The sequence below is a fragment of the Halomonas sp. DP5N14-9 genome, from assembly GCF_019802175.1.
Lineage (GTDB): Bacteria > Pseudomonadota > Gammaproteobacteria > Pseudomonadales > Halomonadaceae > Halomonas > Halomonas litopenaei.
Map to the genome: position 1 here is coordinate 345,371 of NZ_JAHVHR010000020.1, position 41,410 is coordinate 386,780.

The window sequence follows — 41,410 nt, forward strand, 5'->3', positions numbered from 1 at the left end:
TGCCCTGTCGTTCATCCCCCACGTTACAAGGAGAATCCGATGTCACTCGCCACTCCCTCCGCCCGGTCACGGGCGATGCCGAGCCTTCGCCTGCGCCACCTCCACCGGCTGGCGACGGTGGGGCTCGGCCTGGCGCTGGCTTCTATGGCCGCCACGCCCTCCCTGGCCGCCGAGTCACCCACGCCACGCTATCTGGATATCCAGGCCCAGTCCGAGCTCAAGGTCGCGCCGGACGAGGCGACCTTGAACGCCCGGCTGTGGGAGCTGACACCGGCCATCGCCCAGGAAAAGGACAGTGGTGACCACGGCCAGGCCCTGGCTGAGGCCCGCCAACGCCTGGAGGATCGCGCCGCCGAGCTGATCTCGGCGCTGGAAGACGCGGGTCTTTCCCGCGAGGCGATCAACGCTGGATCGCTGCGGGTACAGCAGGAGATGCTGCATCAAACGCGCCAGGGCAACGACAACCCCATCCCCATGGTACGTACTCGCCTGGAACGTCCGGTGACCCTGGCGATCAGCGATCTCGATAGCCTTCCGACCCTGCTCGACGCCCTGACCGAAGCCGGCGTCAATGCACTGGACGGCGTCAGCTACGATCTTGCCGACCGCGACGCGGCCAGCGACCGCGCACTGACCCAGGCGCTCGAGCGCGCCAGGGCCAAGGCCGAACTGATGGCGGACGCCCTGGGAGTGGAGCTCGGTGAGGTGATCCATGTCAGCGAGACCAACGCCCCGGTGTTTCAGCCACGCATGATGGCGATGCGCGCGGACATGGCCGAAAGCGGCGGCAACGCCGACTACAGCCCCGGCAGCATCACCATCGACGCCGGCGTCCAGGTCCGCTGGGGGCTGGCCGAGGCAACCGCGGATATCGATCAGGATCGCCAGCAGGTCCCGGCTGCGCCGCAATGACGATAGCGGCGACGTCAGCCCGACGGCCATGGCACCGGTGGCCAACGAGTCCCCCCGCCCAACGGAAAGCGGCCGGGGTCCGGTGCCATATCGCCTAAGCCTGTTACGCCTAAGCCCGTGACGTAAAAAGCCCCGGTGGTAGCGACCACCGGGGCTTTTGCTTGTGCTTGAGCTTTTGCTTAAGCAAGGGCAAGCGCGCCTGCCCCTCTCGAGGGCGGATCAGACGTTGATGCGCTCGACCCCGCCCATATAGGGACGCAGCACCTCGGGAACGGTGATGGAGCCGTCCTCGTTCTGGTGGTTTTCCATCACCGCGATCAGGCAGCGGCCCACCGCCAGGCCGGAGCCGTTGAGGGTGTGCAGAAGCTGCGGCTTCTTTTCACCCTTGGCGCGGAAGCGCGCCTGCAGGCGGCGTGCCTGGAAGTCCTCGCAGTTGGACACCGAGGAGATCTCACGGTAGGTGTCCTGGCTCGGCAGCCAGACCTCGAGATCGTAGGTCTTGGCGGCGGAGAAGCCCATGTCGCCAGTGCACAGGGTCACCACCCGGTAAGGCAGCTCGAGCGCCTGAAGGATCGCCTCGGCGTGGCCGCGCATTTCCTCCAGCGCCTCGTAGCTCTTGGCCGGATCGACCAGCTGGACCATCTCGACCTTGTCGAACTGGTGCTGGCGGATCATGCCGCGGGTGTCGCGACCGTGGGAACCTGCCTCGCTGCGAAAGCAGGGAGTATGGGCGGTCAGCTTCAGCGGCAAGGCGCCAGCGTCGACGATCTCGCCACGCAGCAGGTTGGTCAGCGGCACCTCGGCAGTCGGGATCAGGTGGAATTCGCGCTCGTCATCGAGCTTGAACAGGTCCTCGCCGAACTTGGGCAACTGGCCGGTGCCGTAGAGCGAGTCACGGTTGACCATGTAGGGCACATAGCACTCTTCGTAGCCGTGCTCCAGGGTCTGCTTGTCGAGCATGAACTGGGTCAGGGCGCGGTGCAGACGGGCGATCGGCCCGCGCATCACGGCGAAGCGGGCGCCGGTCAGCTTGGCGGCAACCTCGAAGTCCAGATCGCCCTTCTTGGCTCCCAGATCAACGTGATCCCTGACCTCGAAGGCGTACTCGCCGGGGTTGCCCCAGCGCGACACCTCGACGTTGTCGTCTTCGCTTGCGCCTTCGGGCACGCTGGCGTGGGGCAGGTTGGGGATCCCCGCAGCGATGTCTTCCCACTGGCCCTGCACCTCGGCCAGCGCCACCTTGGCGGCGTCCAGGCGCTCGCCCAGGTCACTGACCTCGTCGAGCAGCGGCTGGATATCCTCGCCGGCGGCCTTGGCCTTGCCGATCGCCTTGGAGCGAGTGTTGCGCTCGTTCTGCAAACGCTCGGTCTCGGTCTGCAGCTCGCGACGGCGGGATTCCAGCGAGCCAAGCGCCTCGCTGTCGAGAGAGTAACCGCGGGTGGCCAGTCGTTGGGCGAGCGTATCGAGGTCGCCGCGCAGCAGTTTCGGATCGAGCATGGAGTCTGGTCCGTCGCCTGAGTGAAAAGAACATGTCGGATGCGGAAGGCGTCACCTGGGGGCGTGCGTCACCATCGCCAGCGTCGGACGCTGCTCTCGGGCCCCACCGTGAGGACAGCCGAAAAGCGCCCCGCTGGTGTGCCTTGGGACCACCCTCCGCGCAGGCGACACATTGTAGGCAAAAGCGAGAGGCGGCGCCATCGACCGGGGGCGAGCGCCGGCTTCTCTCGCGATCGGGATGCACCTACCCCCCGAGACGCGGTAAAGTGGACGCCCTCCCATTCTCCTGCCCTGTCGATAGCGCCAGCCGCGCCGCCGCGGGGCCTGTATCGACCGAGACCATGATCGCACCACTGCCCCTAGCTGATGCCGCGACCCCACTGGACCAGCACTACGTCGACTTTCTCAAGGCCCTGAAGGCGGAAGGTTTCGAGGGCGAAATCGCCCCGGACTACGCCAGCCGCACGGTGCTGGCCACCGACAACTCGCTCTACCAGCGTCTGCCCCAGGCGGCGGTGTTTCCGCGTCATGCAGCTGACCTCGAGCTGCTCGGCCGGCTCGCCGGGCGCGAAGCCTTCCGCAAGGTGGCCCTGACACCGCGTGGTGGCGGCACCGGCACCAACGGCCAGTCGCTGAGCGACGGCCTGGTGGTGGACGTGTCCCGGCACATGAACCAGATCCTCGAGATCGACGTCGACAACCGCCGGGTGCGGGTCCAGGCCGGGGTGGTCAAGGACCAGCTCAACGCCGCCTTGAGGCCCCATGGGCTGTTCTTCGCACCGGAATTGTCCACCTCCAACCGGGCGACCATCGGCGGCATGATCGCCACCGACGCCAGCGGCCAGGGCAGCTGCGAATACGGCAAGACCCGCCACCATGTGCTCGAGCTCGACAGCGTACTGATCGGCGGCGAGCGCCTGATCAGCGCCGCGGTCGACGAGGACGAACTCGAGACCCTGTGCGCCGAGGACTCGGCCCGGGGCCGCGCCTATCGCGCCGCCCGCAAGATCATCGAGCAGGAGCGCGAGCGCATCGAGGCGATCTTCCCGCCGCTCAACCGCTGCCTGACCGGCTATGACCTGGCCCACCTTCGCGACGACGACGGCCGCTTCAACCTCAACAGCGTGCTGTGCGGCGCCGAGGGCTCGCTGGCGCTGACCAACGAGGCGGTGCTCAACGTGCTGCCGATCCCGCGCCACTCGATCCTGGTCAATGTGCGCTACCCGAGCTTCATGGCGGCCCTCGCCGACGCCAAGGCGCTGATGGCCGGCGGCTCGTCACCAGAAAAGCCGCAGGCGCTTCGCCCCACCTCCATCGAGACCGTGGACGACAAGGTGTTGAAGCTCGCCATGGAGGACTTCGTGTGGGACTCGGTGGCCGAGTTCTTCCCGGTGGATGACGGCCCGGCCATCGAAGGCATCAACCTGGTGGAGTTCAACGACGACGACCCCGAGCGCCTCGAGGCCCGGGTCGACGCCTTCTGCCGGGGACTCGAAAGCGACACCAGCGTCACCCGCCTGGGCTTCACCCAGGCCATCGGCCGTGACGCCATCGGTCGGGTCTACGCCATGCGCAAGCGCTCGGTGGGCCTGCTCGGCAACGTCAAGGGCGAGAAGCGCCCGCTGCCCTTCGTCGAGGATACCGCGGTCCCCCCAGAGCACCTGGCCGACTACATCGCCGAGTTCCGCGCCCTGCTCGATGCCCGAGGGCTCGAGTACGGCATGTTCGGCCACGTCGACGCCGGAGTGTTGCATGTGCGCCCGGCACTGGACATGAAGGACCCGCGCCAGCAGGCGATGATCCGCGAAATCTCCGATGAGGTGGCGGCGCTGACCCAGCGCTACCACGGCCTGCTGTGGGGGGAGCACGGCAAGGGCGTGCGCTCGGAGTACGCCCCGGCCTTCTTCGGTGAGCTCTACCCCAGCCTGCGACGCCTCAAGGGTGCCTTCGACCCGCACAACCAGCTCAATCCCGGCAAGATCGCGACGCCGCTGGTGGAGACCGACGAAGCGGCCAACAGCCAGCCCGAGCCCGGCGCCAGCCTCAGCGACCCCGGCCTGCTGGCCATCGACGCGGTACCCATGCGCGGCGATTTCGATCGTCAGATCGACGAGCGGGTGTGGCAGGCCCACGCCGACGCCGTCTACTGCAACGGCAACGGCGCCTGCTACAACTATGATCCCGACGACGCCATGTGCCCGTCGTGGAAGGCCACCCGGGATCGTGTGCACTCGCCCAAGGGCCGCGCCAGCCTGATGCGCGAATGGCTGCGCCTGCAGGGGAAGACCGGCATCGACGTGGTCGAGGAGTCACAGCGCAAGAAGGATGAGACCGCGCTCGGCTGGCTCGCCCACCTGCCCCGCCGCGCTCTCAACAGCCTGCGCGGCAAGGACGACTTTTCCCACGAGGTCTACGACGCCATGGCCGGCTGCCTGGCGTGCAAGTCCTGCGCCGGCCAGTGCCCGATCAAGGTCAATGTCCCGGCCTTCCGCTCCCAGTTCCTCGAGGTCTACCACGGACGCTACCTGCGACCGCTGCGCGACTACCTGATCGGCGGGCTCGAATTCCTGCTGCCGGCGCTGGCGCCACTGGCCCCGGCCTACAACGCGGCACTCGATAACCGCCTGGTGGACCGGCTGATGGCCCGCGGCCTCGGCATGGTCGACAGCCCCAGGCTGTCACGCGCCCGGCTCAAGAAGCAGCTCAAGGCCTGGGGCGTGGCCGAGGCCACTCCGCTGACGCTGGGACGCCTCAGCGAGCGCCAGAAGGCGCGCAGCGTGATCCTGGTGCAGGACGCCTTCACCAGCCACTTCGAAGCCAGACTGGTCGCCGACGTGGTGGAGCTGCTGTCGCGCCTCGATATCCGCGTCTTCGTCGCGCCCTACAAGCCCAACGGCAAGCCGCTCAACGTCCAGGGCTTTCTCGGCGCCTTCGAGCGCACCGCCCGCAAGCGTGCCCGAGAGCTCTCCACCCTGGCCGCCAGCGGCGTGCCGCTGGTGGGCATCGACCCGGCGATGACCCTGACCTATCGCCAGGAGTACGTGAAGGCACTGGGTGAGCAGGCGGTGCCTGAGGTGCTGATGCTGCAGGAGTGGCTTTTGAGTCTGGGCGCCTCGCTGGTGCCCTCGGGACTCGACCTGAGCGAGGAAGCCCCCTTCCAGCTGCTGTCCCACTGCACCGAGAAGACCCAGGCGCCGGGCAGCCCCAAGGCCTGGCAGCAATTGTTCGAACGTTTCGGGCTGCGCCTGGCGCCCCTGCCCTCGGGCTGCTGCGGCATGTCCGGCACCTACGGCCACGAGGCACGCAACCTTACGACCTCGCGCACCATCTACGCCCAGTCCTGGGAACCGGTGGTGCAGGAGCACGGCGACAGCGGTCGCCTGCTGGCCACCGGCTACTCCTGTCGCAGCCAGGCCCGACGCTTCTCCGACAGCCAGCTGCCGCATCCGCTGCAGGCGCTGCTCGGCGCACTTCGTCGGGCGAGCTGAGTCAGACCATCGTTGACGCCTATGATGGCGATGGTTTGCATGATCGACGCCGCGTCAGTACGCTGCGCGGCTTTTCCCGTTTCGGAGTCGACCGACCATGGAGCATGCCGGACTCACCCTGGCGGCCGTTGGCCTGCTGGCGCTGGGCTCACAGTGGCTAGCCTGGCGCCTCAAGGTCCCCGCCATCCTGACGCTGTTGATCGCCGGCATTGCCGCAGGCCCGGTGACCGGCCTGCTCGACCCCGACGCCCTGTTCGGCGAGCTGCTGTTCCCGCTGGTGTCGCTGGCGGTGGCGGTGATCCTGTTCGAGGGTAGCCTCACCCTGAACTTTCGCGAGCTGGGAGGGCATGGCCGCACGGTGCGCCGCCTGGTCACCTGGGGAGCCCTGATCACCGCTCTGTGCGGAGCGCTGGCCGCCCGCTGGCTGCTGGGCCTGAGCTGGGAGATGGCGAGCCTGCTTGGGGCGCTGCTGGTGGTCACCGGCCCGACGGTGATCCTGCCGCTGCTGCAGACCCTGCGGGCCCGCGAGCACCTGACCCAGATCCTGCGCTGGGAGGGCATCCTGATCGACCCGGTGGGCGCCATCGGCGCGGTGCTGGTCTACGAATTCGTCGCCCTGGGCTCCGGCACCCAGGCACTGCCGCACACCCTGATGCTGTTCGCCCAGACCGCGTTGATCGGCTTCGGCTTCGGCGTCGCCGGCGGCTATCTATGGGGCCAGGTACTGCGCCAGCACCTGCTGCCGCAACGGCTGCACAGCTTCGGCACCCTGATGACCATGCTCGGTCTGTTCACCCTGTCCAACACCCTGTTTCACGAGTCCGGCCTGTTGACGGTGACGGTAATGGGCGCCTGGCTCGCCAATATGCGTGGCGTGCCCACCCGACCGATCATCGAGTTCAAGGAGACCCTGTCGATCCTTCTGATCTCGGGACTGTTCATCCTGCTGGCGGCACGTCTGACGGTCGAGCAACTGGCGCTGCTGGGCTGGCCGGCCTGGGCCTTTCTGGCGGTACTGTTGTTGCTGGTGCGTCCGCTGGCGGTGTGGCTGTGCACCCTGGGCAGCGGCCTGGACTGGCGCGAGAAGAGCCTGCTGGCGTTCATCTCGCCCCGCGGCATCGTCGCCGCCGCAGTGGCCTCACTGTTCGCGCTGCGGCTGGAAGAGATCGGAGTGCCCGGCGCCGACCGGCTGGTGCCGGTGACCTTTCTGGTGATCATCGCCACGGTCGTATCCCAGAGTCTGCTGGCCCGCCCGCTGGGCGACTGGCTGAAGGTGCGCCGTCCCTCGGCCCACGGCGTGCTGATCATCGGCGCCAACCCGGTGGCCCGGCAGATGGCCCACTGTCTGCGCCAGGCCCGACTCGGCGTGCTGCTGACCGACTCGAGCTGGGACGCGGTGCAGGCCGCCCGCGCCGAGGGGCTCTCGGCCTACTACGGTGACCCGCTGTCCGAACACGCCGCCCAGCATATGGAGCTGAGCGGTATCGGCTACCTGATGCCGCTGTCGCCCTACCGAGAGCTCAATGATCTGGCCGCGCTGCACTTCGAGCATCTGCTGGGCCAGGGCCAGGTATTCCGCCTGGCGGTCAACCTGGGGCGCCAGGCCCGGCGCCAGCACGCCACCGCCATCGAGCATGTTCCCTACCTGTTCGGCCGCGAGATGACCTTTGCCCAGCTCTCGAGCCTGGTGGAGCGTGGGGCTCGCTTCGAGGTCGAAAGGCTCGACGAAGCCCCCCGCTCACGGGCGCTGCTGCGCGCGAGCGGCGACAAGCGTGCGAGTGGAGAAAGGGGTGAAAGACGCCCAAGTCACGTCCACAGCACAGACACCCGGCAAGCGCCCCTCCAGGCCAAGGACGTCGCCAGCGCGAGACGTCAGGGGGCTTTCCCCGGCGACACCGACTCGGCGCCGCTGATCTGTGTCGGCACTTCAGGGCGGCCGCGCATCGCCACCGCCGACGCGCCGCTGACACCACGCAAGGGCGATCATGTGATCCGCCTGGTCATGCCAGACCGGCAAAGTAGTCGGAAATAAAAACACCTCGGGCCGGTCGATGACCGGCCCGAGGTGTCTTCAGGCGAGTACAGGACTTAGAAGAACAGTCGCCGCAGGGCCTCGCCCGGATCTTCTTCGCGCATGAAGGCCTCGCCCACCAGGAAGCCGTGGACGTCGTTCTCGCGCATGCGCAGCACATCGTCGCGGCTGTGGATGCCGGACTCGGTGATCACCGTGACCTCGGGCGGAATCCGCGGCAGCAGTTCCAGGGTGGTCTCGAGTCGGGTATTGAAGGTATGCAGGTCGCGGTTGTTGATCCCGACCAGATCCAGATCGAGCGCCAGCGCCCGCTCCAGTTCCTGAGCGTCGTGGACCTCCACCAGCACGTCCATGCCAAGCTCGCCAGCCTGCTGGTGCAGGTCGCGCATCTGGGCGTCCTCCAGGGCGGCGACGATCAGCAGGATGCAGTCGGCGCCGATGGCCCGCGCCTCGCTGACCTGGTAGCCGTGGACGATGAAGTCCTTGCGGATCACCGGCAGGCTGCACGCCTCGCGGGCGGCAATCAGGTAGTCCTCATGGCCCTGGAAGAAGTCGGCGTCGGTCAGCACCGAGAGGCAGGCCGCCCCACCCCGGGCGTACTGAGCGGCGATCTCGGCCGGGCGAAAGTCCTCACGGATCAGCCCCTTCGAGGGTGAAGCCTTCTTGACCTCGGCGATCACCGCGGCGTCGCCGTCACGGATCCGCTCGGCCAGCGAGATGACGAAACCGCGCGGTGCATCCTGCTCTCGGGCACGCGCGAGCAACGCCTGCTCGCTGACCTGGCGGCGTCGGCTGGCGACCTCCTCGTCCTTGCGCTCGAGGATTCGCTCGAGGATCGTCGGGGTGGCATTGGCCATGTTGTGATTCTCCTTGCGGCCCGTGGGGCTCTTTGCAGAAAGGTCCTACTGAGCGAACACCCGGGTAAAGTGGGCCAGTTCCTTCATCTTTTCCAGCGCCAGCCTGGTTCCCTGGGCGTCCTGGGCCATCAGCACGCCTTCCTTGAGGGAATCGGCCACGTCGGCGGCGTAGAGGGCGGCGCCGGCGTTGAGGGCGACGATATCCGCCGCAGGCCCCTCGCCTGACAGCGCCTTCTCGACCAGACGCAGGCTGTCCTCGGCGGTCTTGACCTTGAGCGGAGAGAGCGACTGACGCTCGATACCGACATCCTCGGGGGTCAGGGTATAGCGGTGGATCTCGCCATCCTTGAGTTCGGCGATGCGGGTCGGCGCCGCCAGCGAGATTTCGTCCAGGCCGTCTTCGGCGTGGGCCACCAGCACATGCCGACTGCCGAGCTGGCGCAGCACCTCCACCATCAACTCCAGCAGGTCGGCGTGGTAGACGCCGAGCAGCTGATTGGGCGCACTGGCAGGGTTGGTCAGCGGCCCCAGAATATTGAACAGGGTGCGCACACCCATCTCGCGGCGCGGACCGATGGCGTGACGCATGGCCGGGTGGTGGTTGGGCGCGAACATGAAGCCGACGCCGACCTCCTCGATGCAGCGGCCTACCTGTTCGGCGTCCAGATCCAGGCCGATGCCGGCCACCTGGAACAGATCGGCGCTGCCCGAGGACGACGACACCCCTCGGTTGCCGTGCTTGGCCACATGGGCGCCGGCGGCGGCGGCGACAAAGCTCGAGGCGGTGGATACGTTAAACAGGTTGGCGCCGTCCCCACCGGTGCCGACGATATCCACGACGTTGTCGCAGGACAGCGTTACTGGCGTCATCAGGTCGCGCATCACCTGGGCGCAGCCACTGATTTCCTCGGCGGTCTCGCCCTTCATCGCCATCCCCATCAGAAAGGCGGCGACCTGGGCGTCACTGGCCTCGCCGGTCATGATGGTGCGCATCACCGCATAGGCCTGCTCTCGGCCCAGGTTCTCCCGGCGCATCACCGCCGCGATGGCATTGGTCATCTGCATGCAAGTCTCCTGATGGTAGTCAGTGGCGCTCGAGGAAGTTGGCCAGCATCTCGTGTCCCTGTCGCGACAGGATCGATTCCGGGTGGAACTGCACCCCTTCGATGGGCAGCTCCTTGTGGCGCAGGCCCATGATCAGGCCGGGGGTGACGTCGTCGTCATCGGTCCAGGCGGTGATCTCGAGGCACTCCGGCAGACTCTCGCGCTCCACCACCAGCGAATGGTAGCGGGTCACCGAGAGCGGATCATCGAGGCCCTTGAACACACCCTGTCCGGCATGGCGAATGTCGGAGGTCTTGCCGTGCATGACCTGGGGCGCGCGGACCACCTTGCCGCCGAACACCTGGCCGATGGCCTGATGGCCGAGGCACACACCGAGCAGCGGCAGCTTGCCGGCGAAGTGGCGAATCAGCTCCAGCGAGATGCCGGCCTCGTTGGGCGTGCAGGGCCCCGGCGACACCACGATGTGGCTGGGCGCCATGGCCTCGATCTCGTCGAGGCTGATGGTGTCATTGCGTCGGGTCACCACCTCGGCGCCCAGTTCGCCTAGGTACTGGACGATGTTGTAGGTGAAGCTGTCGTAGTTATCGAGCATCAAGATCATGGTGGCTCCAGGATTCAATATTGGGCTTCACCCAGCGAGACGACCCACACACAAAAATGCCGCCTCGCGGGCGGCACTTTCGCTGTCCTGACCGTCGTTGTCCAGACCGTGGTCCGCGACACCCCGGCGCTCAGGGTTCCTCCGCCCGCTTCAGTCGAAGGGGCGCCACCACTGCTGGCGATCACGGGACGGTGCGGAGGTCATATTCATCATGGGCTTATAGTGTGTGTCGTGGTCATGGCTGTCAAGCGGATGTCAGGCCGAACTCAGCGCAGTCCCTGCTCGGCCATGGCCACGGCACGAAACAGCGCACGCCCCTTGTTCAGGGTCTCGTCCCACTCGGACTGGGGCACCGAGTCCGCCACCACGCCGGCGCCACATTGGACGTGCAGCTGACCGTCCTTGATCACCGCGGTGCGGATGGCGATGGCGGTGTCCATGTTGCCATGCCAGGACAGGTAGCCGACGGCCCCGGAGTAGACGCCGCGCTTGACCGGTTCGACCTCGTCGATGATCTCCATCGCGCGGATCTTGGGCGCTCCGGACAGGGTGCCCGCCGGGAAGGTGGCGCGCAGCACGTCCATGGCGCTGTAGCCCGGCTTCAGCTTGCCGGTGACGTTGGAGACGATGTGCATGACGTGGGAGTAGCGCTCGATGGCCATCTGATCGGTCACCTCGACGCTGCCGGTCTCGGAGATGCGGCCGACGTCGTTGCGGCCCAGGTCGATCAGCATCAGGTGCTCGGCGACCTCCTTGGGGTCGGCCAGCAGGTCCTCCTCCAGCGCCTTGTCCTCGGCCTCGGTCTTGCCGCGCACCCGGGTGCCGGCGATCGGACGCACCGTCACCATGCCATCCTCCAGGCGGGTCAGGATCTCCGGCGAGGCACCCACCACATGGTGGTCGTCAAGGTTGAAGAAGAACATGTAGGGCGACGGATTGAGGCTGCGAAGAGCCCGATACAGGTCCAGCGGCTCGGCCTGGAACTCGATCGACATGCGCTGGGACGGCACGCACTGCATCACGTCGCCCGCCAGCACGTACTCCTTGATCCTTTCCACCGCCGACTTGAAGCCCTCTTCGGTGAAGCCGGAGGTGAAGTGCCCCTCCTCCACCGCCGGGCGCGCGTCACCGGGCACTCGCGAGGCCACCGACAGCGGGCTGCGCAGGGCGTCTTCCAGGGCGCTCAGCCGGGCCTGGGCGGCGCTGTAGGCCGAGGGCGTGGAAGGATCGGCGTGGGTCCACAGGGTCAGACGCCCATAAAGGTTGTCGAACACCACCAGCTCATCGCACACCATCAACAGGATGTCCGGCACCCCGATGGGGTCGTCCTTCTCCACACCGGCCAGGCGCGGCTCGATATAGCGGATGGTGTCGTAGCCGAAGTAGCCCACCAGTCCGCCGTCGAAGATCGGCTGGTTGTCGAGCACCGGCACCTTGAAGCGACGCTGGAACTCCTCGATCCAGGCCAGCGGATCTTCCACTTCGGTGGCGCCGGTCACGTCACCATCGACAATATGCTGAACCTGATAGCCCCGCACCTCGATGCGTTCGCGACAGGGCAGACCGATGATCGAGTAACGCCCCCACTTCTCGCCGCCGGTCACCGACTCGAGCAGAAAGGTCCAGGGTTGATCGGCCAGTTTCAGATAGGTGGACAGCGGCGTGTCCAGGTCGGCCATCATCTCGCGGGTGATGGGAATACGGTTGTAGCCGGCCTGGGCCAGCTCATCGAAACGCTCGGGGGTCATCATGCCCAGATCCTCAATTCAAGAGACGAAAGTGACAACGACAAGAACGGAGAAACGGTCACCATCGCCAACCGCAGGACGTCGTAGGCAGCGACGCAGACAGATGCGGACAGGACATCGAGGAGAAGCAAGGCTGGGCCATGGGCAGTCCACCAGCGAAACGAATGAATGAAGCCAACGAGTGACAGACCGCTACCGCGAGACCCGTGCGCCGCGCTCGCGGATTCCACACGACGGGATTCCCTGTGACGGGCGCCTGGCAAGGCCTGCAATAGCGAGGATTTATCGGCATGACGCTAACGATAGTGTCATGCCAAAAAACCCTAAACGAGTTGTTCCAGCGATTCAACCACCAGATCCGGCTCGCTCAGGCTGATCGGTTCACCGTGATTGTAGCCGTAAGGCACCGCCACGGTACGGAAACCGGCGGCCTTGCCCGCCGCGACATCGTGACGGGAGTCGCCCACCATAAGACAGTACGAGGGACAGACGTCGAACTGCTGGGACAGGTGTCGCAGCGGCATGGGGTCAGGCTTGCGACGAGGCAGGGTGTCGCCACCGAGGCAGGCGGAAAAGAAGCCATCGATACCCAGATGCTCGAGGATCGGGTGGATGAAGGCCTCGGGCTTGTTGGTGACCAGACACAGGATCAGACCCCGCCCGAACAGCCGCTTCAAGGTCTCCGTCACCCCCGGATAGAGCCTCGTCCTGTCGCAGGGACGGCGATGGTAGTGCTCGAGGAAGCGCTCGTGGGCGGTCTTCAACAGCACCTCGCTGGGGGCCTCGCCCAGTGCATCGGTCAGGGCACGTTCCAGCAGCACCCAGGCACCATTGCCGACCCAGTCGCGCACCCTGGCTTCGCCTGCCGGCGCCAGTTCGACGTCGATCAAGGCGGAATCCACCGCCGCTGCCAGGTCCGGGACCGAATCGATCAGGGTGCCATCCAGATCGAAGGCCACCAACAGCACCCCCTCCAGGGCGTCACCCATAGGCCGTCTCCTCGACTATGCCGAAATTGGAATATCTATGCGCGGCGCACATTCTGGCGCAAGCGCCGTGGTCAGCCAAGCACTTATCTGTCTATGATGGCGCTCCACCTTTTTTCTGGAGCTCATCATGAGCAAACCCACCATCGTGGTTGTCGGCGGCGGCGCCGGCGGCCTTGAGCTGGTCACGCGCCTGGGACGACGGCTCGGCAAGAAGGACAAGGCCGACATCGTGCTGGTCGATCGCAATTCGACCCACATCTGGAAACCGCTGTTGCATGAGGTCGCCACCGGCGTCCTCGACTCGGGCCTCGACGAGATTTCCTATCAGGCCCACTCGGCGGCCAATGGCTACCGCTTCCAGCGCGGCACCCTGTGCGATCTGGATCGTGAGTCCCGCCAACTGACCCTGGCCCCCATCGTCGATGACGAGGGCAACGAGATCCTGCCGGCGCGGCGTCTCGACTACGATCACCTGGTACTGGCGGTCGGCAGCGTCAGCAACGACTTCGGCACGAAAGGCGTGGCGGACCACTGCCACTTCCTCGACAGTCCTGCCCAGGCCGAAGGCTTTCGACAGGCACTGCTCAATACCTTCATGCGCTACAGCACCCGGCTCGAGGATCAGGATCCCTGCATTACCGTGGGCATCATCGGGGCCGGGGCCACCGGCGTCGAACTGGCCGCCGAGTTGCACGACGCCTCGCGCATGCTCAAGAGCTACGGCTTTACCGCGCTGGGCCGCGAGCACCTGCGGGTCCACCTGATCGAGGCCGCGCCCAAGGTGCTGCCGGCGCTGCCGGACCGCATCAGCGGCGCGGTGCACAAGGAACTCGAGAACCTGGGGGTCAAGGTCCATGTGGACACCCGGGTGACCATGGTCGACGAGCGCGCCATCCACACCACCGACGATGACGCCATCGAAATCGACCTGGGGGTGTGGGCCGCCGGCATCAAGGCTCCGGCCTTCCTGGCAGAACTGGGGCTGGAGGTGGAGCGCAACAACAGGGTCAAGGTGGCCGCCACCATGCAGAGCATCGATGACCCGCACATCTTCGCCTTCGGCGACTGCGCCAGCTGCCCCCAGGAAGACGGCACGGTGGTGCCGCCCAGGGCCCAGGCCGCCCACCAGCAGGCCGGCGTGCTCTACCGTAACCTGTGTGCCGTGGTCGACGGCAAGCCGCTCAAGGAATTTGTCTTCCGCGACCGAGGCTCGCTGATTTCGCTGGCCCACTTCGACGCCATCGGCAGCCTGATGCGCGCCGCCTCGGCCCGTAGCCTGTTCATCGAGGGTAACCTGGCGCGCTTCTTCTACGCCTCGCTCTACCGCATGCACCAGCGCGCCATCCACGGCACGGTCAAGACCGCGATGATGGTGGTGGTGGATGGGCTTAACCGCTTCCTCAAGCCCAGGCTAAAGCTGCACTAGGGCTTGTCTGAAAAGTGCCTGCGCTCGGTAATACGGCGTTAAAAATCGGATCAAAATGCTCATTTACACCCCGTAAACTGCGCTTTCTCACCGATTTTTGCCTTGTCTAACCTTCGCTCGTCGACTTTTCGGACAGCGCCTAGGGCTCGTCTGAAACGTGCCTGCCCGCACACCCCTGCAAGACTTCGCACTGTGCGTTTACAGCAAGAGAGGCTGCCCCAGGGCAGCTTCTCTCGTTTGTCGTCATCGACAGCACCACATCCTGCTCAGGCGTTGGCCTGGGGCTCGTCCTTGGCGTGGTGATAGAGATGCACGTCGCGCTGGGGAAAGGGAATGCTGATACCTTCGCGATCGAAGCGACGCTTGATCTCCTCGGTCATCTCCCAGTAGACGTCCCAGTAGTCGGATGCCTGCACCCAGGGCCGCACGATCCATGTGATGGAGGAGTCGCCCATGGCATTCATGCGGATATTCGGCGCCGGTTCGCTGAGCACGCGAGGGTCGTCGGCGACCACGCTCTCCAGCACCCGACGCACGGTATCGATGTCGTCGTCATAGCCGACCCCCACCGTCAGATCGACCCGACGAGTGGCGTGGGCAGAATAGTTGACCACGGCACCGCTCATCATCTGGCCGTTGGGCACGATGATCTTGCGATTGTCCGGCGTGCTCAGCTCGGTGCTGATGATCTGCACATCCTCGACGGTGCCGCTGACCCCACCTGCCTCCACGTAGTCGCCGATCCGGTAGGGGCGGAAGATGATGACCATGACCCCGGCGGCGAAGTTGGCCAGCGACCCCTGCAGGGCCAGACCCACCGCCAGACCGGCGGCACCGATCACCGCGATCAACGAGGCGGTCTGGATACCGATCCGGCTGATGGCGGCCAGGATCACGAAGGTCAGCAGCAAGGCATACAGGATGTTGCCGAGGAACTTGACCAGCAGGGGTTCGACGTCGGCACGCTGCATGCCCTTGACCACCACCCGGTGTACCGCCTTGGCCACCCAGCGACCGATGATGAAGATCGCCGCCGCGGCGACCAGATTGATCAGAAACTGCAGCCCGGTGGTCGAGGCAAACTCGATCAGGGCCTCCACGTCCAGCTTTTGCAGGAACTCCATCTACCTCTCCTTGTATGTCGTTTTCGTTATCGAAGTACGATCCTGCTCGACCACCGCCCTCGCTTCGTCAGTGCTGATGCGCGCTGCCAGCCACTGGCGCTTGCGACGCACCGACATGCGCTTGACGGCGATTTCCAGCCGGCTGGCGTCACCTCGCGTGCCGACCGGCTCCTGATGGCGAAGCGTCAGCGGGCCCTTGCCACGCAGCGCCTTGGCGCCCTTGCCGCTGCGGTGTTGCTCGACACGTCTGGCGACATCGGTGGTAATGCCGGTATAAAGCGCCCCGGCCGCCGTCTCGACGATATACAGGTACCACGTCGTCGTTGCCGCCGCCGGCAGCTCGGGTACTGGCTCGCCTGAGACAGGCTCATCTGAGACAGGCTCGACTAAGCCCGGCTCATCCAAGCCCGGCTTGCCTGAGCCAGCATAGTCCGAATCGCCAATCACCGCGTAGAGGCCAGGCGCGAGCGAAAGTCGGCGATGATGCTGTCGTAGCCGTGGGGGTCCTCGTCGCGACGCGCGCCGAACACCGCGGAGCCCGCGACGAAGGTGTCCGCCCCGGCGCGCGCGATCTCGGCGATATTGTCTACCTTCACGCCACCATCCACCTGCAGACGAATGTCCCGTCCGCTGGCGTCGATGCGCGCACGCGCCTGGCGCAGCTTGTCGAGCGTCGCCGGGATGAACGACTGACCGCCGAAGCCCGGATTGACGCTCATCAGCAGCACCATGTCGACCTTGTCCATCACGTAGTCCAGGTAGGACAGTGGCGTCGCCGGGTTGAACACCAGTCCCGCCTTGCAGCCGCCGTCACGAATCAGCTGCAGCGAGCGATCGATATGTTCGGAGGCCTCGGGGTGGAAGGTGATGTAGCTGGCACCGGCATCGATGAAGTCACCGATCAGTCGATCCACGGGCTTGACCATCAGGTGGGCATCGATGGGCGCGGTGACGCCATGCTTGCGCAGCGCCTCACAGACCATCGGCCCGATGGTCAGGTTAGGCACGTAGTGATTGTCCATCACGTCGAAGTGGACGATATCGGCACCCGATGCCAGCACGTTGTCGACCTCTTCTCCCAGGCGGGCGAAGTCAGCGGACAGGATCGAAGGCGCGATCAGGAAGTCGTTCATGGAGTCATCCGAGGAGAGAGTCATGGTGGAGGCCACAAGGGCTCGACGAAAAGCGGCATTCTAGCAGTTGGTCCCGCCCGCATCAGCGATCTTCCTCCACATCTTCTGCCGATTCGTCCGGTTGCAGTCGTCTATAGTATGCGCGTTGCGACATCTTATATTCCAAACAGTTTTAACAAACAGGATTGTAATTCCTTAAAATTAGCCTTAGCCTTCGTTGCGATCCGCCGATTTCCCCGGCCCACCCCCGACGTCAAGGAACCCCGACATGAAGCTGCCCCCGATCCTGCGCCGTACCGCCCTGTCCCTGTCCCTGGCCGCCGGCCTCGGCGGTGCCATGGCCTCGCCGGTAATGGCCGAGGACAAGGAGCTGCTCAACTCGTCCTATGACATCGCCCGCGAGCTGTTCGCCGCCATCAACCCGGCGTTTCAGCAGCACTGGCAGGCAGAGAATGACGGTGAGCTGACCATCAAGCAGTCCCACGGCGGCTCTTCCGCCCAGGCCCGCGCCATCCTGCAGGGCCTGAAGGCCGACGTGGTGACCTACAACCAGGTCACCGACGTCCAGGTACTGGCCGATGCCGGCCTGGTCGCGGAAGAATGGCAGAGCCAGTTGCCCAACAATGCCTCGCCCTACTACTCCACCACCGCCTTCCTGGTGCGCAAGGGCAACCCCCAGGGCATCGAGAGCTGGGAAGACCTGGCCGCCGAGGGCGTCGAACTGGTGTTCCCCAACCCCAAGACCTCCGGTAACGGCCGCTATACCTACCTGGCCGCCTGGGGTGCCGCCGAGCGCAACTTCGACGGCGACGAGGACCAGGTGCGCGAGTTCATGAGCGACTTCCTCGGCAATGTGAAGGTGTTTGACACCGGCGGTCGCGGCGCCACCACCAGCTTCATCGAACGTGGCATCGGCGACGTGCTGATCAGCTTCGAGTCCGAGGTCAACAATATCCGTGACGAGTACGGCAGCGACGAATACGACGTCATCGTGCCGCCGGTCAGCATCCTCGCCGAGTTCCCGGTGGCGGTGGTCGAGGAAAACGCTGAGCGCAACGGCAACCTCGAGCTCGCCCGTGCCTACCTCGACTACCTCTACACCGAGGAGGCCCAGCGCCAGCTGGCAGGCTTCAACTACCGCGTCCACAACGAAGCGGTGAAGGAAGAGTTCGCCGATAGCTTCCCCGAGACCGAGCTGTTCGAGGTCCAGGACGTGTTCGGTGGCTGGGACAGCGCCATGGACACCCACTTCAAGAGCGGCGGCGAGCTGGACCAGCTGCAGCGTCGCTGATCGTCAAGGCAAGCGACCTATCCCATGCACAAGGCCATCTCCCTGCCCTTTGCCCGATCCGCCCGGCGCCGCGTGCTGCCGGGCTTCGGCCTGTCTCTGGGCATCAGCCTCACCTTCGTCTCGCTGGTACTGCTGCTGCCGCTGACCGGCCTGGTCGGCCAGCTCAAGGGGCTGTCGCTGTCCGAGTACTGGTTCATCATCAGTGAACCCCGCGTGGTGGCAAGCTACGTCACCACCATCGGTGGCGCCCTGGTGGCGGCGCTGGTCAACGCCGTGTTCGGGCTGTTGATGGCCTGGGTGCTGGTGCGCTACGACTTCCCCGGCAAGCGCCTGCTCGATGCCCTGATGGACCTGCCATTCGCGCTGCCCACGGCGGTCGCCGGCATCACCCTGGCAACGCTCTACTCGTCCAAGGGCTGGATGGGACAGTTGCTGGAGCCGCTGGGCTGGCAGGTGTCCTACACCTGGGTCGGCATCGCCCTGGCCATGGCCTTCACCAGCATCCCCTTCGTCGTGCGCACGGTGCAGCCGGTGCTCGAGGACCTGCCCGCGGAAATCGACGAAGCCGCCATGAGTCTGGGCGCCCGCGACGGCGTGGCCTTTCGTCGGGTCATCCTGCCCCACCTGTGGCCGGCCCTGGTCACCGGCACCGGGCTCGCCTTCGTGCGCTCCCTGGGCGAATTCGGTGCGGTGATCTTCATCGCCGGCAACATGCCCTACGAGACCGAGATCACCTCGCTGATGATCTTCGTCAAGCTGCAGGAGTACGACTACGTGGGGGCCTCGGCCATCGCGTCGGTGGTGCTGGCGACCTCGCTGGCGCTGCTGCTGGCGATCAACCTGTGGCAGGGACGCTTTATCCGCCGACTGCACGGAGGACGCGGCTGATGCAACGAATCGGTGACGCCCCCTGGCTCAGGCGCAGCCTGATCGCGCTGGCGGTAACGCTCTCGGCACTGTTTCTGCTGCTACCGCTGCTGGCCATCTTCGCCCAGGCCCTGGCCGAGGGTGTCGGGCCCTTCATCGCCAATGTCACGGATCACTTCACCCTGGCGGCGATCGGCCTGACCCTGTTCATCACCCTGCTGACGATCCCGGTCAACCTGGTCTTCGGAGTCATGCTGGCCTGGCTGGTGACCCGCTTCGCCTTCCCCGGACGGCGCCTTCTGCAGACACTGATCGACATCCCCTTCGCCATCTCGCCGGTGGTGGCGGGCCTGGTCTACCTGCTGCTCTACGGCCGCAACGGCTGGATCGGCGGCTGGCTGGATGCCCACGACATCCAGTTGATGTTCGCCTGGCCCGGCATCCTGATGGTGACCATCTTCGTCACCTGCCCCTTCGTCGCCAGGGAGCTGATCCCGCTGATGCAGGCCCAGGGCTCCCGCGAGGAAGAAGCGGCGGTAACCCTCGGCGCACGCGGCTTTACGCTGTTTCGCCGGGTGACCCTGCCCAATATCCGCTGGGCCCTGCTCTACGGCGTGATCCTGACCAACGCCCGGGCGGTGGGTGAATTCGGCGCGGTCTCGGTGGTCTCCGGGGCCATCCGCGGCGAGACCAACACCCTGCCGCTGCACGTGGAGCTTCTGTATCAGGACTACAACACCGTCGGCGCCTTCGCCAGCGCCGCCCTGCTGGCGCTGATCGCCCTGCTTACCCTGGCCGCCAAGGCCACGCTCGAATGGCGCGCGACGCGCCGGGAGGCCCTGACATGAGCATTCGTCTCGACCATATCCAGAAGCACTTCGGACGCTCCCAGGCGCTGTCTCCCATCGACCTGGACATCAACAGCGGCGAGCTGATCGGCCTGCTGGGCCCGTCCGGTTCCGGCAAGACCACCCTGTTGCGGATCATCGCCGGGCTCGAGACACCGGACGACCACCCCGACTGCCGCATTCTGTTCGGCGAACGCGACGTGACCCATGTCCACGTACGTGACCGGCGTATCGGCTTCGTGTTCCAGCACTACGCGCTGTTCCGCCATATGAGCGTGTTCGACAATGTCGCCTTCGGCCTGACTGTGCTGCCCCGCCGCGAGCGTCCGTCCAGCGGTGAGATCCGCTCCCGGGTCATGCAGCTACTGGAGATGGTGCAGCTGTCTCACCTGGCCGAACGCTTCCCGGCGCAGCTCTCCGGCGGGCAGCAGCAGCGTGTCTCGCTGGCACGCGCCCTGGCCCTCAAGCCAGAGGTGCTGCTGCTCGATGAACCCTTCGGGGCGCTCGATGCCAAGGTCCGCCAGGAGCTGCGTCGCTGGCTCAGGCACCTGCACGACGAGCTGGGCTTCACCAGCGTGTTCGTGACCCACGACCAGGAGGAAGCGCTGGAGCTGTCTGACCGTGTGGTGGTGATGAGCAACGGCCGTATCGAGCAGATCGACACCCCGGAGACGCTGTACCGTCAACCGCGCAATCGCTTCGTGTTCGAATTCCTCGGCGACGTCAATCATCTGGAAGGCGAGGTTCGCGGCGGCGTGCTGACCTGCGGTGAGGCGCGCCTGACACTGGACCTGGACGACGGCCCTCAGGAAATCCTGCTGCGCCCCCACGAGGTACAGGTGGCCGCCGCCCCCAGTGCCGACGCTCACCTGCCCGCGGTGGTCACCGCGGTGGTCCCGGTGGGCGCCGAAGTGCGCATCGAGCTGAACGCCGACTGGATGGACGAGCCCTGGATGGCGACCCTGAGCCATGGCGACGCCGAACGCCTGGCACTTGGCCGTGGCTCCCGGGTCTACGCCCTGCCCCGGCACTGGCACCACTATCCAGACAGTCGGCCCGATAGCCAGCAACCGGACAGGCCTGGTGACCACGCCGCCAAGGATAGCGCCACGCGTCGCGAGTCCGGCGCCACTGTCTGAGCGCCGCCAAGGGTGGCGCCACTGTCCAAGCACCGCCAAGGGTGGCGCCCTGTCCAAGCACCGCGAGTGCGGCGCAGACGCCCGCCTGGCGGGCCTTGTCCGCTTCGATCAGCCCAGGAACTTTTGCTGCACGCCCCCCTCTGATAGACGTACTATCGCCCGTCCAGGCAAAGCCTCGCCCGACGAGTGCGCACTACGGTGCGATTTCTACCGATAACACGACAAGGAGTTCCCCCTATGCTTCGTCGCCTTCTGTTGGGCGCCGCTGGTGTGACCGCGCTGCTCGCGCTCAGCGCCTGCTCGAGCCCCCACCATCTGCAGCCCGACCCCAAGCGCAGCGTGGCCGTGCCGGCCTCCGGCTCTGGCCAGGCGGTCACCGTCATCGCCGCCGATGACCGCCCCTCGGACGTGCTCGGTACCCGCAGCGGCAGCGCAAGCTCCACCGCCACCATCAGTGTCAGCCCCCACGAGATCGTGCCGAGGCTTCAGGCCGAGGTGGAGCGGGCGGTGCGCGAGATGGGCTTCAGCCCCACCGCCGAACCGGCTCCGGGCCGCCCCAGCCTGACGCTGACGCTGAAGAAGCTGAGCTATGAACGCGGCCAGAGTCAGCCGCTGGTGGACGAGGCCAGACTGGAAAGCGTCATCGAGGCCGAAGCCAGCAATGACGGCCAGACCTACACCGGCACCTACACCTCGCGCCGCGTGCAGAGTTATGCGGTGAAGCCGGACAAGGCAACCAATCAGCGCATGGTCACCGACCTGCTCACCGACGGTCTGAACCGGGCCTTCGCCGACCCGGAGCTGGGCCAATTGCTGGCCCGCTGACGCTCGCCCGCCCCGCGGGGCGGGCCAGGCAGGCACACGACAGCGCGCCGCCCCTTGTGGGTGGCGCGCTTTGGTTGGATGCACTCAATCACTCGTCGGTGGTGGGACCACGCCGTACCAGCGCCCACACCGACTCACGAAAGCCATTGGCTTCGGGCTCGCCGTCTTCCAGGTGGGTGACGATGAAGTTGGGGTCGAACAACCGCCTCACCTCGGCGCCGTCCACATGGAACGGCGGACCGTCGTCGCCGCTCCGACTCAGACTGACCAGCAGCCCCCGCGCGCCAGGCGGTATCAGCTGGGCCAGGTGAAAGGCGTAGCGCTGGCGGGTGGCCTCGGGCAAGGCGATCAGGGCGGCGCGATCATAGAAGGCGCCGATCTCCGAGGCCTGGGCGATATGGAAGTGGAAGAAGTCACCGCACCATAGCTCGATACTGCCCTGTCGCAGAATCGCGAAACCGTCCTGCTGGTAGCGCGACACCTCCCCTCGGCCATCTTCCACAAACTGTTCGAGCGCGCGCTCCGACAGCTCGATGCCGAGTACCGGATGTTGATGCTCGGCCAGCCAGCGCATGTCCAGGCTCTTGCCGCACAGCGGCACCAGTACCTTGGTCCCGGGAACCGCCCCCAGCATCGGCCAGTGGCGGATCAGTGCAGGATGAACGCTATCGCGATGAAAGCCGATGCGCCCCTCTTCCCAGCGTTTCAACCAGTGTTCGTGCATCGAATTCTCTGTCCCGGGTGCTAGAACCAGCGGTCGCGCTTGCGCCGACGCCGCGGCAGGTGCGGCACGATCAGGCCGACGATCAGGCCCGCCCCGGCGACGCCCCCGCCGTACATGAAGTAGCGCATCAGCAGGTCTTCCTTGCGGGTCTCCAGGCGAGCCTCGAGGTCCTTGTTGGTCTCGCTGATATCGCTGAAGGCGCTCTCCAGCTCATGATTGCGTGCTTCCAGTTCGGCGATGCGGCTCTCGCGCACCTCGAGGGTCTCGGTCATGGTCCGAGTGCGCTCTTCCCAGCTTTCGTTGATGCCGTCGAGCTCCTCGGTGAGTTCTTCCACCCTTGCCTCGAGCTTGGGCAGCTGGTCGCTGGCGCTGGGGGTCTGTTGCAGTTCGCTGCTGGGGACCCAGACCACGTCTCCGCTGTCGCTTCGGACCTGGGAATAGTCGCCGGAGGTGTCCAGCAGGGTCACCGGCTGGCCGGCGGTCAAGGTGCCGACGATGCGGTAGCCGTCGGTGGGGCCACTGCGCACATAGGTGGTGAGTTCGTCCGACACCCACCGTGAGGTGCCCTCGTCCTGAGCCATCGCCGGCAGGGCGGCGCCGGTCAGGGCGAGGCCCAGGGTCACTGTCTTGAGAAATTGCGTTTTCATGCCGTCTTTCCTGGCTAATCTGGGCTCGGTTGCGACTCGAGTGACGCTGCGCCGGCTTCCTGCCAAGCCGCAACGTGCGATGAGACCAAGGAGGGTGACAAACGTTCCACAGCTCCTGTGGACAAGTGTCGGGAAAACCGCTGGACATCGCTGTCCTGCGGGCGAGACACCTGGGGTTGGCACAAAATGGTCATAAAATAGCCAGCCCGCGTTCCCATCCGCCCGCAAGACTATCACATTGGCTCACCGGGATACCCCGGCCGGTGGACCAAGATCCACCGGGATCTCCGCGCGCCCTGCCCTGGTCCCTGGCCGGTACATCGGCAAACTGGCCCCACCCGGGCCGGGTGCGTATAATGCGCCACCATGCGCCACGGTCGTTCGACCGCCAGTCTCGCGCCCATTCACCACCACTCACGTGACCAGGCACCCCTGGTGCCCATCGGGCCGGGAGCCCGACATATTGCTATGACGAAGAAACTCTTCATCAAGACCCACGGCTGCCAGATGAACGAGTACGACTCTGCCCGCATGGCGGATCTGCTCGGCGACTCCCATCAGATGGAACTGACCGACAACGAACAGGACGCGGACGTGATCCTGCTCAACACCTGTTCGATTCGGGAAAAGGCCCAGGAGAAGGTGTTCCACCAGCTCGGTCGCTGGAAGAAGCTCAAGCAGTCCAACCCCGATCTGGTGATCGGCGTCGGCGGCTGCGTGGCCAGTCAGGAAGGCGAGGCCATTCGCAAGCGCGCCCCCCACGTCGACATGGTGTTCGGTCCCCAGACCCTGCACCGGGTGCCGAGCATGCTCGACGCCAGCCGTGACAACCAGATCTCGGTGGTGGACGTCACCTTCCCCGAGATCGAGAAGTTCGATCACCTGCCCAAGCCCAGCTCCGACGGCGCCAGCGCCTTCGTCTCGGTGATGGAAGGCTGCTCCAAGTACTGCACCTTCTGCGTGGTGCCCTACACCCGTGGCGAGGAAGTCTCGCGGCCGTTCGAGGCGGTCATGGACGAGGTCTTCCACCTGGCCGACCAGGGCGTTCGCGAGATCAACCTGCTGGGCCAGAACGTCAACGCCTACCGCGGGCTCAACGACGACGGCGACGAAATCGATCTGGCCGAACTGATCGCCTGCGTGGCGGCGGTGGACGGCATCGACCGTATCCGCTTCACCACCTCGCACCCGGTGGAGTTCAGCGACAGCCTGATCGAGGCCTACGCCGAGATTCCGGAGCTGGTCAGCCACCTTCACCTGCCGGTGCAGGCCGGTTCCGACCGCATCCTGGCGGCGATGAAGCGCGGTCACACGGTCGAAGAGTACGTCGACAAGATGGAGCGCATCCGCGCCCTGCGCCCGGACATCAGCTTCTCCTCGGACTTCATCATCGGCTTCCCGGGCGAGACCGAGGAGGACTTCGAGGCGACCATGGACCTGATCCATCGCATCGGCTTCGACGTGTCCTTCAGTTTCGTCTACTCCGCTCGCCCGGGCACCCCGGCGGCGGCGCTTGACGACGAGACCCCGGAAGAGATCAAGAAGCAGCGTCTGGCGATCCTGCAGGAGCGCATCAACCAGCAGGCGATGCAGATCAGTCGGCGCATGGTGGGCACTACCCAGCGCGTGCTGGTCAGCGGCTTCTCGCCCCGCGACCCGGGCCAGCTGTCCGGACGCACCGAGAACAACCGGGTGGTCAACTTCCGCGCGGCCAATCCCACCGAGCTGATCGGCTACTTCGTCGACGTCGAGATCACCGAGGCCCTGCCCAACTCGCTGCGTGGCGAACTGGCTTCCGGCGAGCGCTACTGAGGCTCGCCCTGCTCCGGGACGGGCGGCTTGGCCGTTTCACCATGACGATCGCCAATGCACAGGACCCGGAGCATTGCCCTGGCCCACGCCGGGGCAGTAAGCTGAACCTTCAAAGCCACCCAAACACGGATTCTTCACGCCTTGAGCCAGCCATCGACCCAGGCCAACCGCATCATCACGCTCAACCTCGAACCCAACGAGCCCCGCCGTCTTGCCAACCTGTGTGGCCAGCGCGACGAGCATCTGAAGCTGATCGAAAGCCGGCTCGGCGTCACCCTGCGCAACCGCGGCAACATGTTCCAGCTGGCCGGCCCCGGCGCTCGCGTCAAGGCGGCCGCGAACCTGGTGGAACACCTCTATCGTGAGGCCGAGGCCACCGAGCTGACCCCGGACACCGTGCACCTGTTCCTGCAGGAAGCCGGCATCGAGGCCCTCGACGAGGACGCCGAAGAAGACGCCGGCGAGGGCGAGGTGCTGATTCGTACCCCGCGCACCCTGATCAAGCCGCGCGGCCTCAATCAGCAGGGCTACGTCACCAGCATCCGCAACCACGACATCAACTTCGGCATCGGCCCCGCCGGCACCGGCAAGACCTACCTGGCGGTGGCGGCTGCGGTGGAAGCGCTCAACCAACAGCAGGTGCGACGCATCCTGCTGGTGCGCCCGGCGGTGGAAGCCGGCGAGAAGCTCGGCTTCCTGCCCGGTGACCTTGCCCAGAAGATCGATCCCTACCTGCGCCCACTGTATGACGCCCTGTACGAGATGATCGGCTTCGAGCAAGTCGCCAAGCTGATCGAGCGCCAGGTGATCGAGATCGCGCCGCTGGCCTACATGCGCGGGCGCACCCTGAACAATGCCTTCATCATTCTCGACGAGAGCCAGAACACCACTCGCGAGCAGATGAAGATGTTCCTGACCCGCATCGGCTTCGGTTCCACCGCGGTGATCACCGGCGACGTGACCCAGGTCGACCTGCCCAAGGGCCAGAGCTCCGGCCTGATCCAGGTGCTCGATGTGCTCAAGGACACCGCCGGTATCGGGGTGACCCACTTCGCCGCCAAGGACGTGGTTCGCCACCCGCTGGTGCAGCGTATCATCGAGGCCTACGACCTGTTCGAGGCCAACCAGGAAGCCGAGGAGCGCGCCCGCCGCGAGGCGCGTGCCGAAGAGCGTCGGCTGGAGCGTGCCGAGCGTCTACAGTCCATGAACGGTGACGGAGACGCCCACCGATGAGCGCCTGCGTGGACCGTCAGGTGGCCAGCGAGGCCAGCGAGCTGCCAGAGGCCGATGACCTCGAGCGCTGGGTCGACGCCGTGCTGGCCCACTTCCCCGAACGGGCGGAGTCGGAACTCACGATTCGCCTGGTCGACGCCGACGAGAGCCAGACCCTCAACCGTGACTACCGTGGCAAGGATGCCCCGACCAATGTCCTGTCATTCCCCTTCGAGGCCCCGCCAGGCCTCGAGCTTCCGCTGCTTGGCGATCTGGTGATCTGCCATCCGGTGGTCGTGCGCGAAGCACGCGAGCAGGACAAGTCGCTGATCGATCACTACGCTCATATGGTTGTGCACGGCACCTTGCATTTGCTGGGCCATGACCATATCGAGGATGAGGAGGCCGACCTCATGGAAGGCCTCGAGCGCAATATCCTTGCCGGCCTGGGCATTGACGACCCTTACGCCCCGCCGGCCCCATCTCCGGATCCCGGTAGCGAGGACGAGAGAGCCGACGCATGAGCGAAGACCGATCGAGTAGCCAGGCCCCCAACAAATCCTGGTTCGACAAACTCTTCAGTGCCCTGTCCAGCGACAGTGACGAACCCAGCTCGCGAGAAGAGTTGCGCGAATTCCTGCGCCAGGCGGGCAGCCGCCTGAAGCTTGAGCAGGATGCCATGACCATCATCGAAGGCGCCCTGAACATCAGCGACCAGCAGGTCAGGGAGGTGCTGATTCCGCGCTCCCAGGTCACCGCCCTGGAGCTCGATCAGCCGCTGGAAGACTACCTGCCGATCATTCTCGAGACCGGTCACTCGCGCTACCCGGTGATCGGCGAGAACCTCGACGAGGTCAAGGGCATCCTGCTGGTGAAGGACCTGCTGCCGCTGCTGCAGGGGTCCAGCGACGACCGCCCCTTCCAGCTTGAAGAAGTCCTGCGCCCTGCCATGTTCGTACCCGAGTCCAAGCGCCTCAACAGCCTGTTGAAGGAGTTCCGTGACACCCACAGCCATATGGCGGTGGTGGTGGACGAGTACGGCGGCACCGCCGGGATCGTCACCATCGAGGACATCCTCGAGGAGATCGTCGGCGACATCGAAGACGAGCACGACACCGACGAGGAAGAGGACATCCGCCAGCTGGGCGATGACCGCTACGCGGTGCGAGCCCTGACCCCCATCGAGGACTTCAACGAGCGCTTCGGCACGCGCTTCTCCGACGACGAGTTCGATACCCTGGGAGGACTGGTGATGCAGCGTTTCGGCCACCTGCCGGCGCGCGGCGAACATACTCTGATCGGGGGCTGGCGCTTCACCGTGCTCAACGCCGACAATCGGCGTATCCGGCTGCTCGAGGTCGAACCCGAAAGCCGTACCGACGACTGAACCCGTGCGTCCCCGTCCGGGGACGCCTTGCCTTTCTCGCCCACACCAAGGATGGACCCCATGCTCGAGCGAGTGCTCGGCGGCAGGGCCGGCTACCTTGCCGCCCTGATTGCCGGAGGGCTGACGACCCTCGCCGCCGCCCCCTTTTCCTGGTGGTGGCTGGCCCCGCTGGCCGCCGCCCTGGTCTACACCGGTCTCTATCGTCGGGGCGCACGCCAGGCGCTGCTGCGCGGCTGGTGTTACGGCCTCGGACTGTTCGGAAGCGGCGCCTCCTGGGTCTACGTATCGATCCACGACTATGGCTACACCAGCGCACCGCTGGCGTTCTTCCTGACAGCCCTGTTCGTGGCCAGCATGGCGCTGTTCGTCGCCTTGCCGATGGGGCTGTTCCGGCGCCTGATGCCGGCCCGCCCCACCGCGCTGGCGGGCGGGCTCGGCTTCGTCGGCTTCTGGGTACTGATGGAGTGGATCAGGACATGGCTGTTCACCGGCTTTCCCTGGCTGCTGCTCGGCAGCACCCAGGTCGACTCACCGCTGTCGGCGCTGGCGCCCCTGGGCGGCGTCTACCTGCTGTCGCTGGTGGTGGCGGCCAGCGGTGTGCTGCTGACGGAGCTGGCACGGCCACGACCGCTGGCCGCCCTGCCGCTGGTGGCCCTGTGGGGCCTGCCCTGGCTGCTGCCGAACCAGTGGACCTCGCCCACCGGTGATCCGCTGAACGTGGCCCTGTTGCAGGGCAACCTGCCCCAGGAGATCAAGTGGCTGCCAGAAGGCCAGCGTCAGGCGGTCAATACCTATCTGGGCATGACCGGTGACCTGGAGGCGTCCGCCCCGGTGGAGCCGGACATCGTCATCTGGCCCGAGGCCGCCCTGCCGATGTTCGAGGACCAGGCCGAGCCGATCATGGCCCGCGCCCAGGCGGCGCTGGCCCCCGAGACGGCGCTGCTGACCGGTATCCTCCAGCGCGATGCCGACGGGCGTTTCTTCAACGCCGTGAGCGCCTACGGCAACGCCAGTGGCGCCTATCGCAAGGCCCACCTGGTGCCCTTCGGCGAGTACCTGCCACTGGAAAGCCTGCTCAGGGGCGCCATCGCCTTCTTCGACCTGCCGATGCCTGCCATGACGCCAGGACCGGATACGCAGCCGCCGATGACCGCCGCCGGTCACACCCTCGGCAACGCCATCTGCTACGAAATCATCTACGCCGACCTGGTGGCCGAGCGTGCCCGTGATTCGGAACTGCTGCTGACCGTCTCCAACGACAGCTGGTTTGGCGATTCCATCGGCCCCCACCAGCACCTGGAGATGGCCCGGCTGCGTGCCCTGGAAAATGGCCGCTACGTGATTCGCGCCACCAGCAATGGCATCACCGCCATCATCGACGATCAGGGCCGCCTGCTCGACCAGCTGCCCCAGTTCGAGACGGCGCGCCTGGACGGTCAGGTGCAGCCGATGCAGGGGCTGACGCCCTTCACCCGTACCGGCAGCTGGCCCACCTGGCTCGTCGCCGGGCTAATGCTGCTGGCGGGCGCACTGTGGCGCCGGCGGGGCTAAGCCAACGCAAGCCGACGCAAGCCAACGACCGTCGACGCCGCTCTGGCCGCGAACGACATTCACCACACACGACAACGCCGCGAGGGCTCAGGCCCTCGCGGCGTTGTTGTGTTGCAACCGTGTTGCCACCATGTTGCAACAGTGCGGATCAGTGTACGAGCGTCAGGCGGGTACCAAGGGCCAGATGCGTTCCTCGGATACCCTCCTGCCTGTCACGCTGACGAACGTTACTCGGCGGCCTCGTCGTCCTCCGCCTCGCCCAGCACTTCAGGGATGCTGGTCTTGACGAAACGCCCCGGCGCGGGCTCCAGCAGCGGCAGCTCACCGCCACCAGGCTCGCGGGCATCGACCATCTTGTCGGCGTCCACGTAGCCACCCTTGACCATCCACTCCTGCCAGTGGGGCCACCAGGAACCTTCATGAGCCTCGGCACCGGCCAGCCACTCTTCGTGGTTGTCGGGTAGCTCGTCGTTGGTCCAGTAGCCGTACTTGTTCTTGTGCGGCGGATTGACCACACCGGCGATATGGCCGGAGCCCCCCAGCACGAAGGTCACCGGGCCCTTGGGCAACAGCGCGCCGTAGTAGCTGCTGTTCCACTTGGCGATATGGTCTTCCTTGGTGGCGATGAAGTAGCTCGGCGTCGACACCTTGCGCAGGTCGATCTTGACGCCGTCGAGCTCGACACCGCCTGGCTCGACCAGCTGGTTCTCCTGATACAGGTGACGCAGGTACCAGCCGTGGGTGCCCGCCGGCAGGTTGGTGCCGTCGGTATTCCAGTACAGCAGGTCGAAGGCCGCAGGATCCTCGCCCTTCAGGTAGTTGTTGACGTAGAACGACCAGAACAGGTCGTTCTCCCGCAGCAGGTTGAACGAGTAGGCCATGACGCGGCCATCCAGGTAACCGTCCTGCTCGAGCTTGGCTTCGATGCCCTGGAGCACCGGTTCGCTCAGGAAGACGCCGATCTCGCCGGGGTCACGGAAGTCCTGCAGGGTCGCCATGTAGGTCACCGACTTGGCCTTGCGCCCGCGCCGGGTACTGGTCAGGTAGGCCATGGTCGAGGCCGTCAGGGTGCCGCCGATGCAGTAGGACAGGAAGTTGGCCGACTTCTCGCCAGTGGCCTGCTCGATACCGTCCAGCGCCGCGATCGGGCCAAGCTGCATGTAGTCCGCCCAGGTCAGATCGCGCTGCTCCGGTCCGGGGTTGCGCCAGGAGATCAGGAACACGGTGTGGCCCTGGTCCACCAGCCACTTCACCAGCGAGTTTTCCGGGCGCAGGTCGAGCACGTAAAACTTGTTGATCCAGGGTGGCACGATCAACAGCGGCGTCTTGAACACCTTCTCGGTGGTGGGCGCGTACTGGATCAGCTGGATCAGCTCGTTTTCCATCACCACCGCGCCTTGTGACACCGCGATGTTTTCACCGACCTCGAAGGCGCTGCGATCGGTCATGGTGACGTTAAGACCCTCGGCCGAGTTGGCCAGGTCCTCGCGCAGACGCGACAGACCGTCGACCAGGTTCTGGCCCCGGGTCTCGAGGGTCTTGCGCATGACTTCGGGATTGGTGGAGACGAAGTTGGTCGGCGACATGGCGTTGACCATCTGACGCGCGTAGAAGGACAGATTGCGCTTCTCGCCGGGGCTCAGATCGTCGAGCTTGTCCACCAGAGTCTCGACGGTGTTCGAGAACAGCAGATACTGCTGCATGATGGCGTTGTAGCCAGGATCGCTGGTCCAGGCCTCGTCCTTGAAGCGGCGATCGCCGCGGGACGGCGTCACCAAGGGCTCGAAAGCGCCACCGCTGGCCGCCGCCATGGCCTGTTGCCACAGCGCCATCTGATCCTGCATCAGCTTGGCCTGGGTCTCCCATAGCAGGGTGGGATTGCGCATCAGCGATTCGGCACCGGCCTGGAAGCTGTTGCGAATGTCCTCCATCACCGAATCCGCTGCGTCATTGGGCACCATGCGCGAAAGGAAATCTTCCATCAACGCCTGGTACTCGGCGCCCAGCACCGATAGCTGGTTGCCCCATTCCTCCGGGTTGTCCGCCGCCTGATCACCTGCCGCCATTGCGTTCTCCTCTGGCCTGCCCTGCAAAAAAGGGTGGACCACCGTCGGCCTCGCGGCGTCGCAGCTATCCACCCTCGTTTCGTCATCGTTGTTGGGGGGCGAGTCGGCCGCCGCTGTCTATGCCGTCGTGCGGCAGGCGCTTCACGCCAATGCCTGCACTCGCCTGCGGCCGCTCACTCATTGGCACGTCCAACAGTACTCTTGTCTCAGGTGCGCTTGCCTCAGACCCGCTTGCCTCAAGTGCGCTTGCGGCTGGAGGTCGCCTTGGCGGTTCCGCCGGTCGACTTGCTGGCGCTGCTGGTCTGAGACGAGGCCTGGGAGGCCGCCTGGCTGGCCTGCTGGGTGGCCTTTTCGGCTGCCTCGGTGACCTGCTGGGTGGCCTTCTCGACCGCCTCGGTCGCCTGGTCGCGGGCCTGGGTCGCCTGATCGGCAAGCTGCTGGCCGGACTCGGCAAACAGCGACTCCAGTTCGCTCTTGAACTCGAGGCTCATTTCGCTCATGGCGCGGGCATCTTCGAGCATCTGCGCCGACAGTTCGTTGAGCATCTCGGCCTGACGGGTAGAGAAGTCGCGCAGCCCCTCGGCGTCGTTGATCGCGGTGGCTTCACGCATGCGCTCGGTACCCATCTGGCTATAGCGCTTCATCGACTCCATCTGGTACTGGGACATTTTCTGCATGTTGTCCAGCATCAGGGAGTTGAGTTTGCGCATCGGCTCGAAGAACTGACGAGTCTGCTCGTTGAAGTTGTCGAACATCTTGTCTTGCATGACCGAACCTCCTGGAATCGTGTCGATGGTGTCTGTCCACTCGGCAATCCGCTGCCACTGTCCGCCAGGGAGCCTCCGTCCAGGAAGCATGCTGAGGACAGCGTTGTTGCAGCGCAACAAACTCAGTCTGGCACACCCTCGGTGACAACGCCATGACAGGCGTCGCCTCCTGCGCGATTGTGCATCAAGACGCCCCGCACCCTCGCCATCGGCGAATCTGCCCTCCCCGCCATACCCGTGGCCGCTTTCCTGCGGGCCCCTGGCGGGCACTTGACGAGCACCTGGCTAGCTCTTGCCGCCCTTGGCACTGCGCGAGCTGGCCTTGGCCGCCCCACTGGACCGCGGCGCCGTGGAGCTTGACGCCTCCTCGGCCTTGTCATCCTTGGCAGAAGAACCCTTGGCGCTCTGGGCGGCCTGGGTCAGCATATCCATCATCATCTTCTGATAGTTGCCGAAACTGGCAAGCCCCTGGGACAGTCCCTGCTGCAGCGCCGGCTGTTGCAGGAACGGCTGCATCAGGCTCATCGGATCGTAGCCTTCGACACCGGACTCCATCTGCCGATGAATGCGATCGAGCAGGTCCTGCTGGAAGGCCTCGATATTGGGAAGCCCCAATGCCTGGCGTAACTCTTCCGGGGTCAGATCGAATTCGACGTTGATCTTCATGCTGGCCTCGTGATCCTTGTATGGCGGTGTGTGGCGCCGGTAGCCCGCGCTATCGGGCGCAAAGATGCCTGCATCCTGCACCTTCCCTGCCACAGTTACTTGAGTGTAGCAGTCCTGTCATGCTCTGCGATTCAGCGTAGCCGTGGTGTGCTGACTCGCACATCACTGTTCTGTGCGCGATGACGCAGCAGGTGGTCCATCAGGGTCAGCGCCATCATCGCTTCGGCGATGGGCGTGGCACGAATCCCCACGCAGGGATCGTGGCGTCCCTTGGTTACCACCTCCACCGGATTGCCGTCCACGTCTATGGAGCGCCCAGGAATGGTGATGCTGGAGGTCGGCTTGAGCGCCAGGTGAGCGATCAGCGTCTGGCCGCTGGAGATGCCTCCCAGTACGCCACCGGCATGATTCGACAGAAAACCCTCCGGGGTCATCTCGTCACGGTGCTGGCTGCCACGCTGGGCCACGCTGGCAAAGCCGTCACCGATCTCGACGCCCTTGACCGCGTTGATGCTCATCAGGCCGTGGGCCAGCTCGGCATCGAGGCGGTCGAACACCGGCTCGCCAAGCCCGGGCGGCAGCCCTTCGGCGGTGACGGTGATCTTCGCCCCCACCGAGTCCTGGTCACGGCGAAGCTGGTCCATGTAGGCCTCGAGTTCCGGCACCCGTTCGGGGTCGGGACAGAAGAAGGGGTTGTCGTTGACCGCTTCCCAGTCACGAAACTCGATGGCCAGCTCGCCCAGCTGACTCATGTAGCCACGCACCACGATGCCCTGGCTCGCCAGGTACTTCTTGGCGATGGCCCCGGCGGCCACCCGCATGGCGGTCTCGCGGGCACTGGAACGTCCGCCACCGCGATAGTCGCGCTCGCCGTACTTGTGGTGATAGGTGTAGTCGGCGTGGGCCGGCCGGAACTGGTCCTTGATCTTCGAATAGTCCTTGGAGCGCTGGTCGGTGTTCTCGATCAACAGGCCAATCGAGGTACCGGTGGTGCGCCCCTCGAACACGCCCGACAGGATCTTCACCTGATCAGGCTCACGACGCTGGGTGGTATGGCGCGACGTGCCTGGACGGCGACGATCCAGGTCGGCCTGCAGATCGGCCTCGCTGAGCTCGATGCCAGGCGGGCAGCCATCGACGATGGCGCCGAGCGCAAGCCCGTGACTCTCGCCAAAGGTGGTGACGGTAAACAGCTTGCCGAAGGTATTGCCGGACATGGGCGCTCCTCTATTGTTGTGCAAAGGACGCCGCATGGGCGTCGAGTTCTTCGGCGGTGAGGGCAAACACGCCCTGACCGCCGCGCTCGAATTCGAGCCACAGGAAGGGAACCTCGGGGAAGGCCGCTTCCAGATGATGATCGGAGTTGCCGACCTCGACGATCAGCACGCCGTGGTCGCTGAGGTGCGCTCTTGCCTCGCGCAGGATACGTCTGACGATATCAAGGCCATCGCTGCCCGCCCCCAGCGCCAGAGCCGGCTCATGACGGAACTCCTCCGGCATGGTGGTCAGGTCGCGGATATCGACGTAGGGCGGGTTGGACACGATCAAGTCGTAGCGCTGACCTTCCAGGCCATCGAAGACGTCGCTGTGCACCGCGCGCACGCGCCGGCCTACGTCGTGGCGATTGATGTTCTCACGGGCCACCGCCAGGGCGTCCTGGCTGATATCGGACAGGTCCACCTCGACGGTAGGCAGATACTCGGCGCAGGCGATGCCGATACAGCCCGAGCCGGTGCACAGGTCGAGGATGCGCCGAGGCGGCTCCTCGGGGAACCAGGCCTGAAAGCCCGACTCGATCAACTCGGCAATCGGCGAGCGCGGAATCAACACCCGCTCGTCCACACTGAACACAAGCCCGGCGAAGAAGGCCTCGCCGAGCAGGTAGGGCAAGGGCCGCCTGTCGCTGATCCTGGCGCGCACCAGACCGACGATGCGCTCGCGTTCCATCGGCAGCAGCCGCGCGTCCAGCACGCCGGGGTCCACGTTCCAGGGCAGATGCAAGGCGCCAAGCACCAGTGCCACCGCCTCGTCCCAGGCGCTGTCTGTGCCGTGGCTGTAGGTCAGCCCCGCCAGGTGAAACTCGCTGGTTGCCCAGCGCAGACAGTCGCGCAGGGTGAACAGGCCGTCGGCCAATTCAGCGTCGGGGAGCGCCAGCGTCGAAGACCTGGAAGTGGACGGAGAGGAGGAAGAGTCGGCCAAGAGGGCATCCTGTCGATCGGGTTCAAGAAGAGGCGTGCGCCAGGATCGCATGGACAATCACCGCCTTCGACGACCTTCACGCGAAGATCCCTTCCGTTCCAGGGGCGAAGGCAGATGCAAGATCCTGGATAGCGATATAAATAGAGATCGAGATAGCGATATAGATGGCTATCTGACTCGCAAGGCATTGTATCCGTGCCGGCGGTTCACTGCCACGGCCACCACGGTATACTGGGCCTCCCTTTTACCGGACCCGAGGACCCCATGAGCCAGCGCCAGCCACCGCCCGACGACGAGATCAGCGCGTTTCGCCAGGCCCTGGAGCAGGCAGGTGTCCGTCGTATCCGCCACAACCGCGCCGACACCGGCAAGCCGCGCCCGACCACCCGTGCCCAGCGAGATCAGGCCGCCGCCGCGCGCCGCGCTGCCGCCGTCAGCGCGGGTGATGACGTGGCCACCGGGCGCACCTCGGATGGCCGAGTCGAGCCGGTACGCCCATCGGAGTATCTGGACTTTGCCCTTCCCGACCTGCCCTATCGCACCCGTAGCCAGTTGAAGCGCGGGATGATCGGCTGGGAAGGCGGTCTGGACTTGCACGGCTACAGCCTCGAGGAGGCTCGCTCGGAACTCGAGAGCTTTCTGCGTGACTCGGTGGCCAGTGGCCATCGCTGCGTGATCGTGGTCCACGGCAAGGCCTGGGGCGCCACCGCCGACTATCCGGTGATCAAGAGTCACGTCAATGCGTGGTTGAGAGAATGGCCGAGCGTGCTGGCCTTCTGTTCGGCCACCGATGCCGAAGGTGGCACCGGTGCGGTTTACGTGCTGCTGAGACGGCGCGGACAGACGCCCTGAGTCCCTGTCAGACAGACACCCTGAGCCCCTGCCACGAACTCGCGGCAACGCCTGGCTCTCTAGAAATTCAGGAGAATGGCCAAGCGTACTGGCCTTCGCTTTCTAAACCCCTGCCACCGACGCCGAAGGCGGCACCGGTGCGGTTTACGTGCTGCTGAGGCGGCGCGGCCAAACGCCCTGAGGCCCTGTCAGAAGGTGCATCGGTGCGACCCAGATGCTGCTGAGGCGGCGCAGTCGATATGGGCCTGGAAGTCGCAGCCAGATGCCCTGAGTCAGCCTGCTGGCTTTTCGGTCTGCTCGACGATACCGCAGGTCTCGATGCGATCCAGCGCCTGGCAGGTCAGGTGACGCCCCAGACGGATCAGATCCCTGGCACGGTGGAATTCGAAGGAACCGCAGACGGTCTTGGGTATCTCCACCAGGATGTCCGGCGGATAGCCCGCCTCCTTGTAGCGCGCCAACGCCGCCTGGGTGATGTCGAAGGAGGTCAGGATGGTGGCCAGCCGCCCCCAGTCCTTGCGCCCCAGCGCGGCATTACCGCGCTCGGCACGGTCGGCTTCGGCCTCCGATTCGGCGCTTTCCTGAAAACGCCGCGCCATCAGCGCACCGCGTCGATCGCCCCTGCGGCGTTCTCCGTTGGTACCTTTACCGCCTCGGGCCTCATCGCAGCTCGGGCACTCCACCGGCAGCAACTCCTCGAGAGAGACAAGGTTGGGGCTGTTGGCGGTGACGTTGACCGCCATCACCAGGTCCGCGTGGACCGACACGTTGGAGATGATCGGCAGCGGATTGAGCAGACCGCCATCGACCAGCAGCCGAGGCCCATCCTCGACCGGCGTGAAGACCCCGGGTATGGCGATGGAGGCACGGATAGCCTTGAGCAGGGACCCCCGCTGAAACCACACTTCTCGCTGGCGCATCAGGTCGGTCGCCACCGCGGTGAAGGGAATGGGCAGGTCCTCGATGGCGACGTCACCGATAAACGACTCGATCTTGCTCATCACCTTCCTGCCCTGCATGGCACCCATGGAGGTGAACGACATGTCGAGCAGGCGAAGTACGCCGAAGGAGCCCAGCTCCTCGACCCACTGACGGTAGGGCTCGAGCTTCCCCGCAGCAAAGATGCCCCCGACCAGGGCGCCCATGGAGCACCCCGAGATAGCCACCACTTCATAGTCGCGGGCGACCAATTCCTGCAGCACACCGATGTGGGCATAGCCTCGGGCACCACCACTACCCAATGTCAGCGCAATGCGCTTGCCGCTCGATCCCGGGGGACAATCGTGGCGATAGACGGTCATGGCAATGCCCTCCTGCTGCGGATTGGCCGCGCGGGCAGCGCTTGAACAGCGCATGCCTCGCACTCGCAGGCCTGTCTATAAGCTTAGACTAACCCACCGTGGAAAAGCTTACGCGGCCTGTCACGGCGCAGCGGCCAAGACTCATCCACCGACTGGCTGCCAAGATCGTCTTTTCGATCAAGGTGTTGCGGACAACGCCTCGACGATGGCATCGGCCACCGCGGGGGCGTGCTGCGGCGAGGCATGAAGATGGTGTCCGCCCTCCAGCACGCGACGGGTCAGGCGGCGAACGCGTGCTCGCGAGGCCACCCCTCGTGGACGTTCCCCGAGAATACCGTCACGCCCTTCGACCAGCAGTACCTCGCAGGCAATAGCCTCGAGCAGATTCGCGACCTGGTCATCGGTCAGCCGCACGGGGGAGGGGCGCAGCAGGCGCGGGTCGGTGCGCAGCCGCAGGCCGCCCTCGTCGCAGGGGGTCAGGTTCCTGGCCACGATGTCGCGCACCGTCTCGGCATCCACCGGGGTGGCGCCACCGGCGACCCGCGCCGCCACCGCGGTATCCAGATCGGCATAATGAGGAATCCGCGAGCGACGGCGACGCTGGGCCCGCAACGAACGCCCCAACTGGCCAGCGGTATCTTCAGGTGGGGTGGTCAAGGCCCCCAGACCGTCGATCAGCACCAGGCGCTCGATGCGTTCGGGCCAGGCCGCGGCGACCAGGCAGGCCACCCCGGCGCCGAGGGAGTGAGCCAGCACCGGGGCACTATCCAGTCCGAGATCATCCAGTGCATCGAGCAGGTCGTGGCAGTAGTCCCAGATGGCGTAGTCGTAGTCACCGGGCAGCCGCTCGGAGTGACCATGGCCGGCCATGTCGATGGCCACCAGGCGTATATCGAGCCGTTCGGCCAGCACCGGCGCTAAACGCGCAAAGCTTGCGGCGTTGTCGAGCCAGCCGTGCAGCGCCAGCCACACCGGCGCCTCCGTGCGCCCCCAGGCCAGTGCGGCCAGGCGCCCCTGTGCCAGGCGAAGCGCTTCTCCCGCTGGCTTCATTGCGTTGCCCCTTCGCCCAGCAGACGGTCGATCATGGCCAGCAAGGCGCGTCGCGTTGCCTCGGGCTGCTCCATCGGAAACATATGACTGCCGGGCACCCTGTCCAGGGCGATACCGCGCCGGCTGAGACGTCGGCAACGTGCCTCGGTCAGCAAGTCAGACGTCTCCCCTGCCAGCACACCCAGAGGTACTCGTACCTCCGTGGGCAGACGATCCAGATGGTGGGGCAGATGACGGAAGATCTCGACCTCGATATCCGGGTCATAGCTCAACACCACCGCGCCGTCCTCCAGGGTCGTGGTGCCGGCGTCGATGTAGTCGTCCAGTGCCTCCTCGGTGAAGCTGCGAAACAGGCCCTTGCGCCGAAGTTGAGCGCGCATCGCATCACGGCTTTCCCAACGGGTACGGCGCCCCTTGCTCTTGCCTGCCGGCGTCACTCGATCCACCATGCCGAGCCACTTGCTGACGCGCATGGCCAAGGCGTCGATGCCCAGCATCAGCGGCGGGTCGAGCATCACCACGGCCTGGAACCGCTCCGGCTCCTGGCGCGCCGCCATGGCGGTGATCACCCCGCCCATGGAGTGGCCGACAGCGATAAAGGGTCCGGCCAGGTGGCGGGTGCTCTCGAGGTATTCATCACGCAATGCCAACCAGTTGTGGCCCACGGGAAAATCGGGATGGTGGCCCAGGCGATCGAGCGGCTGGACGTCGAAGCGCTCTGCGAGTGGTGCCAGCAGGCTTCTGTAACTGCCGCCGGGAAAGCCATTGGCGTGGGCGAACAGCAAGGTTGGGGTATCTGGCATGATTCTGTCTCATCCGATGAGAGGCGGCGACCCGCCGCTGTAGCCTTGGCAGGCTAACGGCATTACCCTAGGCCGCCAAGTGAACCAAAGCCTAGATTCCCCGGAATTCCCCCTGACTCCCCGCTACCAAGGAGCAACGCGTGTCCCGTAAACCCGCCCGCGATACCCGCCTGCGCAACCGTCTGTTCTTCACCACCGTGGCCGTGGCGGTGGTCATCGGACTCTGGCTGGCGCGCTGATCTCTCTTGACAAAGGCGCACCAGAAGCCCCGACGTGCGCCCTCTTCAGTCGTTCTCTTCACTTCATCTCCACGTCCTCTTCACCTCCTCTTCTTCGACCGGCCCTCTCCCTGGTCGAACCGCACCGTGATTGGCCCTCAGATTCTTGAATCCAGCCACCATCGAAGTCCCGCGCTACCGGTCATACCAAGAGCCTCACCCGACGCCGTCCACCCAAAGGCTTCCCAACAATAAATCATACATAGTATATTAAGTCCTTTAGCGTGCTATCCGAGCAGGAGGGTCTCCCCATCGATATCAGCATCCTTGCCAGCACCCTCGGCGTCAGCCTGCCCGTTTTCGCCATGGTCTTCATCGGCGCCGTTCTGAAGCGTCTGGGCTGGATCGATCAAGCCTTCGTCGACACCGCCTCGAGCTTGGTGTTTCGCCTGACCATGCCAACGCTGTTGTTCCTGAGCCTGCTGCGCGCCGATCCCGGCCAGGACCTGAAGCTCGGACTGGTCGGTTTCTATCTGGTCGTCTCGGTGGCCATCTTTCTTGTCATCTGGGGCTGGGCCCTGTGGCGCTGCCCGCGAGTGGATCGCGGCGTCTTTGTGCAAGGCGCCTTTCGCGGCAACTGCGGTATCGTCGGACTGGCCCTGTCGGCCAACATGTACGGCGACTTTGGCCTGTCGCTCGGCAGTGTCATGGCCGGCGGCATCATCATCGTCAACCTGGTAATGTCGGCCATTGTACTGTCGGTCTACAGTCCGGTGGTCAGCTCACGTCCCCTGGCGATCCTCAAGGACGTCGCCACCAACCCATTGATCATCGGTATCGTCGCCGCCCTGCCGCTGACCTACCTTCACCTCGACTTGCCGCCCTGGCTGATGACATCCGGCGACTACCTGGCCTCGCTGTCGCTACCGCTGGCGCTGATCTGCATAGGTGGTAGCCTGAGCCTGCAGGCCGCCCGTGAGAGCGGAACCCTGGCGCTGTCGGCCAGCCTGTGGAAAGTTGCCGTCATGCCGGCCATCGGTGTTGCACTGGCACTGGCGGTGGGCTTTCGGGGCGCCGAACTCGGCATGCTGTTCCTGTTTCTCGGTAGCCCCACCGCCGCCGTAGCCTACGTCATGGCCAGGGGGGCCGGCGCCAATCAACGCCTCGCCGCCAGCATCATCATGCTCAGCACCTTGCTTAGCCTGGTCTCCATCAGTGTGGGGATCATGGTGTTGACGGCTGCCGAACTGGTGTAAGAAAAGGGTCCAGCACACCCCATGCGTCCAGCAATCTCGGTACGTTTTGACCTCAATTCATCGACGTCACGTCAATAGCTCGTTCTCTAGCGCAGTCGTCAACAACTGATTCAGGCTGATGCCGCGGGCCTTGGCTGCATCAACCGCCTGCTTGTGCATCGATTCGGGAACGCGGACCTGGAACTTTCCAGAGAACGCCCTGACAGGATCGATCCCCATCTCGCGGCAAGTAACCAAGAAGACACGCAGCGATATCTCCCCTTCCTTGCGCAAGGCACAGACACTATCGGCATAGAAATCGGCGCCCCCATTGAGTCCCGTGAATTCTCCGCGAAACATCTCGATTTCGGGGTCATACTGAATAATGGCGCGATAACCATTGATCATCATGACATTGTTCATGGCATCAATCCGTTTGCTTCCAGCCATTTACGAAGGCTTGCGACGGCCCCCTTATCCGTATCCGGTGTCGGGTGTGGACGATGAAACACGCGCACTTCTCGAAACTTGCGTGTTTTCGTTTCACGCACCGACAGTACCAAAGCTTAGGCGCTGTCCGAAAAGTCGACGAGCGAAGGTTAGACAAGGCAAAAATCGGTGAGAAAGCGCAGTTTACGGGGTGTAAATGAGCATTTTGACCGGGCTGGCGCACCAGCCGATTTTTAACGCCGTATTACCGAGCGCAGGCACTTTTCAGACAAGCCCTAGTACCACCTCGAGTCAAATGAACGCTCCTGCGCAACCTGAAAAGTGCGAGCGTCAATGCAATACCAGCAAGGCCCGGTGATCGACTCACCGGGCCTTGCTGTTTTCACGTCAGCGGTGTCACCACCGAGCGCGTCTGGCGCTGTCCATCAGTCCCTTCACCTGTCCCGTTTGCCGTCCACCAGGCGGCTGACGTTCAGCGGGTTGCCATCCTTGAGCGCCTGCGGCAGCAAGGCGTCCGGCAGGTTCTGATAGCACACCGGGCGCAGGAAGCGGTGGATGGCGGCGCTGCCGACCGAGGTGGTGCGCGAGTCAGAGGTGGCCGGATAGGGGCCACCGTGGACCATGGCGT

36 protein-coding genes and 1 pseudogene are annotated in these 41,410 nt (G+C 65.3%); 16 read left to right on the forward strand and 21 right to left on the reverse strand.

The window, feature by feature from the left end:
- Positions 1-39: 39 nt before the first annotated feature.
- Complete coding sequence (locus tag KUW00_RS12705; RefSeq protein WP_261392147.1) at positions 40-912, forward strand: SIMPL domain-containing protein; 873 nt, start codon at positions 40-42, stop codon at positions 910-912.
- 219 nt (positions 913-1,131) lie between these two features.
- On the opposite strand, the gene serS is transcribed toward KUW00_RS12705, so the two are convergent.
- A complete protein-coding gene (gene serS, locus KUW00_RS12710; protein ID WP_045994369.1) occupies positions 1,132-2,409 on the reverse strand; it encodes a serine--tRNA ligase in 1,278 nt (425 codons plus the stop codon).
- 341 nt (positions 2,410-2,750) lie between these two features.
- Between serS and KUW00_RS12715 the strand changes: the two genes are divergently transcribed.
- Positions 2,751-5,897, forward strand: a complete 3,147-nt coding sequence (locus KUW00_RS12715; protein WP_222569212.1) for an FAD-binding and (Fe-S)-binding domain-containing protein — start codon at positions 2,751-2,753, stop codon at positions 5,895-5,897.
- Positions 5,898-5,994: 97 nt separating this feature from the next.
- Positions 5,995-7,929 (forward strand): cation:proton antiporter, encoded by a 1,935-nt coding sequence (locus KUW00_RS12720; protein WP_222569213.1) that lies wholly within the window; start codon positions 5,995-5,997, stop codon positions 7,927-7,929.
- Between the two features lie 56 nt (positions 7,930-7,985).
- On the opposite strand, the gene trpC is transcribed toward KUW00_RS12720, so the two are convergent.
- From trpC to KUW00_RS12745, 5 genes are all read right to left on the reverse strand, one after another.
- Positions 7,986-8,786: an indole-3-glycerol phosphate synthase TrpC gene (gene trpC / locus KUW00_RS12725; protein ID WP_108131493.1), complete on the reverse strand. Its 801-nt coding sequence runs from the start codon at positions 8,784-8,786 to the stop codon at positions 7,986-7,988.
- A gap of 45 nt (positions 8,787-8,831) precedes the next feature.
- A complete protein-coding gene (gene trpD / locus KUW00_RS12730) occupies positions 8,832-9,851 on the reverse strand; it encodes an anthranilate phosphoribosyltransferase (protein WP_222569214.1) in 1,020 nt (339 codons plus the stop codon).
- 19 nt (positions 9,852-9,870) lie between these two features.
- A complete protein-coding gene (locus KUW00_RS12735; RefSeq protein ID WP_045994387.1) occupies positions 9,871-10,452 on the reverse strand; it encodes an anthranilate synthase component II in 582 nt (193 codons plus the stop codon).
- Positions 10,453-10,718: 266 nt separating this feature from the next.
- Positions 10,719-12,200, reverse strand: a complete 1,482-nt coding sequence (gene trpE, locus KUW00_RS12740; protein WP_108450123.1) for an anthranilate synthase component I — start codon at positions 12,198-12,200, stop codon at positions 10,719-10,721.
- A gap of 323 nt (positions 12,201-12,523) precedes the next feature.
- Positions 12,524-13,189, reverse strand: a complete 666-nt coding sequence (locus tag KUW00_RS12745; protein WP_045993566.1) for a phosphoglycolate phosphatase — start codon at positions 13,187-13,189, stop codon at positions 12,524-12,526.
- A gap of 127 nt (positions 13,190-13,316) precedes the next feature.
- On the opposite strand from KUW00_RS12745, the gene KUW00_RS12750 reads away from it, so the two are divergent.
- Positions 13,317-14,615 (forward strand): NAD(P)/FAD-dependent oxidoreductase, encoded by a 1,299-nt coding sequence (locus KUW00_RS12750; protein WP_045993565.1) that lies wholly within the window; start codon positions 13,317-13,319, stop codon positions 14,613-14,615.
- 266 nt (positions 14,616-14,881) lie between these two features.
- On the opposite strand, the gene KUW00_RS12755 is transcribed toward KUW00_RS12750, so the two are convergent.
- Genes KUW00_RS12755 through rpe form a run of 3 tightly spaced genes read right to left on the reverse strand, consistent with a single transcriptional unit; the run spans position 14,882 to position 16,896 of the window.
- Complete coding sequence (locus tag KUW00_RS12755) at positions 14,882-15,739, reverse strand: mechanosensitive ion channel family protein (RefSeq protein ID WP_045991780.1); 858 nt, start codon at positions 15,737-15,739, stop codon at positions 14,882-14,884.
- Positions 15,740-16,144 carry a GIY-YIG nuclease family protein gene (locus KUW00_RS12760; protein ID WP_231498480.1) on the reverse strand — a complete coding sequence of 135 codons (405 nt, stop codon included), beginning with the start codon at positions 16,142-16,144 and terminating at the stop codon, positions 15,740-15,742.
- A gap of 38 nt (positions 16,145-16,182) precedes the next feature.
- Positions 16,183-16,896, reverse strand: coding sequence for a ribulose-phosphate 3-epimerase (rpe, locus tag KUW00_RS12765; RefSeq protein WP_045991820.1), 714 nt, complete (start codon positions 16,894-16,896; stop codon positions 16,183-16,185).
- 313 nt (positions 16,897-17,209) lie between these two features.
- Between rpe and cysP the strand changes: the two genes are divergently transcribed.
- The 5 genes from cysP to KUW00_RS12790 all read left to right on the forward strand — a co-directional run bounded on the left by cysP (position 17,210) and on the right by KUW00_RS12790 (position 21,842).
- Entirely contained in the window at positions 17,210-18,163 is a 954-nt protein-coding gene (gene cysP, locus KUW00_RS12770; RefSeq protein ID WP_261392157.1) for a thiosulfate ABC transporter substrate-binding protein CysP, read from the forward strand.
- A 24-nt stretch (positions 18,164-18,187) separates the two neighbouring features.
- Positions 18,188-19,051: a sulfate ABC transporter permease subunit CysT gene (gene cysT, locus KUW00_RS12775; protein WP_108131489.1), complete on the forward strand. Its 864-nt coding sequence runs from the start codon at positions 18,188-18,190 to the stop codon at positions 19,049-19,051.
- On the forward strand, positions 19,051-19,878 hold the full coding sequence (gene cysW / locus KUW00_RS12780; protein WP_108449783.1) for a sulfate ABC transporter permease subunit CysW: 828 nt from the start codon (positions 19,051-19,053) through the stop codon (positions 19,876-19,878). The genes cysT and cysW overlap by 1 nt, the downstream gene beginning before the upstream one ends.
- Complete coding sequence (locus tag KUW00_RS12785; protein WP_222569216.1) at positions 19,875-21,017, forward strand: sulfate/molybdate ABC transporter ATP-binding protein; 1,143 nt, start codon at positions 19,875-19,877, stop codon at positions 21,015-21,017. Before cysW ends, KUW00_RS12785 begins: the two co-directional genes overlap by 4 nt.
- Before the next feature lie 237 nt (positions 21,018-21,254).
- Positions 21,255-21,842 (forward strand): YajG family lipoprotein, encoded by a 588-nt coding sequence (locus KUW00_RS12790; protein WP_045991784.1) that lies wholly within the window; start codon positions 21,255-21,257, stop codon positions 21,840-21,842.
- A gap of 88 nt (positions 21,843-21,930) precedes the next feature.
- On the opposite strand, the gene KUW00_RS12795 is transcribed toward KUW00_RS12790, so the two are convergent.
- Together KUW00_RS12795 and KUW00_RS12800 are read right to left on the reverse strand one after the other, a co-directional pair.
- The gene (locus KUW00_RS12795; protein ID WP_045991785.1) at positions 21,931-22,566 is read right to left on the reverse strand and encodes a thiopurine S-methyltransferase; all 636 of its coding nucleotides are present in this window, start codon (positions 22,564-22,566) and stop codon (positions 21,931-21,933) included.
- Between the two features lie 20 nt (positions 22,567-22,586).
- Complete coding sequence (locus tag KUW00_RS12800; protein WP_045991786.1) at positions 22,587-23,213, reverse strand: TIGR04211 family SH3 domain-containing protein; 627 nt, start codon at positions 23,211-23,213, stop codon at positions 22,587-22,589.
- A gap of 468 nt (positions 23,214-23,681) precedes the next feature.
- On the opposite strand from KUW00_RS12800, the gene miaB reads away from it, so the two are divergent.
- The 5 genes from miaB to lnt all read left to right on the forward strand — a co-directional run bounded on the left by miaB (position 23,682) and on the right by lnt (position 29,175).
- Positions 23,682-25,025, forward strand: a complete 1,344-nt coding sequence (miaB, locus tag KUW00_RS12805) for a tRNA (N6-isopentenyl adenosine(37)-C2)-methylthiotransferase MiaB (protein WP_045991787.1) — start codon at positions 23,682-23,684, stop codon at positions 25,023-25,025.
- 141 nt (positions 25,026-25,166) lie between these two features.
- Positions 25,167-26,258, forward strand: coding sequence for a PhoH family protein (locus tag KUW00_RS12810; RefSeq protein WP_045991788.1), 1,092 nt, complete (start codon positions 25,167-25,169; stop codon positions 26,256-26,258).
- Positions 26,255-26,761 carry an rRNA maturation RNase YbeY gene (ybeY, locus tag KUW00_RS12815; RefSeq protein ID WP_222569217.1) on the forward strand — a complete coding sequence of 169 codons (507 nt, stop codon included), beginning with the start codon at positions 26,255-26,257 and terminating at the stop codon, positions 26,759-26,761. Before KUW00_RS12810 ends, ybeY begins: the two co-directional genes overlap by 4 nt.
- Entirely contained in the window at positions 26,758-27,624 is an 867-nt protein-coding gene (locus KUW00_RS12820) for an HlyC/CorC family transporter (protein ID WP_045991790.1), read from the forward strand. Before ybeY ends, KUW00_RS12820 begins: the two co-directional genes overlap by 4 nt.
- A 60-nt stretch (positions 27,625-27,684) precedes the next feature.
- Positions 27,685-29,175, forward strand: a complete 1,491-nt coding sequence (gene lnt / locus KUW00_RS12825; RefSeq protein ID WP_222569218.1) for an apolipoprotein N-acyltransferase — start codon at positions 27,685-27,687, stop codon at positions 29,173-29,175.
- A 227-nt stretch (positions 29,176-29,402) separates the two neighbouring features.
- Here lnt and phaC read toward each other — a convergent pair whose 3' ends face one another.
- The 5 genes from phaC to prmB all read right to left on the reverse strand — a co-directional run bounded on the left by phaC (position 29,403) and on the right by prmB (position 34,873).
- Positions 29,403-31,241, reverse strand: coding sequence for a class I poly(R)-hydroxyalkanoic acid synthase (phaC, locus tag KUW00_RS12830; protein WP_222569219.1), 1,839 nt, complete (start codon positions 31,239-31,241; stop codon positions 29,403-29,405).
- 236 nt (positions 31,242-31,477) lie between these two features.
- A complete protein-coding gene (locus tag KUW00_RS12835; protein WP_222569220.1) occupies positions 31,478-32,008 on the reverse strand; it encodes a phasin family protein in 531 nt (176 codons plus the stop codon).
- A gap of 285 nt (positions 32,009-32,293) precedes the next feature.
- Positions 32,294-32,674, reverse strand: a complete 381-nt coding sequence (locus KUW00_RS12840; protein WP_045991794.1) for a hypothetical protein — start codon at positions 32,672-32,674, stop codon at positions 32,294-32,296.
- A gap of 131 nt (positions 32,675-32,805) precedes the next feature.
- The gene (aroC, locus tag KUW00_RS12845; protein WP_108131481.1) at positions 32,806-33,891 is read right to left on the reverse strand and encodes a chorismate synthase; all 1,086 of its coding nucleotides are present in this window, start codon (positions 33,889-33,891) and stop codon (positions 32,806-32,808) included.
- Between the two features lie 10 nt (positions 33,892-33,901).
- Positions 33,902-34,873, reverse strand: a complete 972-nt coding sequence (gene prmB, locus KUW00_RS12850; protein WP_231498478.1) for a 50S ribosomal protein L3 N(5)-glutamine methyltransferase — start codon at positions 34,871-34,873, stop codon at positions 33,902-33,904.
- 264 nt (positions 34,874-35,137) lie between these two features.
- Between prmB and KUW00_RS12855 the strand changes: the two genes are divergently transcribed.
- Positions 35,138-35,725: a Smr/MutS family protein gene (locus KUW00_RS12855; RefSeq protein WP_045991797.1), complete on the forward strand. Its 588-nt coding sequence runs from the start codon at positions 35,138-35,140 to the stop codon at positions 35,723-35,725.
- Positions 35,726-35,997: 272 nt separating this feature from the next.
- On the opposite strand, the gene KUW00_RS12860 is transcribed toward KUW00_RS12855, so the two are convergent.
- From KUW00_RS12860 to KUW00_RS12870, 3 genes are all read right to left on the reverse strand, one after another.
- On the reverse strand, positions 35,998-37,026 hold the full coding sequence (locus KUW00_RS12860; protein WP_045991798.1) for a patatin-like phospholipase family protein: 1,029 nt from the start codon (positions 37,024-37,026) through the stop codon (positions 35,998-36,000).
- Between the two features lie 177 nt (positions 37,027-37,203).
- Positions 37,204-38,076, reverse strand: coding sequence for an alpha/beta fold hydrolase (locus tag KUW00_RS12865; protein ID WP_045991799.1), 873 nt, complete (start codon positions 38,074-38,076; stop codon positions 37,204-37,206).
- A complete protein-coding gene (locus tag KUW00_RS12870) occupies positions 38,073-38,879 on the reverse strand; it encodes an alpha/beta fold hydrolase (protein ID WP_222569221.1) in 807 nt (268 codons plus the stop codon). The genes KUW00_RS12865 and KUW00_RS12870 overlap by 4 nt, the downstream gene beginning before the upstream one ends.
- Before the next feature lie 502 nt (positions 38,880-39,381).
- On the opposite strand from KUW00_RS12870, the gene KUW00_RS12875 reads away from it, so the two are divergent.
- The gene (locus KUW00_RS12875) at positions 39,382-40,353 is read left to right on the forward strand and encodes an AEC family transporter (RefSeq protein WP_315901136.1); all 972 of its coding nucleotides are present in this window, start codon (positions 39,382-39,384) and stop codon (positions 40,351-40,353) included.
- Between the two features lie 66 nt (positions 40,354-40,419).
- Here KUW00_RS12875 and KUW00_RS12880 read toward each other — a convergent pair whose 3' ends face one another.
- Together KUW00_RS12880 and KUW00_RS12885 are read right to left on the reverse strand one after the other, a co-directional pair.
- Positions 40,420-40,755 (reverse strand): type II toxin-antitoxin system HicB family antitoxin, encoded by a 336-nt coding sequence (locus tag KUW00_RS12880; RefSeq protein WP_222569222.1) that lies wholly within the window; start codon positions 40,753-40,755, stop codon positions 40,420-40,422.
- Positions 40,756-41,216: 461 nt separating this feature from the next.
- Positions 41,217-41,410 (reverse strand): annotated as a pseudogene (locus KUW00_RS12885) (aldehyde dehydrogenase (NADP(+))); the annotation flags it as partial.

Bases quoted from the DNA above. Each gene is read 5' to 3' on its own strand.
- KUW00_RS12820 (WP_045991790.1), top strand. From the start codon at position 26,758: ATGAGCGAAGACCGATCGAGTAGCCAGGCCCCCAACAAATCCTGGTTC.
- rpe (WP_045991820.1), bottom strand. From the start codon at position 16,896: ATGACTCTCTCCTCGGATGACTCCATGAACGACTTCCTGATCGCGCCT.
- KUW00_RS12880 (WP_222569222.1), bottom strand. From the start codon at position 40,755: ATGAACAATGTCATGATGATCAATGGTTATCGCGCCATTATTCAGTAT.
- cysW (WP_108449783.1), top strand. From the start codon at position 19,051: ATGCAACGAATCGGTGACGCCCCCTGGCTCAGGCGCAGCCTGATCGCG.
- KUW00_RS12755 (WP_045991780.1), bottom strand. From the start codon at position 15,739: ATGGAGTTCCTGCAAAAGCTGGACGTGGAGGCCCTGATCGAGTTTGCC.
- KUW00_RS12855 (WP_045991797.1), top strand. From the start codon at position 35,138: ATGAGCCAGCGCCAGCCACCGCCCGACGACGAGATCAGCGCGTTTCGC.
- cysP (WP_261392157.1), top strand. From the start codon at position 17,210: ATGGCCTCGCCGGTAATGGCCGAGGACAAGGAGCTGCTCAACTCGTCC.
- phaC (WP_222569219.1), bottom strand. From the start codon at position 31,241: ATGGCGGCAGGTGATCAGGCGGCGGACAACCCGGAGGAATGGGGCAAC.
- KUW00_RS12745 (WP_045993566.1), bottom strand. From the start codon at position 13,189: ATGGGTGACGCCCTGGAGGGGGTGCTGTTGGTGGCCTTCGATCTGGAT.
- KUW00_RS12870 (WP_222569221.1), bottom strand. From the start codon at position 38,879: ATGCCAGATACCCCAACCTTGCTGTTCGCCCACGCCAATGGCTTTCCC.
- KUW00_RS12860 (WP_045991798.1), bottom strand. From the start codon at position 37,026: ATGACCGTCTATCGCCACGATTGTCCCCCGGGATCGAGCGGCAAGCGC.
- aroC (WP_108131481.1), bottom strand. From the start codon at position 33,891: ATGTCCGGCAATACCTTCGGCAAGCTGTTTACCGTCACCACCTTTGGC.
- lnt (WP_222569218.1), top strand. From the start codon at position 27,685: ATGCTCGAGCGAGTGCTCGGCGGCAGGGCCGGCTACCTTGCCGCCCTG.
- cysT (WP_108131489.1), top strand. From the start codon at position 18,188: ATGCACAAGGCCATCTCCCTGCCCTTTGCCCGATCCGCCCGGCGCCGC.
- KUW00_RS12800 (WP_045991786.1), bottom strand. From the start codon at position 23,213: ATGAAAACGCAATTTCTCAAGACAGTGACCCTGGGCCTCGCCCTGACC.
- serS (WP_045994369.1), bottom strand. From the start codon at position 2,409: ATGCTCGATCCGAAACTGCTGCGCGGCGACCTCGATACGCTCGCCCAA.
- ybeY (WP_222569217.1), top strand. From the start codon at position 26,255: ATGAGCGCCTGCGTGGACCGTCAGGTGGCCAGCGAGGCCAGCGAGCTG.
- KUW00_RS12705 (WP_261392147.1), top strand. From the start codon at position 40: ATGTCACTCGCCACTCCCTCCGCCCGGTCACGGGCGATGCCGAGCCTT.
- KUW00_RS12790 (WP_045991784.1), top strand. From the start codon at position 21,255: ATGCTTCGTCGCCTTCTGTTGGGCGCCGCTGGTGTGACCGCGCTGCTC.
- miaB (WP_045991787.1), top strand. From the start codon at position 23,682: ATGACGAAGAAACTCTTCATCAAGACCCACGGCTGCCAGATGAACGAG.
- KUW00_RS12715 (WP_222569212.1), top strand. From the start codon at position 2,751: ATGATCGCACCACTGCCCCTAGCTGATGCCGCGACCCCACTGGACCAG.
- KUW00_RS12735 (WP_045994387.1), bottom strand. From the start codon at position 10,452: ATGATCTTGATGCTCGATAACTACGACAGCTTCACCTACAACATCGTC.
- KUW00_RS12785 (WP_222569216.1), top strand. From the start codon at position 19,875: ATGAGCATTCGTCTCGACCATATCCAGAAGCACTTCGGACGCTCCCAG.
- KUW00_RS12795 (WP_045991785.1), bottom strand. From the start codon at position 22,566: ATGCACGAACACTGGTTGAAACGCTGGGAAGAGGGGCGCATCGGCTTT.
- KUW00_RS12750 (WP_045993565.1), top strand. From the start codon at position 13,317: ATGAGCAAACCCACCATCGTGGTTGTCGGCGGCGGCGCCGGCGGCCTT.
- KUW00_RS12835 (WP_222569220.1), bottom strand. From the start codon at position 32,008: ATGCAAGACAAGATGTTCGACAACTTCAACGAGCAGACTCGTCAGTTC.
- KUW00_RS12865 (WP_045991799.1), bottom strand. From the start codon at position 38,076: ATGAAGCCAGCGGGAGAAGCGCTTCGCCTGGCACAGGGGCGCCTGGCC.
- KUW00_RS12720 (WP_222569213.1), top strand. From the start codon at position 5,995: ATGGAGCATGCCGGACTCACCCTGGCGGCCGTTGGCCTGCTGGCGCTG.
- KUW00_RS12840 (WP_045991794.1), bottom strand. From the start codon at position 32,674: ATGAAGATCAACGTCGAATTCGATCTGACCCCGGAAGAGTTACGCCAG.
- trpE (WP_108450123.1), bottom strand. From the start codon at position 12,200: ATGACCCCCGAGCGTTTCGATGAGCTGGCCCAGGCCGGCTACAACCGT.
- trpD (WP_222569214.1), bottom strand. From the start codon at position 9,851: ATGCAGATGACCAATGCCATCGCGGCGGTGATGCGCCGGGAGAACCTG.
- trpC (WP_108131493.1), bottom strand. From the start codon at position 8,786: ATGGCCAATGCCACCCCGACGATCCTCGAGCGAATCCTCGAGCGCAAG.